At 68.4% G+C, this 56198-nt stretch carries 56 protein-coding genes, 1 tRNA gene and 1 riboswitch (1 of these 58 running past the window's edge); of the genes, 32 read left to right on the top strand and 25 right to left on the bottom strand.

Annotated features, from left to right (window positions below; translation table 11 throughout):
- The 5 genes from AC069I_RS13135 to AC069I_RS13115 form a co-directional block, all read right to left on the bottom strand.
- Positions 1–264: the 5' end (the start) of an aminodeoxychorismate synthase component I gene (locus AC069I_RS13135; protein WP_478225499.1), read on the bottom strand. 1014 nt of this gene lie to the left of the window's left edge; the window shows 264 of its 1278 coding nt (coding positions 1–264); its start codon is at positions 262–264; its stop codon lies off the left edge, out of view.
- Positions 265–373: 109 nt separating this feature from the next.
- Positions 374–994, bottom strand: coding sequence for a glycoside hydrolase family 25 protein (locus AC069I_RS13130; RefSeq protein ID WP_478225500.1), 621 nt, complete (start codon positions 992–994; stop codon positions 374–376).
- Between the two features lie 86 nt (positions 995–1080).
- The gene (locus tag AC069I_RS13125; RefSeq protein ID WP_478225501.1) at positions 1081–1845 is read right to left on the bottom strand and encodes an ABC transporter permease; all 765 of its coding nucleotides are present in this window, start codon (positions 1843–1845) and stop codon (positions 1081–1083) included.
- Positions 1835–2845 carry an ATP-binding cassette domain-containing protein gene (locus AC069I_RS13120; RefSeq protein ID WP_478265500.1) on the bottom strand — a complete coding sequence of 337 codons (1011 nt, stop codon included), beginning with the start codon at positions 2843–2845 and terminating at the stop codon, positions 1835–1837. Before AC069I_RS13120 ends, AC069I_RS13125 begins: the two co-directional genes overlap by 11 nt.
- Positions 2846–2933: 88 nt before the next feature.
- Complete coding sequence (locus tag AC069I_RS13115) at positions 2934–3527, bottom strand: PadR family transcriptional regulator (protein ID WP_478265499.1); 594 nt, start codon at positions 3525–3527, stop codon at positions 2934–2936.
- A gap of 62 nt (positions 3528–3589) precedes the next feature.
- Here AC069I_RS13115 and metG point away from each other — a divergent pair, with 62 nt between their 5' ends.
- The 3 genes from metG to AC069I_RS13100 all read left to right on the top strand — a co-directional run bounded on the left by metG (position 3590) and on the right by AC069I_RS13100 (position 8020).
- Positions 3590–5383 (top strand): methionine--tRNA ligase, encoded by a 1794-nt coding sequence (gene metG / locus AC069I_RS13110; protein WP_457959804.1) that lies wholly within the window; start codon positions 3590–3592, stop codon positions 5381–5383.
- A 7-nt stretch (positions 5384–5390) separates the two neighbouring features.
- Positions 5391–6227: a TatD family hydrolase gene (locus tag AC069I_RS13105; RefSeq protein WP_478225504.1), complete on the top strand. Its 837-nt coding sequence runs from the start codon at positions 5391–5393 to the stop codon at positions 6225–6227.
- Positions 6228–6640: 413 nt separating this feature from the next.
- Complete coding sequence (locus AC069I_RS13100; protein WP_478225551.1) at positions 6641–8020, top strand: transglycosylase family protein; 1380 nt, start codon at positions 6641–6643, stop codon at positions 8018–8020.
- Between the two features lie 58 nt (positions 8021–8078).
- Here AC069I_RS13100 and AC069I_RS13095 read toward each other — a convergent pair whose 3' ends face one another.
- Together AC069I_RS13095 and AC069I_RS13090 are read right to left on the bottom strand one after the other, a co-directional pair.
- On the bottom strand, positions 8079–9086 hold the full coding sequence (locus AC069I_RS13095) for a DUF222 domain-containing protein (protein WP_478225505.1): 1008 nt from the start codon (positions 9084–9086) through the stop codon (positions 8079–8081).
- 88 nt (positions 9087–9174) lie between these two features.
- Positions 9175–9816, bottom strand: a complete 642-nt coding sequence (locus tag AC069I_RS13090; protein WP_478225506.1) for a GNAT family N-acetyltransferase — start codon at positions 9814–9816, stop codon at positions 9175–9177.
- 40 nt (positions 9817–9856) lie between these two features.
- Between AC069I_RS13090 and rsmA the strand changes: the two genes are divergently transcribed.
- The 5 genes from rsmA (at position 9857) to AC069I_RS13065 (ending at position 16922) form a co-directional block, all read left to right on the top strand.
- Positions 9857–10693 (top strand): 16S rRNA (adenine(1518)-N(6)/adenine(1519)-N(6))-dimethyltransferase RsmA, encoded by an 837-nt coding sequence (gene rsmA / locus AC069I_RS13085; RefSeq protein ID WP_478225507.1) that lies wholly within the window; start codon positions 9857–9859, stop codon positions 10691–10693.
- Between the two features lie 247 nt (positions 10694–10940).
- Positions 10941–11031, top strand: a riboswitch (SAM riboswitch).
- Positions 11032–11243: 212 nt separating this feature from the next.
- A complete protein-coding gene (locus tag AC069I_RS13080) occupies positions 11244–12254 on the top strand; it encodes a methionine ABC transporter ATP-binding protein (RefSeq protein ID WP_478225508.1) in 1011 nt (336 codons plus the stop codon).
- A gap of 119 nt (positions 12255–12373) precedes the next feature.
- Positions 12374–13339 carry a 4-(cytidine 5'-diphospho)-2-C-methyl-D-erythritol kinase gene (locus AC069I_RS13075; RefSeq protein ID WP_007028772.1) on the top strand — a complete coding sequence of 322 codons (966 nt, stop codon included), beginning with the start codon at positions 12374–12376 and terminating at the stop codon, positions 13337–13339.
- Between the two features lie 67 nt (positions 13340–13406).
- A complete protein-coding gene (locus AC069I_RS13070; protein WP_478225509.1) occupies positions 13407–15179 on the top strand; it encodes an ABC-F family ATP-binding cassette domain-containing protein in 1773 nt (590 codons plus the stop codon).
- Positions 15180–15230: 51 nt separating this feature from the next.
- Positions 15231–16922, top strand: coding sequence for a fatty acyl-AMP ligase (locus tag AC069I_RS13065; RefSeq protein WP_478225510.1), 1692 nt, complete (start codon positions 15231–15233; stop codon positions 16920–16922).
- Between the two features lie 61 nt (positions 16923–16983).
- Here AC069I_RS13065 and AC069I_RS13060 read toward each other — a convergent pair whose 3' ends face one another.
- The 4 genes from AC069I_RS13060 to AC069I_RS13045 form a co-directional block, all read right to left on the bottom strand.
- The gene (locus tag AC069I_RS13060) at positions 16984–17313 is read right to left on the bottom strand and encodes a DivIVA domain-containing protein (protein WP_478265498.1); all 330 of its coding nucleotides are present in this window, start codon (positions 17311–17313) and stop codon (positions 16984–16986) included.
- Positions 17313–17672 carry a DivIVA domain-containing protein gene (locus AC069I_RS13055; protein ID WP_478225511.1) on the bottom strand — a complete coding sequence of 120 codons (360 nt, stop codon included), beginning with the start codon at positions 17670–17672 and terminating at the stop codon, positions 17313–17315. Before AC069I_RS13055 ends, AC069I_RS13060 begins: the two co-directional genes overlap by 1 nt.
- 158 nt (positions 17673–17830) lie before the next feature.
- Positions 17831–18427, bottom strand: coding sequence for an aminoacyl-tRNA hydrolase (gene pth / locus AC069I_RS13050; protein ID WP_340687009.1), 597 nt, complete (start codon positions 18425–18427; stop codon positions 17831–17833).
- 10 nt (positions 18428–18437) lie between these two features.
- A complete protein-coding gene (locus tag AC069I_RS13045) occupies positions 18438–19043 on the bottom strand; it encodes a 50S ribosomal protein L25/general stress protein Ctc (protein WP_340687010.1) in 606 nt (201 codons plus the stop codon).
- A 340-nt stretch (positions 19044–19383) separates the two neighbouring features.
- Between AC069I_RS13045 and AC069I_RS13040 the strand changes: the two genes are divergently transcribed.
- Both AC069I_RS13040 and AC069I_RS13035 read left to right on the top strand, forming a co-directional pair.
- The gene (locus AC069I_RS13040) at positions 19384–20505 is read left to right on the top strand and encodes a hypothetical protein (protein ID WP_478265497.1); all 1122 of its coding nucleotides are present in this window, start codon (positions 19384–19386) and stop codon (positions 20503–20505) included.
- A 96-nt stretch (positions 20506–20601) separates the two neighbouring features.
- Complete coding sequence (locus tag AC069I_RS13035; protein ID WP_478265496.1) at positions 20602–21219, top strand: NAD(P)-dependent oxidoreductase; 618 nt, start codon at positions 20602–20604, stop codon at positions 21217–21219.
- Here AC069I_RS13035 and AC069I_RS13030 read toward each other — a convergent pair.
- From AC069I_RS13030 to AC069I_RS13010, 5 genes are all read right to left on the bottom strand, one after another.
- Positions 21213–22088: a TIGR03621 family F420-dependent LLM class oxidoreductase gene (locus AC069I_RS13030; protein WP_478225514.1), complete on the bottom strand. Its 876-nt coding sequence runs from the start codon at positions 22086–22088 to the stop codon at positions 21213–21215. The genes AC069I_RS13035 and AC069I_RS13030 overlap by 7 nt on opposite strands.
- A 127-nt stretch (positions 22089–22215) precedes the next feature.
- On the bottom strand, positions 22216–23196 hold the full coding sequence (locus AC069I_RS13025) for a ribose-phosphate diphosphokinase (RefSeq protein WP_478225515.1): 981 nt from the start codon (positions 23194–23196) through the stop codon (positions 22216–22218).
- The gene (gene glmU, locus AC069I_RS13020) at positions 23193–24680 is read right to left on the bottom strand and encodes a bifunctional UDP-N-acetylglucosamine diphosphorylase/glucosamine-1-phosphate N-acetyltransferase GlmU (RefSeq protein ID WP_478265495.1); all 1488 of its coding nucleotides are present in this window, start codon (positions 24678–24680) and stop codon (positions 23193–23195) included. Before glmU ends, AC069I_RS13025 begins: the two co-directional genes overlap by 4 nt.
- 44 nt (positions 24681–24724) lie before the next feature.
- Entirely contained in the window at positions 24725–26473 is a 1749-nt protein-coding gene (locus tag AC069I_RS13015) for a GGDEF domain-containing protein (protein WP_478225517.1), read from the bottom strand.
- Positions 26474–26516: 43 nt separating this feature from the next.
- Positions 26517–26588 (bottom strand) — tRNA-Gln (locus tag AC069I_RS13010).
- Positions 26589–26761: 173 nt separating this feature from the next.
- On the opposite strand from AC069I_RS13010, the gene AC069I_RS13005 reads away from it, so the two are divergent.
- Together AC069I_RS13005 and AC069I_RS13000 are read left to right on the top strand one after the other, a co-directional pair.
- Positions 26762–27712 (top strand): acyl-CoA desaturase, encoded by a 951-nt coding sequence (locus tag AC069I_RS13005; protein WP_125674120.1) that lies wholly within the window; start codon positions 26762–26764, stop codon positions 27710–27712.
- A 98-nt stretch (positions 27713–27810) separates the two neighbouring features.
- Positions 27811–28404, top strand: coding sequence for a TetR/AcrR family transcriptional regulator (locus AC069I_RS13000; protein ID WP_037318732.1), 594 nt, complete (start codon positions 27811–27813; stop codon positions 28402–28404).
- Here the strand turns inward: AC069I_RS13000 and AC069I_RS12995 are convergent, their stop codons facing one another.
- The gene (locus AC069I_RS12995; RefSeq protein WP_478225518.1) at positions 28405–28797 is read right to left on the bottom strand and encodes an NUDIX hydrolase; all 393 of its coding nucleotides are present in this window, start codon (positions 28795–28797) and stop codon (positions 28405–28407) included.
- A gap of 3 nt (positions 28798–28800) precedes the next feature.
- Positions 28801–29322 (bottom strand): isochorismatase family protein, encoded by a 522-nt coding sequence (locus AC069I_RS12990; protein ID WP_478225519.1) that lies wholly within the window; start codon positions 29320–29322, stop codon positions 28801–28803.
- A gap of 54 nt (positions 29323–29376) precedes the next feature.
- Between AC069I_RS12990 and AC069I_RS12985 the strand changes: the two genes are divergently transcribed.
- Positions 29377–30066, top strand: a complete 690-nt coding sequence (locus tag AC069I_RS12985) for an SDR family NAD(P)-dependent oxidoreductase (RefSeq protein ID WP_478225552.1) — start codon at positions 29377–29379, stop codon at positions 30064–30066.
- Here AC069I_RS12985 and AC069I_RS12980 read toward each other — a convergent pair.
- Genes AC069I_RS12980 through AC069I_RS12970 form a run of 3 tightly spaced genes read right to left on the bottom strand, consistent with a single transcriptional unit; the run spans position 30063 to position 33094 of the window.
- On the bottom strand, positions 30063–31247 hold the full coding sequence (locus AC069I_RS12980) for a PQQ-dependent sugar dehydrogenase (RefSeq protein ID WP_478225520.1): 1185 nt from the start codon (positions 31245–31247) through the stop codon (positions 30063–30065). The genes AC069I_RS12985 and AC069I_RS12980 overlap by 4 nt on opposite strands.
- A gap of 21 nt (positions 31248–31268) precedes the next feature.
- Positions 31269–31931 carry a response regulator gene (locus tag AC069I_RS12975; protein WP_478225521.1) on the bottom strand — a complete coding sequence of 221 codons (663 nt, stop codon included), beginning with the start codon at positions 31929–31931 and terminating at the stop codon, positions 31269–31271.
- Positions 31928–33094 (bottom strand): sensor histidine kinase, encoded by a 1167-nt coding sequence (locus tag AC069I_RS12970; protein ID WP_478225522.1) that lies wholly within the window; start codon positions 33092–33094, stop codon positions 31928–31930. Before AC069I_RS12970 ends, AC069I_RS12975 begins: the two co-directional genes overlap by 4 nt.
- 131 nt (positions 33095–33225) lie before the next feature.
- On the opposite strand from AC069I_RS12970, the gene AC069I_RS12965 reads away from it, so the two are divergent.
- Positions 33226–33855, top strand: coding sequence for a class I SAM-dependent methyltransferase (locus tag AC069I_RS12965; protein WP_478265494.1), 630 nt, complete (start codon positions 33226–33228; stop codon positions 33853–33855).
- Here AC069I_RS12965 and AC069I_RS12960 read toward each other — a convergent pair.
- Complete coding sequence (locus AC069I_RS12960; RefSeq protein WP_478265493.1) at positions 33782–34546, bottom strand: MmyB family transcriptional regulator; 765 nt, start codon at positions 34544–34546, stop codon at positions 33782–33784. The genes AC069I_RS12965 and AC069I_RS12960 overlap by 74 nt on opposite strands.
- Positions 34547–34632: 86 nt before the next feature.
- On the opposite strand from AC069I_RS12960, the gene AC069I_RS12955 reads away from it, so the two are divergent.
- The 9 genes from AC069I_RS12955 to AC069I_RS12915 all read left to right on the top strand — a co-directional run bounded on the left by AC069I_RS12955 (position 34633) and on the right by AC069I_RS12915 (position 45433).
- Positions 34633–35547, top strand: coding sequence for an LLM class flavin-dependent oxidoreductase (locus AC069I_RS12955; RefSeq protein ID WP_478265492.1), 915 nt, complete (start codon positions 34633–34635; stop codon positions 35545–35547).
- Positions 35548–35603: 56 nt separating this feature from the next.
- On the top strand, positions 35604–39158 hold the full coding sequence (gene mfd, locus AC069I_RS12950) for a transcription-repair coupling factor (RefSeq protein ID WP_478265661.1): 3555 nt from the start codon (positions 35604–35606) through the stop codon (positions 39156–39158).
- A 155-nt stretch (positions 39159–39313) separates the two neighbouring features.
- A complete protein-coding gene (locus AC069I_RS12945) occupies positions 39314–40318 on the top strand; it encodes a hypothetical protein (RefSeq protein ID WP_478225526.1) in 1005 nt (334 codons plus the stop codon).
- Positions 40315–41238: a nucleoside triphosphate pyrophosphohydrolase gene (locus AC069I_RS12940; protein WP_478265491.1), complete on the top strand. Its 924-nt coding sequence runs from the start codon at positions 40315–40317 to the stop codon at positions 41236–41238. The genes AC069I_RS12945 and AC069I_RS12940 overlap by 4 nt, the downstream gene beginning before the upstream one ends.
- Before the next feature lie 80 nt (positions 41239–41318).
- Positions 41319–41861, top strand: a complete 543-nt coding sequence (locus AC069I_RS12935; RefSeq protein WP_478225528.1) for an RNA polymerase sigma factor — start codon at positions 41319–41321, stop codon at positions 41859–41861.
- A complete protein-coding gene (locus AC069I_RS12930) occupies positions 41858–42673 on the top strand; it encodes a zf-HC2 domain-containing protein (protein ID WP_478265490.1) in 816 nt (271 codons plus the stop codon). Before AC069I_RS12935 ends, AC069I_RS12930 begins: the two co-directional genes overlap by 4 nt.
- A gap of 17 nt (positions 42674–42690) precedes the next feature.
- Positions 42691–43494 (top strand): ABC transporter ATP-binding protein, encoded by an 804-nt coding sequence (locus AC069I_RS12925; protein ID WP_478265660.1) that lies wholly within the window; start codon positions 42691–42693, stop codon positions 43492–43494.
- A complete protein-coding gene (locus AC069I_RS12920) occupies positions 43491–44864 on the top strand; it encodes a hypothetical protein (protein ID WP_478265489.1) in 1374 nt (457 codons plus the stop codon). Before AC069I_RS12925 ends, AC069I_RS12920 begins: the two co-directional genes overlap by 4 nt.
- A gap of 8 nt (positions 44865–44872) precedes the next feature.
- Positions 44873–45433 (top strand): hypothetical protein, encoded by a 561-nt coding sequence (locus AC069I_RS12915; RefSeq protein WP_478265488.1) that lies wholly within the window; start codon positions 44873–44875, stop codon positions 45431–45433.
- 63 nt (positions 45434–45496) lie between these two features.
- On the opposite strand, the gene AC069I_RS12910 is transcribed toward AC069I_RS12915, so the two are convergent.
- The gene (locus tag AC069I_RS12910) at positions 45497–45907 is read right to left on the bottom strand and encodes a PPOX class F420-dependent oxidoreductase (RefSeq protein WP_125674107.1); all 411 of its coding nucleotides are present in this window, start codon (positions 45905–45907) and stop codon (positions 45497–45499) included.
- Positions 45908–46052: 145 nt separating this feature from the next.
- On the opposite strand from AC069I_RS12910, the gene AC069I_RS12905 reads away from it, so the two are divergent.
- Positions 46053–46757 (top strand): lysozyme family protein, encoded by a 705-nt coding sequence (locus AC069I_RS12905; protein WP_125674106.1) that lies wholly within the window; start codon positions 46053–46055, stop codon positions 46755–46757.
- On the opposite strand, the gene AC069I_RS12900 is transcribed toward AC069I_RS12905, so the two are convergent.
- The gene (locus tag AC069I_RS12900; RefSeq protein ID WP_478265487.1) at positions 46730–47650 is read right to left on the bottom strand and encodes an NAD(P)/FAD-dependent oxidoreductase; all 921 of its coding nucleotides are present in this window, start codon (positions 47648–47650) and stop codon (positions 46730–46732) included. The two genes, AC069I_RS12905 and AC069I_RS12900, sit on opposite strands and share 28 nt — an antisense overlap.
- Positions 47651–47704: 54 nt before the next feature.
- On the opposite strand from AC069I_RS12900, the gene AC069I_RS12895 reads away from it, so the two are divergent.
- Positions 47705–48274, top strand: a complete 570-nt coding sequence (locus AC069I_RS12895; protein ID WP_219148332.1) for a helix-turn-helix domain-containing protein — start codon at positions 47705–47707, stop codon at positions 48272–48274.
- 30 nt (positions 48275–48304) lie between these two features.
- On the opposite strand, the gene AC069I_RS12890 is transcribed toward AC069I_RS12895, so the two are convergent.
- Positions 48305–48718: a tetratricopeptide repeat protein gene (locus AC069I_RS12890; protein ID WP_125674103.1), complete on the bottom strand. Its 414-nt coding sequence runs from the start codon at positions 48716–48718 to the stop codon at positions 48305–48307.
- Positions 48719–48790: 72 nt separating this feature from the next.
- Between AC069I_RS12890 and AC069I_RS12885 the strand changes: the two genes are divergently transcribed.
- The 7 genes from AC069I_RS12885 (at position 48791) to AC069I_RS12855 (ending at position 56065) form a co-directional block, all read left to right on the top strand.
- A complete protein-coding gene (locus AC069I_RS12885; protein WP_340687035.1) occupies positions 48791–49279 on the top strand; it encodes a VOC family protein in 489 nt (162 codons plus the stop codon).
- 161 nt (positions 49280–49440) lie between these two features.
- Positions 49441–50727, top strand: coding sequence for a phosphopyruvate hydratase (gene eno / locus AC069I_RS12880; protein WP_038508280.1), 1287 nt, complete (start codon positions 49441–49443; stop codon positions 50725–50727).
- Positions 50728–50913: 186 nt separating this feature from the next.
- The gene (locus AC069I_RS12875) at positions 50914–51276 is read left to right on the top strand and encodes an FtsB family cell division protein (RefSeq protein WP_091598626.1); all 363 of its coding nucleotides are present in this window, start codon (positions 50914–50916) and stop codon (positions 51274–51276) included.
- Between the two features lie 18 nt (positions 51277–51294).
- The gene (locus tag AC069I_RS12870; RefSeq protein ID WP_478225533.1) at positions 51295–51810 is read left to right on the top strand and encodes a DUF501 domain-containing protein; all 516 of its coding nucleotides are present in this window, start codon (positions 51295–51297) and stop codon (positions 51808–51810) included.
- 183 nt (positions 51811–51993) lie between these two features.
- The gene (locus tag AC069I_RS12865; RefSeq protein WP_478225534.1) at positions 51994–53160 is read left to right on the top strand and encodes a lytic transglycosylase domain-containing protein; all 1167 of its coding nucleotides are present in this window, start codon (positions 51994–51996) and stop codon (positions 53158–53160) included.
- A 76-nt stretch (positions 53161–53236) separates the two neighbouring features.
- Complete coding sequence (locus AC069I_RS12860) at positions 53237–54190, top strand: Ppx/GppA phosphatase family protein (protein WP_340687039.1); 954 nt, start codon at positions 53237–53239, stop codon at positions 54188–54190.
- Between the two features lie 258 nt (positions 54191–54448).
- Complete coding sequence (locus AC069I_RS12855) at positions 54449–56065, top strand: peptide ABC transporter substrate-binding protein (protein WP_478225536.1); 1617 nt, start codon at positions 54449–54451, stop codon at positions 56063–56065.
- Positions 56066–56198: the final 133 nt, after the last annotated feature.

Raw genomic sequence — 56198 nt, 5'->3', positions numbered from 1 at the left:
CAGGTAACCGAACCAGCCGCCCCCGACCGCGCCGGGTATCGCGTCGCGAATGTCAGGCAGCCGGGTGGGGATCGCGAATGCTTCCGCCACGTCCCGGACAGGAGCCAGGGAAGCGTTGAGCGCGATGACCGCGCGCGATGAGAACCACTCTCCGCACAGCGCGGCGGGCGGTGCGAGTCCGAGCTTCCCGGCGCGTACCCCGAGGACCGCCAGTGCCCGTTCGGGCCCGACGTCCGTCCGCAGCCTCCCGCACATCAACCGCACGCGACATTGTCACCGTCCGGATAGCCGGAAAGGCAACCCGTGTCGGCCGGAAAGTGAGATCCGCGACCGCGCGGTGACATCGTGCACACCCGTCGTCACGCAGTGGGTACTACAAGAGCACATCCGTGAGCTTGAAGGGGTAGACCACGGTGTCCTGCGCGATCGGTCCGTCCACACCGGGCAGACCGGTACCGAAACCGTGCTGATGCAGGCCCAATCGCGAGTGGAACCATCCCGGCCTTCCCGGGATTTCGTTGTGCCTGACCAGCCACAACACCACTTCGCTGTCCGCCCACTTGTCCGGGTGCAAGCGGTTCGTCCAGCAGTCGAGCCCCGCGTACACCAGCACGCGTTCGACGCGCGCCGCATGCCTGACGTGCTTGATCCACGCCTTGATGAACCGGTCGTCGACGCTGGGCGCCTCCACCTCGAGCGCGGGCGCGAGCGAACCGGGCGCGAAGGCGCCGAGCGCGCTCGCCGTCCGCACGAAATGATCGGCCTGGTCGTGGACGGCGCCGGGACGGGCGTAGTGCCGTGCACCGGTGTGGATACCCGCGTGCTGCGCGCCGGTCAGATTGCGTTCCGCCGCGACGTCCCGCCAGTTGGTGTTTTCGGTGACGGCGACCGAAGCGAACCGGGTGTCGGCGCCACGCACCGCCGCCCAGTCCGTCACCGTCTCGCGGTGGGACAGGGTGACGCCGTGCTCACCTTCCGGATCGATCGAACTCACCTGCCTCGAATTTCGCCCCAGTGCGACCGAAAGGTCACCCTACGTCCGAGGAGCGGCCGCAAGGTGACCTTTCGGTTCAGCGTGTCTCAGGCGTTTTCGCGTTGGAACGTCCGTGAGCCCCACCAGATGGCCAGAACGGCCATGACCAGCACCACGACGCTCCCGGTGAACAGCGCGTCCATCGAGAAGTCACCGCGGAAACTGCTCCGCTCGACATCCACCACGTGCCGGAACGGATTGATGCGGGAAATCGTGTACAGCCACTCCGGCGCCGAGCGCGCGGTGATCGGGATCAGGATTCCGGAAAGCAGCAGCAGGGGCAGGAGAACCGCGTTGAGCAAAGCCGGGAAGGTGTCTTCGCTCTTGAGCGTCAACGCCAGTGCGTACGAGCACGATGCCAAGGTGATCGACATCAGGAAGACGATCACCAGGCTGAGTACGACGCCGCCGAACGGCGCGTTCAGGTCGAAGACCAGATACGCCAGCGCGATGATGAGCAAGGCCTGGACGACGGTCTGCAGCGCGTTGGCGAGCACCTTGCCCAGCAACAACGCCACCCGGCTCACCGGTGTGACCCGCATCCGCTCGACCACGCCCGAGCGGTACTCCGCGAGGAGCCCGAACCCGACGAATGAGCTACCGAACAGCGCGAGCTGCGCGATGATCGCCGGCGTGAAGATCATCCAGCCGTCCACATCGGACAGGCCTTGCGCGTTGAGGGCCTTCACCAGAAGCGGTCCGAAGAAGAACAAGTAGAGCAGCGGCTGCATGATGCCGATCGCCAGCCATGTCGGGTTGCGCAACGCCGCGAGCATGTCGCGGCGGAAGATCAACCAGGTGTCATGCAACATGCGTGGCCTCCTTCTCCGCGGCGGCGTCGACCGGCGCGCCTTCTTCGGCGTCGCGCAGGCTCCTGCCCGTCAGGGTCAGGAAGACGTCGTCGAGCGTCGGCCGGTGCACCTGCATGGACGCCATCGCGATGCCACGCGCGTCCAGCGCCCGAAGCAGTTCGGGCATCGCGGTGTCGCCGCGAGGAACCCGGAATCGCACGGTGCCGTCGGTGACGGTCAGTTCGTGTGCCCCTTCGAGGCGGCCCGCGACCTCCGCGGTCTCGGCCGCCGATTCCGGTGAGACCCCGATGGCGACGCTGTCACCGGAAACCCGCGCCTTCAACGAGTCCGGTGTGCCTTCGGCGACGATCTTCCCGTCGTCGATGACGATCAGCCGGTCCGAGAGCGCGTCGGCCTCGTCGAGGTAGTGCGTGGTCAGGAAGACCGTGACACCTTGCTCGTCGCGCAACCTCCGGATGTGGTCCCAGAGGTTCGCCCGGCTCTGCGGGTCGAGACCTGTCGACGGTTCGTCGAGGAAGACGAGACCGGGCGAGTGGATCAGCCCGAGCGCGATGTCGAGACGGCGGCGCTGACCACCCGACAGGGTCGCGGTCGTGCGCTGGTCGAGCCCGGCCAGGTCCAGCTGTTCGGCGAGGACGGCTCCGCGCGCGAACGCCTCCGTCTTGCTCATCCAGTACAGCCGGCCTTGGAATTCGATCTCTTCGATGACCTTGCTCGCCGGCGCGGTGCCGCCGCCCTGGGCGACATAGCCGATTCGCCGACGCACCCCCAGCGGGTCGGCGAGCAGGTCGCAGCCGCCGACCGTCGCCTCACCGGCGGTGGGCTTGAGCAGCGTCGTCAGCATGCGCAGGGTCGTGGTCTTCCCCGCGCCGTTCGGTCCCAGGAAACCGACCAGTTCCCCGGCCGACACGTCGAGATCGACGCCTTTGACGGCGTGGACCTCGCCCCCATTGCGGCCCTTGCGGCGGAACCGCCGCTCAAGGCCGCGTGCCTTGATCATGTCTACTCCTTTCGGGCGCCCAGCTAGTCAAGTTTGACTAGTGGCAGGACGCACTGTGCCTTAGGAGTCGTTCCGTAGTCAAATTTGATTACTTGGGCGGCGCGCCGAACACGGCTTCGTCGTCGCCTTCGCCCGCCATGGCGTACTCGCCGGCTTCGAGACGGCCGATCAAATCCCGCATCCAGCTCACGTTCGCTTCCGCGTGCGCGCTCCACAGCCGGTACAGCTCGCTCACGTGGGGCGGTTTCCCCAGGTCGACCGCGTGCTCGCGGGCGTAATGAGTCGATTGTGCGTGCGCTTCCATGTTCGCCAGCTGCTGCTTCAGCAGGGCAAGTACCTGAGCGCGGGGAAGGGCCGGCATGAACGTGACCGCCGCAGACAGCGAGTACCCGGTGGCGTCGTCGCTCGACAACGCCCTGCCGAGTTGCACGAGGAACTCGGTCTCGCCGTCTTCGGTCAGCCTGTAGGCGACGCGATCGGGGCCGCCACCCGTCTCGACGTCCTCGACCTGTTCCAGCAGGCCTTCGGTGGTCATCTTCTTCAGCGCGTGATAGATCGAACCCGGCTGGACATTGCCCCACTTGTCGGCCGCCCACGAGAGAAGCTCGCGCCGGACCTGGTAGCCGTGTGCCTTCCCGTACATGCGCACGACACCCAGCACCAGCAGACGCGTGGCGGACACGGAGGCCTCCGATCCTCTCCCGGACAACAATGCCTTAGACGACGTCCGTAGGCTAAACAAGCATGAGCACCCCAGTGTTGACCGCGGTGGCCTGGCCCTACGCCAACGGCCCCCGCCACATCGGCCACGTGTCCGGATTCGGCGTCCCGTCCGACGTCTTCTCCCGCTACCAGCGAATGGCCGGCAACCGGGTGCTCATGGTGTCCGGTACCGACGAACACGGCACCCCGATCACCGTCCAGGCCGACAAAGAAGGCATGACCTCCCAGCAGACGGCCGACAAGTACACCCGCCAGATCGGTCAGGACCTGCAGGGGCTCGGCCTCACCTACGACCTGTTCACCCGCACCACCACGGGCAACCACGCCGAGGTCACGCAGCAGATCTTCCTCGCGCTGCACCGCAACGGCTATGTCGTCCCCAAGACGACCCGGGGCGCGATCAGCCCCTCCACAGGTCGCACCCTGCCCGACCGGTACATCGAAGGCACGTGCCCGATCTGCGGCTACGACGGCGCCCGCGGCGACCAGTGCGACAACTGCGGCAACCAGCTCGACGCCGCCGAACTGATCAACCCGAAGTCCCGGATCAACGGTGAAACGCCGAAGTTCGTCGAGACCGAGCACTACTTCCTCGACCTGACGGCCTTCGTCGACACGCTGGGCAAGTGGCTGTCCAGTAAGACCGACTGGCGTCCGAACGTCCTCAACTTCACGAAGAACCTGATCGACGACATGCGGCCGCGGCCGATCACCCGCGATCTCGACTGGGGCGTGAAGATCCCGCTGGACGGCTGGCGCGACCAGCCGCTCAAGCGCTTCTACGTCTGGTTCGACGCGGTCATCGGCTATTTCTCGGCGAGTGTCGAGTGGGCGCGGCGCACCGGTAACCCGGACGCCTGGCAGGAGTGGTGGAACAACCCGGACGCCCGCTCCTATTACTTCATGGGCAAGGACAACATCACCTTCCACGCCCAGATCTGGCCCGCGCTGCTCTTCGGCCACAACGGCGAAGGCGATCGAGGCGGCGTGGCGGGCAAGTACGGCAAGCTGCACCTGCCCGACGAGATCGTTTCCAGCGAGTTTCTCACCATGAGCGGCTCGAAGTTCTCGACCTCGCGCGGCACTGTCATCTACGTCCACGACTTCCTTCGCGACTTCGGCCCGGACACACTGCGGTACTTCATCTCGGTCGCGGGACCCGAGACCCAGGACACCGACTTCACCTGGGACGAATTCGTCCGCCGGACCAACTTCGAACTGGCCAACGAGTGGGGCAACCTCGTCAACCGCTCCATCTCGATGGCCCACAAGAACGTCGGTGCCATTCCTCGCCCCGACGCCCCCACGGCCGCAGACGAGGAGCTCAAGGAGCTCTCCCGCAAGGCGTTCGACACCGCCGGCGCCCACTTGCAGCGGTCACGGTTCAAAGCCGCGGCGAGCGAGGCCATGCGTGTCGTCACCGCCGCGAACCGGTACCTGTCGGACCAGGAGCCTTGGAAGCTCAAGGACGACCCCGCCCGGCGCGACAGCGTTCTGCACACCGCGCTGCAGGTCGTCTCGGACGCCAACACGCTGCTGACTCCCTTCCTGCCCCACTCGGCGCAGAAGGTGCACGAGGCACTCGGTGGCACGGGCGTCTGGGCGGCCCAGCCCGAGCTTCAGGAAGTCGAGGACCTCGACATCCCCGGCCGGATCAACCCCATCATCACCGGCGACTACAAGGCCGAGCAGGCACGCTGGAAGTCCGTGCCGATCGAGGTCGGCAAACCGCTGGAGAAGCCGACCCCGCTGTTCGCCAAACTGGACCCGGAACTCGGCGAGACCGGTCCCGAATGGGCCCCGATCTCGAAGTGATCAGCTGATGGGTGCGGAGAAGAAGGAACTGCCGCCGATCCCGGACAGATTGCCGGTATCGGTGGTGGACGCGCATACCCACCTCGACGCGTGCGGCGCGGTCACCGCGGCTGATGTGACAGCCATGGTCGACCGCGCCGAACGCGCCGGTGTTTCGCGGGTGATCACCGTCGCGGACGACCTCGCGGCCGCTCGCTGGGCCGCGCAAGCGTCCACTTGGGACCCGCGGGTCTGGGCCGCCGTCGCGATCCATCCCACGCGTACCAAGGATTTCGGCGAGCCCGAGAAATCTGAAGTGGAGAGTCTCGCCAAAGAGTCCAGAGTGGTCGCGGTCGGCGAGACCGGCCTCGACTACTACTGGGACTACTCGCCCCACGACGCCCAGCAGGACGCCTTCCGGTGGCATATCGATCTCGCCAAGCGGATCGGCAAACCGCTGATGATCCACGATCGGGACGCCCACGAGGACGTCCTCCGGATCCTCGAGGAAGAGGGAGCGCCCGAGGAGGTCGTCTTCCACTGTTTCTCCGGGGACGAACACATCGCGCGCCGGTGCGTCGACGCGGGATACGTGCTTTCGTTCGCCGGCACGGTCAGCTTCCGTAACGCCCGCGGCCTCCACGAGGCGGCACGGATCGTTCCGGCGGACCAGTACCTCGTCGAAACGGACGCTCCGTTCCTGACCCCGCATCCGTTCCGTGGGCGGCCGAACGAGCCCTACTGCGCCGCCTACACGGTCCGGCACCTCGCCTCGCTCAGGGGCGAGGCGGTACACGAGGTGGCCGAATCGGTGCGAACGACCGCTGAGCGGGTCTTCGGATTGCCGACAGTCACCACCGGTTGAACGGATTGCGACATTAGTGATCAGCAATGGTCCACTCTGATGAGTGACCAACGTCACGACACTCCAGGCGGTGTTTGCGCAACCCGGCGAGGTTCGTTACTGTCCCGTGATCGTGCCGGTCGGGACCCGCTCAAGCGGTTTCCGGCTGTTACGCCCACAGTCACGTCAGTGCACGTCGGGGAAGCGGAACCAGGAGCGGTACGGCCTGGAACCGTGACGATGGCGCTGGCTGGGGGTGTCGGACTTCTAGAGGTGTGCCGAAGCGCGCATCGAGACGAAGGACGTAGTGGAGTGGTTGTCGAGCTCCTCGACGTCTTGGGAAAGGGAACGACCCAGTGACTGGTAGCAGTAGGCAGGATGGCTCGCGCCTCGGCGCAGAGACGAACACCTTCGCTTCCTCCGGTTCGGTTGCCGTGCTCGACCGCGACACTCAGTACGGCGAGCTGGACTACTCCGACGATCCGCGCATCACGCACCAGGACGTCCTGGCCGCGCTCGGCCCCGACGCCGACACCCTGATGGCCGAGATCGACGTCGACGTCGACGAGCTGATCCGCCTCATCAGCGCCGAGACCACCATGCTCCCGCCGATCGTCATCCCGGACGAGCTGGCCGAAGACCGCACCGCGGGCGCGCCGATGAAGGCCGCGACCAAGGACGAGGTCATCTCGAGCGCGACCCGCGTCTGGAAGAAGCGTTTCCTCAAGGGAACCGTCATGGCGGTGCTGCTCACCCTCGGCGGTGGCGGCGCGGCCGCGATGGCGATGAACAAGAGCGTCACGGTCGACGTCGACGGCAAGCAGCAGACCGTCCACAGCTTCGGCGACACCGTCGGTGAGGTCCTCGAAGACGCCGGCCTCTCGGTCGGCGCGCACGACTCGCTCTCTCCCTCGCCTCAGGCCGAGGTGGGCGACGGCGGCGTCATCAAGCTGGAGCGTGGCCGCAAGCTGAACCTGATCGTCGACGGCGCACCGCAGCAGGAGTCCTGGGTCCGCGCGACCAACCTCGGCGACGCGCTGAACCAGCTCGGTCGTGCCGACCTCGCCAAGGCCGGCACTTGGACCTCGCTCCCGCAGAACGGCGAGCTGCCGCTCGAAGGTGCCACCGTCGAGGTCAAGACCCTCAAGAACGTCACCGTCTACGACGGCGCGAACGAACCGCGCAAGGTTCAGACCAACTCGGTCACCACCAAGGAATTCCTCGGTGAGCTCCGGATGACCCTCGGCCCGGACGACGAGGCCGTGGGCGGTCTCGACGTCAAGCTGGTCGACGGCGCCGAGGTCCACATCAGCCGGACCGGCGTCACCATGGTCAAGCAGGACGAGGAGATCGCGCCGCCGGAGCAGAAGGTCGACGACCCGAACCTCGAAAAGGGCAAGACCAAGGTCGAGGACCCGGGCACTCCCGGCCAGAAGACCGTGACCTACAAGGTCACCAAGCGCAACGGCAAAGAGGTCGGCCGCGAGAAGGTCTCGGAAGAGGTCCTCACCGAGGCCAAGCCCAAGATCGTCAAGGTCGGTACCAAGAAGCCCGCCGATCCGGTCATCGGAGACGCCGGCGCCTGGGACCGCATCGCGCAGTGCGAGTCGACCGGTAACTGGTCCGCCAACACCGGCAACGGCTACTACGGTGGCCTGCAGTTCAACAAGAGCACCTGGGACGCCTATGGCGGCGACCAGTACGCCGCGTACCCGCACCAGGCCAGCAAGGCCCAGCAGATCGCTGTCGCCGAGAAGGTCCGCGAGGACCGTGGCGGTTACGGCGCTTGGCCGCACTGTGGCAAGAAGGCCTGACGCCAGATCATCCTCCTTTCCTGAAGGTCACCGTGTGGGTTCGCCCGCAAGGTGGCCTTCAGGCCGTTAGGGGCTTCGGAGGATGAGCCGGGTTCCCGGCTCGCGGTCTCGAGAGTCTCGCCCACCAGCGCGCGGGCCGTATATGTGCCACGTTCCTGGACGGTTCTCGAACACCTCCACCGCCGTGAGGCGGGCTTTGGCGGCCCTGAGGCGGCGCCTGGGCGGGCTTAGGACGGTTTGCCGACTCCTCGGCGGGCTCGGCAGCCGAGGACTGCTCGGCGACCTGCTCCGAGCTCTTCCGGGGCAAAGGGATGTCCGGGCCGGTTTCCGCGAGCTCGACGATCTCTGAGAACGCGTCGCCGCGTCTTTCAGCCGGCGAACGGTCGTCGGCTTCTCCATCGGGGACCGGATAGGCCCGTGGTACCAGGAGCGCGTTCAGGCGGGCGCCTGTCTCGGCATCGAGGTCGCCGCGCATGTCCCAGCGGCCGGTTCGTTTCTGGCGCAACCAGAAGTCGCTCCGCCGCCTTTGCGGAGCGGGGTCGTCTTTGGGTCCTCCATCCGGGTCCAGTTGTGCGAGCAGCTCTGTGCCCGCCACCGTGACGTCGCGCGGTCTCGCGACGCGGGCGAGCTCGACCAAGCCCTCCTCGGCCTCGAGGCGTGCGCTCGCGGTGACGTGCTCGGGCAGCCTCTTCATGACCGTGACGATCCGGTCGATGCTGGCCTCGGCCAGCGCGCCGGTGGTGGCCGCAGTACCGGTCAGGGGCGCGACGGGGTCGATCGACGTGCCGTCGCGCGCCCGTCTCGAATTGAGCGCCAGCGCTCTGCCGGTCACTCTCTGAGCCTCTGCTCGAGGTACCCGGGCCACATGCTCGTAGAAGACGGCGATCGAGTTGTGTCCGTAGAGCTCACGGACCCCACGTGACTCGATCTCGGCCAGGATCTGGCCGACTTCGGCGACAAGACGTCGCCCTTCGCGTAGCCGCGTCTGCAACTCGTCGAGAAGCAGGTCGGCGTCACCTTCCGGCAGGTTGAGCGGGAAGGTCTTGGGAATGTTTGTACTGGTCATCCCTCGATTGTCGAGGCAGATTCGAACGAATGCACGGTATCGATCGGGTGGATGATCATCACGCTCCGGCGGTGCGAACCTGCGCCGATCACCCTTGAGTGGGATGCGTGTCGCTTCGGAAAGCCATACGGATGGTGGGGTCGGATCCGGCCGGGCCCTTGCCCTGGCGATGCATCCGGGCCCACTCCTCGCGGAGCACCCCGTAGACGACGGAATCGTGGACGCCGCCGGACCAGCGCCGTGCGCGCCGGAACCGGCCTTCTTCGACGAACCCGAGCCGTCGCCCGACGGCGATCATTCCCGGGTTACCCGAGAACGTGGCGAAGTCCAGGCGGAGCGCGTCGGTGCGGGAGAACAAGTAGGTCGTCCACATGCGCAAGGCCTCGGTGCCGAACCCGCCGCCCCAATACCGCTCGTCGTAGATGACCAGCCCCATCCGCCGCCAGTCGGTCTGCCTGCTTTCCCAGTACCAGCTGACCCGGCCGATCAGCCTTCCGTCGCTCAGATCGCACACGGCGAGGCTGGTGCGGGGATCGGGCGGATCGGACTTGATCGTGGTGAGTTCGCGCGCCGTGGATTCGGCGGCGGCTGTGGTCGGGGTGCCGAAGTAGGGCCCGTTCGTTTCGTGCCAAGGCCGCGCGGGATCGAGTAAGTCGAGGAGCGGCCCGAGGTCGGACGGGCGCCATTCGCGCAGCCGGACTTTTTCCCCATCGAGTGCGACGTCGTCCACCGGCCAATCGTGGCTTACCGGACCTGGTTACGATCGTCGGGTGACTGAACTGCTCGGTCCTGCGGAAATCAGGGCGCTGGCGGCCGAGCTGGACGTACGTCCGACCAAGAAGCTCGGTCAGAACTTCGTGCACGATCCCAACACGGTGCGCCGCATCGTCGACCTTTCGGGGATCGGCGAAGGGGACGTCGTCCTGGAGGTCGGGCCGGGCCTCGGCTCGCTGACACTCGGGCTGCTCGCGACCGGCGCCGAGGTCGTCGCGGTTGAAATCGACCCTGTCCTGGCGGGGCGGCTGCCGAGCACCGTGGCAGAACGAGGCGGGGGCGAAAGGCTGACGGTCGTCGGCGCGGACGCGTTGCGGATCACCGCGGACGATCTGCCCGCGCGGCCGACGGCGCTCGTCGCGAACCTGCCGTACAACGTCGCCGTTCCCGTCGTGCTCCACCTGCTCGCCGAACTGCCGTCGCTGACCAGCGGTCTCGTAATGGTCCAGACCGAGGTCGCGGACAGGATGGCGGCGGGTCCGGGAAGCCGGACTTACGGCGTTCCCAGCGTCAAGCTCGCCTGGTACGGGAAGACGCGCAAGGTCGCCGCGGTGCCCCGGGCGGTGTTCTGGCCCGTTCCGAACGTCGACTCCGCCTTGGTCGCGTTCGAACGGGGCGACGTGGTGTCGTCCGTGGATCGGGAACGGCTGTTCGCGGTCGTCGACGCCGCCTTCTCGCAACGGCGGAAGACCTTGCGTGCCGCGTTGGCGTCGTGGGCCGGTTCCGCCGAACGCGCGGGGGAACTGCTCGAAAAGGCGGGTATCGACCCCAAGACTCGCGGGGAGCAGCTGGACGTTCATCAGTTCGCCCGGATCGCCGCGGCCGCCGGCTGACCACGTGTCGCAGGTGTGACCGGAGCCGCGCGAACGGCGGCAGGCCAAGGCCGCGCACCTGCGTGATTCCTCCTCTCGATTCGGCGTGGGCGGACCTCGTCTTAGCAGGCAGCGCGCCTGTCGTGACGTAGATACGCCTACTGGCGTCTCATAATATGGACTTCCCATCCTGTATGATGGACGCGACCAGACGTGTGATCTGCGCCTACGCGCTTGCTTTCATCCAGTGGGATCGGTTTTACTCAATAAGCCATCCCGAGCGACTGAGAGACCTGGCTCGCCGAAGTCGCAGCAACCACCCTCCACAGGGCAGGTGCTACCGCCAGGACCGATGGAGGCTGTGCCTAATGAACAGGGTCACCCACCCGCTCCTGCTGACCAGGCGACGTGTCGTCGATGAAGGTCGCCGCACGGTAAGTGCGTGTCGACGCTCCACCGTTACTGCCTGAGTCCTTTCCCTTATCTCTGAATCCGTTCGTTTCCCGGACGGTTACTCGGTGACGGTTGGCGCGCTCGAAAGAAGCAGCGCCCCATGTGCATGGAGCCCTTCGTGATCACTGTCGAAAACCTGTCCAAGTCCTTTCCCCTCAACGGAAATCCCGTCGTCGCACTGCGCGATGTGAGCGTGGACATCCAAGCAGGCTCGCTGTTCGGGGTCGTCGGTCCGGCGGGCTCCGGCAAATCGACCCTCGCCCGGTGCATCGGTCTTCAGGAGCGTCCCGACCGCGGCGTCGTCCGTCTCGACGGCCTCAACACCGGGACACTCGACGGACGCCGGCTCCGCGAAATCCGGCGCCAGGTCGGAGTCGTGAGCACCAAGCCGGAATTGCTCGCCGAGCGCACCATCGCCGGCAACATCGCTTCGCCGCTCGAGCAGCTCGGCCTCGACGGGCCGCAGCGCCGCAACCGGGTCGGCAACCTGCTCGACCTGGTCGGGCTCACCCCCCGTGCGGGGCAGCGACCGGGCGACTTGTCCGCGGGGCAGCTGCGCCGCGTGGCCATCGCCAAGGCGCTGGCCGCCGGGCCGTCCGTGCTCCTGGCCGACGACCCGACCGCGGGCGTGCAGCCCGAGGAGTCCGGCGCGGTCCTGACCGTGCTCGACCGCGCGCGCGCCGAGCTCGGCGTCACCGTGCTGCTCACCACTCCCGACGCCGGCGTGGTCCGCCGTGTCTGCGACGACGTCGCGGTTCTGGAGGCCGGCGCGATCATCGAACGCGGAACCGTGCTCGACCTGGTCTCCGACCCGAACAGCCGGACCGCGCAGGCGCTGCTTCCCGCCATCGAAACCGGGCGGGCACAGGCCTCGAAGTACGACCGCGCGGTGGACGTCGTGCTCGTCGGCTTCGCCTCGGTCGGTGCGCTGCTGCCGGAGGCCGCCGGTCGCTTCGACGTCGAACTCGCCACCATCGGGGGCGGCCTGACCCGGATCGGCGACACGCCGGTCGGCCGGTTCCGCCTCGGGGTGCGTGGTGAGCGCGCGGACGCCGCGCTCGCCTGGATCGCCGAACGTGGCGGCCACGTGACCCACCCGGTCCGCGGGCCGCAGGGTGTCGCCGCCTGATTTCTCCGCGAACGGGCCGCTCAGGACGAATTTCGTCCGGGCGGCCCGTTCGCGTCCGACCCGTCCGTTCTCTTTCTCCTGGTGACAGCGCAAGTGGAGCGGCCACGTAGGCTTGACGCGTGCTCGCCGTCGTACCGCCCCCAGTGACCGTCAGGGTTCCCGCCAAGGTCAACCTGCACCTGTCGGTCGGTGACGTACGCCCGGACGGTTACCACGAGCTGGTGACCGTGTTCCAGGCGCTTTCCCTGACCGACGAGGTGACCGTCGCGGTCACCGAGGACCCCGGTGTCGAGGTCTACGGCGAAGGTGAAGGTTCCGTACCGACAGGAGCCAACAACCTCGCCTGGAAGGCGGCGCAGGCGTTGGCGGCCCACGTCGGCAAGGCGGACGGCGAGTCCAAGGTCAGAGTCGTGTTGCGCAAAGGCATCCCGGTCGCGGGCGGGATGGCCGGTGGCAGTGCCGACGCGGCCGCGACGCTGGTGGGGCTCGCGTCGCTTTGGAAGCTCGACATCTCCCGGGACGAACTGGCGGGTATCGCCGCGAAGCTCGGTAGCGATGTACCTTTCGCGCTCTACGGCGGGACAGCGCTGGGCACCGGCCGAGGCGAGCAGCTGGTGCCTGTCTTGTCGAGGCACACCTTCCACTGGGTCCTGGCCTTCGACCAGCGTGGGCTTTCGACTCCACGGGTGTTCGGCGAGCTGGACAAGTTGCGTGAAGAGGGCAGCCCGCCGCGAATCGGCTCGCACACTCCGGTGGTGGAGGCGCTGGCATCCGGCGACCCGCGGCAGCTGGCGCTGCTTCTTGGCAATGACCTGCAGGCGGCCGCTGTCTCGTTGCGTCCGGGGCTGCGTCGCACATTGAGGGCGGGAGTCAACGCGGGGGCGCTCGCCGGCACCGTGTCCGGATCCGGGCCGACCTGCGCGTTCCTGTGCGCGGACGCCCAGTCGGCCGTCGAGGTGGCCGCGGAGCTGTCCGGCGCGGGTGTCTGTCGCACGGTGCGCGTCGCGCACGGGCCGGTCCCCGGAGCCCGGCTGGTCGGCGGAGACGACGCGCCGCGGCCGTCGCCGCCTCGGGTGCACGCATGAGGGTGTCCGAAATGGACACCGACTAATTCGTTGTGGTGCGAGCTTTTTGGAAAGGATCGGCTGAGGCATGGCCAACTTGGTCAACCTGGAGTCGGTGAGCAAGTCCTTCGGGGTGCGCCCGCTGCTCGACGGTGTTTCGCTCGGTGTGGCGGAGGGGCAGCGTATCGGTGTCGTCGGTCTCAACGGGGGCGGGAAGACGACGCTGCTGGAGGTCCTCGCGGGGATCAGCGAGCCGGACGCGGGACGTGTCAGTCAAGTCCGGGGCCTGCGGATGGCGGTGGTCACCCAGCGGACCGAACTTCCCGACGGCAGCACGGTCGGAGACGTCGTGCTGGAGCGCTACGGCGCGGAGCACGAGTGGGCCGCTGACGCGCGTGTCCGGTCCATTATGGATGGTTTGGGCATCACCGCTCTCGGTATCGAGAAGGCGACGGCGAACCTGTCAGGTGGCGAACGGCGCCGTGTCGCGTTGGCGGCCGCCCTCACCGGTGAACTGGACCTCGTCGTCCTCGACGAGCCCACCAACCACCTCGACGTGGAAGGTGTGCGCTGGCTCGCGGATCACCTGCTCAACCGCAAGATCGCGGTCGTGGTCGTCACCCACGACCGGTGGTTCCTCGACACGGTCGCGAGTGTGACCTGGGAGGTCGCCAACGGTCGCGTCGAGCAGTACGAAGGCGGATACGCGGACTGGATCTTCGCGCGGGCCGAGCGGGCGAGGCTTGCGGCGACGGCCGAGGAAAAGCGGCAGAACCTGGCACGTAAAGAGCTCGCATGGCTGCGTCGCGGTCCGCAGGCCAGGACGTCGAAGCCGCGATACCGCGTCGAGGCGGCGGAGGCGTTGATCTCCGACGTGCCGGAGCCGCGTGATTCGGTCGAGCTGCAGGCGTTCGCCCGCCGTCGGCTGGGGAAGACCGTGCTGGAGATCGAGGACGCCACGTTGACCGTCGGCGACCGCACTCTGCTCGATCACGTCACCTGGCGGATCGGGCCCGGCGATCGGATCGGCCTGGTCGGCGTCAACGGGTCCGGCAAGACGACGCTCCTCAAGCTGCTCGGCGGCGACAGGGAACCCGAGACGGGACGACGGATCCAGGGCAAGACGGTCAGCCTCGCGCATCTGCGCCAGGAGCTCGATGACCTGCCGGGCGATCTGCGCGTGCTGCAGGCGATCGAAGAGGTCTCCGGCCGGGTCGTGTTCGGCAAGCAGGAGCTGACCGCTTCCCAGCTGGCCGAAAAGCTGGGTTTCCCCGCCGCGAGGCAGTGGACGCCGGTCGAGGACCTTTCCGGTGGTGAACGGCGCCGTCTGCAGCTGTGCCGGCTCCTGATGGCCGAGCCCAACGTGCTGCTGCTCGACGAACCGACGAACGATCTCGACATCGACACCTTGCAGCAGCTCGAAGATCTGCTGGATTCCTGGCCGGGCAGCCTCGTCGTCGTTTCGCACGACCGATACCTGGTGGAACGCGTCTGCGACACGATCGTGGCCTTGTTCGGGGACGGGCAAGTGACCCACCTGCCGGGCGGGATCGAGGAGTACCTCGACCGGCGCGCCAAGAAACTCGAGAAGGCCGGCGGAGACCGAAAGAGCGGCAACGCGCAGGCCTCCGCGCCCAGGAAGAACGCCGCGGAACAGCGGGCGGCCCAGAAGGAGCTGTCCCGCCTCGAGCGCAAGCTCGACCAGCTGCACGCGAAGGAAGAGAAGCTGCATGCGGCGCTGCTCGCCGCGGCGACCGATCCGACGAAACTCATCGAGCTGAACACCGAATTGAAAGCCGTCGAAACGGAGAAGGAGGAGGTCGAGGCCCAGTGGCTCGAGACCTCCGAAGCGATCGAATGAGTTCGCTCGACGGCGAGCGGGCCGTTCAGCGCGGACAGTAGTGTGACGCGCATGAGTCGGTTCGTGGACACGCTCGTCGCCACCGCGGCGGGGCGAGGTCAGCAGCGGGGAATGGTCACCGGGGAGCCCAAGGAGCCGGTTCGGCGTACGTGGGCCGAGATTCACGAGCAGGCCAAGCGGGTCGCCGGGGGTCTGGTGGCGGCTGGGCTGGAACCCGGCAAAGCGGTCGCGGTACTGGCGGCGGCGCCGTCGCTGATCGCGCCGACGGTTCAGGCGGTCTGGCTCGCCGGCGGCAGCGTGACGATGCTGCACCAGCCGACGCAGCGCACAGACCTCGCCGAATGGGCCGAGGACACCGTTCGCGTGCTGCGGATGATCGGGTCCGGCCTGGTTTTGCTCGGTGAGCCGTTCGATCAGCTGGCGCCGGTGCTCACGGAGCACGGCATCGCCTTCCAGGTCATCGCCGAGCTGCTCGAGGCCGAACCGCTGCCGGAGCCCGTGCCGACAGCCGAATCGGACACGGCGCTCCTGCAGCTGACCAGCGGGTCGACGGCCGACCCGAAGGCCGTTCAGATCACCTACGGGAACCTGTATTCGAACGTCAAGGCGATGGTCGACCGGGCAGAGTTCGATTTCGACGTCGACGTGATGGTCTCGTGGCTGCCCACCTTCCACGACATGGGGATGGTCGGGTTCCTGACGGTGCCGATGACGTTCGGCGTCGAGCTCGTCAAGATCACGCCGCTGGAGTTCCTGTCGGGACCGTTGATCTGGCCGCAGCTGATCAGCAAGTACAACGGCACGACCACGGCCGCGCCGAACTTCGCGTACGCGATCGTGGGCAGGCGGATGGCCCGTGTCGAGGACGACGACGCGTACGACCTCTCGAAGCTCCGGATCGCGCTGAACGGCGCCGAGCCGATCGACGAAACAGCCGTGAAGACGTTCGTCGAGGCTGGGGCACGCTTCAAGATGCCCGCCGAATGCGTGTTCCCCGCGTACGGCATGGCGGAGGCGACTCTCGCGGTTTCGTTCGCGCCGTTGTTCACCGGCTTGACGCTGGACGTGGTCGAGGCCGACGCGCTCGAGGCGGACAACCGCGCGGTGCCGGTCCCCGAGGGTGACCCGCGCCGGGGGACCGACGAAGTCCGGTCGTTCGCGGTGCTCGGGCCGCCGCTCGACGGGCTCGAGGCCGAGATCGTCGACGACAAGGGAACGGTGCTCGGAGAACGCGAGGTCGGGGAGATCCGCCTGCGCGGCGAGGCCGTGACACCGGGGTACCTGACCATGGAAGGGCCGCTCGCGACGCAGGACGAGGACGGCTGGCTGCTCACCGGTGACCTCGGCTACCTGGTCGATGGCATGATCGTCATCTGCGGCCGTCGCAAGGACGTCATCATCATGGGCGGCCGGAACCTGTACCCGACCGATATCGAACGCGCGGCGACCTCGGTCGAGGGGGTCCGAGCGGGGAACGCCGTGGCCGTGCGGCTCGACGCCGGCAGCCGCCGTGAACGGTTCGCCGTCGTGGTCGAATCGAAACTCGCCGGGGATCCGGAAGCGGAGAAGGCGCTGGCGAAGGAGGTCGCGGCCAAGGTGCGCGGCGCCGTCGACATGCGGCCCTTCGCGGTCGTGGTGCTCCCGGCGGGAAGCCTGCCCAAGACGCCCTCGGGCAAGGTGAAGCGGGCCGCGACCGCCGTCCAGTTCGCGGACAAGATCGCCAAGAACGCGGCGACCAGCTGACACGAATGGGCCGGGTCCGCGAAGATCGCGGACCCGGCCCCTTCGCTGCACCTCCCGGTGGTCAGCGGCGTCGCCAAGGTGGCTTGCGGGTATGGGTGTGCTCCAAGGCAGGCGCTATGTAGTAGCCGGCGGAATGGAACAGCCCGGCCAGTGTTCCCTCGACGTCTCGCAGGAACGCGTCGACGGCTGCCGGGTCGTAGCCTCGTTTCGACAGCGGGGCTTTGGCGAAAGCCACGTTGTGGACGTCTGAAACCGACAGGTCGTCATCGCCGTCGAGGGTCGCCGCGACCCGTTCGAGGAAGGCGTCGACCGCGGGTTCGTGATAGCCGCGGGCGCCGATCGGCGCCCGGTCGAACTGCCGGGTTCTGGCCTCGAAGGCGGTGACGGGCACTAGCGCTCCCGCAGGAACTCGACGGGGCCGCGGTCCGGGACGGCGCGTTCGGCGGTCGCTTCGTCCTCTTCGCGGGCGCCGGGCACACCGAGCGCGTGCTGGCCGGTCCGGTGGGCGAGCTGTGCTTCGACCTTGTCGAGGAAATCGTCGACTTCGCGTTCGTCGTAGCCGCGCTTACCGATCAACGGACGCGAGAACATGACGTGGTGGACCTCGGCGGCCGTCAGGTCGTCCCGGTCCGAGATCGTGTCGGCGATCCGTTCCAGGAACGCGTCGACCTCGTGTTTGGCATATCCGCGTCGCCCGATCGGGGCGTTCGGGAAAGTGGCGCCGGTGATGTCTTCGGCCGTAAACGACATGAAACTCTCTCCGGTTTCGGTGGGGAATGCGATCTCCGCATTCCGTCCTAACGGGTTTGAGAGTTCCCCGGAAGAGCTCGCGCTACTCCACGACTCGATCAGGGCGTGGTGAAACGCCTTCGAGTGACGAGCTGTAACGCACTGCCATGTGAGCGGGTTCACCCAGCGTGGAAGGTATTCTGGGCCGCGGCGAGACCGGTGCTGATGAGCGCTTCAACGGCGTCGGCGCAACGATCGATCTCGAAAGCGAGTTCTTTGCGTTCGACCGTCGAGAAGTCTTTCAGCACGAAATCCGCCGGATCCTGCCGCCCCGGAGGGCGGCCGACACCGAACCGGACCCGGTAGTAGTCCTTCGTGCCCAGCGATTTGGTGATCGAGCGGAGACCGTTGTGGCCGTTGTCGCCGCCGCCCAGTTTCATCTTGAGCGCGCCGAAGTCGACGTCCAGCTCGTCGTGGACGACCACGACACCGGCCGGGGGGATCTTGTAGAACCGGGCCGCGCCCACGACGGGGCCGCCCGAGAGATTCATGTACGAGCGCGGCTTCGCCAGGACCACTCGCTGCCCGGCGAGCCTGCCTTCAAGGACCTCGGCACCGCTCTTGTGGGTCTTGAACTTGCCGCCGACGCGGCCGGCGAGTTCGTCGAGCACCATGAAGCCGACATTGTGCCTGTTGCCCGCGTATTGGGGGCCGGGATTGCCGAGGCCGACGAGCAGGATCTGCTCGCCGGCCCCGGGAAGTACTGCTTCGGTCACATCGGTGACTTTATTCGGCGTCCTCGGCGGTGGTCTCCGCAGCCTCGGCCTCGTCGCCCTCGAGCGAGGACTCGGACGGCGCCTCGTTGACGGCGACGACCAGCGCCTCGGGGTCGGTGACCAGGGTGGCGCCCTGCGGCAGGGTGACCTGCGAGGCGAGGATCTGGGTGCCGGCTTCGACGCCCTCGACCGAGAGCTCGACCTGCTCGGGGATGTGCAGCGCCTCGACCTCGATCTGGATGGTGTCGAGGTCGGTGGTGACCAGGGTGCCCGGGCCCGGGGTGCCGGTGACGACGACGGGGACGTCGACGGTGACCTTCTCGCCGCGGATGACGACCAGCAGGTCGACGTGCTCGATGTAGTTCTTCAGCGGGTGGACGACGATGGTCTTCGTCAGCGCCAGCTCGCTCTTGCCCTCGAGGTCGAGGGTGATGACGGCGTTGCTGCCGTTCTCACGCACGACGCGGGCGAACTCGATGGCGGGCAGGGCGTAGTGGCGCGGTTCCGAGCCGTGCCCGTACAGCACCGCGGGGATCTTGCCGGCGCGACGCGTGCGGCGCGCGGCACCCTTGCCGAATTCGGTGCGGGGCTCGACGGACAGGCGTACCTCGGACACGGTGTAGCACTCCTTCAATTCACCAACATGTTCAGCGAAAGCATGCTGAGGTGGGGATGGTTCGGGGCGGTTCTGGTGTTCGGCGGCGAATTCCACAGGCGTGCTCGACCGCGTGTGGCCACTCAAGCCGCCGCGTCGATCACGTCGGGCACCAGGTGCTCACGGAACCCGCCTCGCCGAGACCGGGAAAGTGTAGACCAACCGGTCGTGCGGGGGTCTCGGCGGGTGGCTCGTACAGGTGACAAGTCGGTGACAGCTGCTTCGCGAACCCGCGGATGCGGTGGTGCGCGACCCCTTTTCTAAGGTGTGATCTGCTCGCACGCGAGACTAAGGGGACGGGATGCCGGCACGACGGTCGAAGATCGGCGCGATCGCCGCCCTGTGCTGCCTCGTGGCCGGTTGCGACGTCGCGATCGACGGAGCGGCCGGGATCCCGTCCGCCGAGCAGCAGCGGGTGGATCGGCGCGCGGAGCAACGCGGCGCTGTCGAGAGCGCGCTGAAGGCGCTGGAGCAGGCTCCGGCCGTCGTGTACAAATCGACGATCAAGGACGCGTCGGGTCAGCCCGCGGAATTACAGTTCCGGATCACCCGGAACGGGAGCGCGCACGGCGCGCTGCCGGTCGACGGCCAGACCATCCAGGTCATCTCCGCCGACAAGCAGCTGTACATCTCGGCGACGCCGGAGTACTGGAAGGCGCACGGGCTCGGCGACAGCGACCAGTACGGCACCAACTGGGTCCGTACGGACAGCTCGGATCTGCCGGTGAACGCCGTCGAGGTGCTCAGCCCGCGCAAGGCCGCGTCGACGCTCAGGACCGCGGTGTCCGGGATGAACCCGTTGACCGATCCGGTCCGTTCGAAGTTGCCCGACGGGACCGGGGTCTACGACGTCGGGAGCGGGCTCGGAGCACTGCGGGTGACCACCTCGGCGCCGCACCGTGTCGTCAGTTTCGCGCCTTCCCTCGTCGCCGCGGCGGGCGGCAAGACGCTCGGCGCCGAGATGCGGGTCGAGCCGCTCGCCGGGGATGCGCTCAAGAAACTCCAGACCGATCTGGACGGCGCGATCGGCGGGATCGGGCAGCCGTTCGACGCGCTCACCCAGGTCAGGGTCAGCGTCGTCAACGACAAGCTGGACTGCACGGACTTCGTCGGGACCTGCCGGGCGACCATCGACGTCGCCAACTCCGTCATCGGCGGCGTGAGCGGGACGCCTGTGCACCTGAAGCTGACCGTCGACTTCACCGCGCAGTCCCTCGGCGCGCAGAGCTGCACGGCGGACGCCGACGCGGCGCCGGACACCACGACGAGCATGAGCTGCGAGGTCAAGTTCAAACTGCCGAATCGGAACGCCAGCTATCAGGTGCAGGCGAAGCCGTCGGCCAAAGGTGAGGTCCGGGCTCCGGTCGACGTCAACGGTGTTCGCGAAAAGCTCAAGTCCGAGTTCGCCACGCTGGGCGGCTGACCTGCACGCTCACCTCGGGGTGCGTTGCATACGTTGAAGTAGCCGAACTCGCGTTCTTAGCATCGGCGTGGTCGCCGATGAAAAGGGAGAAACGCGATGGCGAAGTTGGTTGTGTTCGGAGGAACCGGGTACGCGGGCGGGAAGATCGCCGCGGAGGCCCGCGGCCGCGGTCACGACGTCTTGGTGGTGTCCAGGAACGCCGAAGGCGAGGGGACCAGGGCGGGCTCGCTCTACGACGAGGCCTTCTTGGCCGATGTCGCCAAGGGCGCCGATGTCCTGGTCATCGCGGTTCACGGGCAGAGTGGTCTGCTCGACGCGGTGCCTTCGATCGCTCAGGTCGCGAAGGACAACGGCGCGCGGATCGGCGTGGTCGGCGGGGCGGGCAGCCTGCACGTGGCCGAGGGCGGGCCGCGACTGATCGACACCCCCGAGTTCCCGGACGAGTACAAGGGTGAAGCGGGTGCGCACGCCGAGGTTCTCGAAGCGTTCCGGAAGCTTCCTGAGGATGTCGACTGGTTCTACGTCAGCCCGGCCGCGGAGTTCGGCGCGTGGGCCGAGGGCGAGCGGACCGGCGAGTTCCGGCTCGGCGGCGACGTGCTCCTGACCGACGAGAACGGCGGTTCGAAGATCGGCGGCGCCGACTACGCGATCGCGTTCGTCGATGAGATCGACAAGCCGGAACACCGCCGTCAGCGTTTCTGCGTCGCTTACTGACCGGACAGTTCCCGCACGACCGGCGCGAACGTTTCCAGCATCGGTTCGAACACCGTGATGTAGGAGAAGCCGTACCGTTCGCGACGCTCCTGGAGCTGCCGGACCATCTCGTCGGTGGTCCCGAACAGCAATTGGGGCGTTTCGAGCAGGGCGTCGACGTCGAGGCCGTCCTGGTCCTTGACTTCTTCACGCCAGGCCTCGGCGGCCGCGCGCCGGTCGTCCGCGACGACGACCCGCTGGACGAGTATGTTCAGTTCGGGATCGCGGCCGTTCGCGTGTGAACGGAAGAAGGCGACGCGTTCGTCCATGCGCTCGGCGTCGTCGAGCCGGAACGTGCCCGGCGGTTTCCCTGGTGCTTGACGAAGGCCCGCGAAGCCGGCGATGTCGGCTTCGCGGGCGGCGAGGGAGAGCACGCCGTCGCTGTTGCCCGCGATGAGCAGCGGGGGAGGCGTGATTCCTTCGGCGGCGAAGTGTTCACGCAGGTGGTCAAGGCTCTTGGCGAGGTACTCGATACGTTCCTTGGCCGGGGTCCACGGCAGGCCTGCTTCGTCGAATTCCGATTTCATGTGGCCGGAGCCGAGCCCGAGGTCCAGCCGGTCGCCCGTCATCTTCACCGTGGTGACGACTTCGCGTGCGAAGAGCGCGGCGTTGTAGAAGGCCATATTGGAAACAAGAGTGCCGACGCGGGGCCGCTGGGTCACCGCGGCGGCCATGGTCAGCGCCGGGAAAGGCGCGTTCCGTCCTGGGCCGAGATGATCGGGCACGGAGATGACGTCGTATCCGAGGGCCTCGACGCGGCGGCACTTCGCGACCCAGTCTTCATGATTCTCGGCGCCCCAAAGGTTCACGCCGAACTTGAATTTCCCCATGTACGGAACCTAGCCACGCAGGGCGGCCGGGTGCGCGTCGTTTCGCGAGGAGCCGAAAACGAGCAAGGGACCTTTGCTGTCACTCTCCGAAAGAGAGCGATAGCAAAGGTCCCTTGCTTCGCCTGGATCAGGCGTTGCCGTCGAAGAGGGACGTGACCGACCCGTCCTCGAAGACCTGCTGGATCGCCTGCGCCAGCAGCGGCGCGATGGACAGCACGGTCAGCCCGGGGAACCGCTTCTCCTCCGGGATCGGCAGCGTGTTGGTGATGATGACCTCGCGCGCCTTGCAGTTCGACAGCCGCTCGGTGGCGGGGTCGGACAGGATGCCGTGGGTCGAGGCGATGACGACGTCGGACGCGCCTTCGTCGAGCAGGGCCTCGGTGGCCTTCACGATCGTGCCGCCGGTGTCGATCATGTCGTCGATCAGCACGCACAGCTGACCGCGGACCTTGCCGACGACGCGGTTGGCGACGGCCTGGTTCGGCTTGTCGGGGTCGCGGGTCTTGTGGATGAAGGCGATCGGCCGGTCACCCAGCTGCGCCGCCCACTTCTCGGCGAGCCGCACGCGGCCGGAGTCCGGCGAGACGACGGTGATGTTCTCGCCGTGGTAGGTCTTGTTGATGTGCGCGGCCAGCACGTTCTGCGCGAGCAGGTGGTCGACGGGGCCGTCGAAGAAGCCCTGGATCTGCGCGGTGTGCAGGTCGACCGTCATGATCCGGTCGGCGCCCGCGGTCTTGAACAGGTCCGCGATCAGGCGCGCGGAGATCGGTTCGCGGCCCTTGTGCTTCTTGTCCTGCCGCGCGTACGGGTAGAACGGCATGATCACGGTGATCCGCTTGGCGCTCGCGCGCTTGAGGGCGTCCACCATGATCAGCTGCTCCATCACCCATTCGTTGATGGGAGCGGGGTGGCTCTGGATCACGAAAGCGTCGGTCCCGCGCACCGATTCGTTGAACCGGACGAAGATCTCCCCGTTGGCGAAGTTGTGCGCGGTCTGTGGAACGACCGACACGTTGAGGTGCTTGGCGACCTCTTCCGCGAGTTCCGGGTGGGCGCGCCCGGAGAAGAGCATCAGGTTCTTCTTCGGTGTTCCGGACTTCGAGCTCATGCTGGCGACTCCCCGTCGTTTCCCTTGTTTGAATCGGACACGGCGGTGGTGTCCTGCTTCGCGGCGGAAGCTGCTCCCGCCGCGGGTGTGCCCGGCCTGCGCCGGGACACCCAGTCTTCGATGTTGCGCTGCGGCCCGGTGGACACGGCGAGCGCGCCCGGGGGCACGTCTTGCCTGATCACGGTGCCTGCCCCACTGTAGGCGCCATCGCCGATGGTCACCGGGGCGACGAACGTGTTGTCCGCGCCGAGCCGCACATGGGAGCCGATCGTGGTGTGGTGCTTGTTCACGCCGTCGTAGTTGACGAAGACGCTGGAGCACCCGATGTTGCTGTTCTCGCCGATGGTCGCGTCGCCGACGTAGGTCAGGTGCGGGACCTTCGTGCCGGCGCCGATGTCGGCGTTCTTCGTCTCGACGAAAGCGCCGAGTTTGCCCTTGGTCCCCAGCTTGGAGCCGGGACGCAGGTAGGTGAACGGGCCGACCTTCACGCCGTCGCCCAGTTCCGAATCGGAACCGTGCGTCCGCACCACCGACGCGCCCGCGCCGACGGAGACGTTCTCCAGGGTGCTGTCCGGGCCGATCTGCGCGCCCTCGCCGACCGACGTCGAACCCTTCAGCTGCACGCCGGGCTCGATGACGACGTCGCGCGACAGGGTCACGCCCGCGTCGATCCAGGTGCTCGCGGGGTCGACGACGGTGACGCCCGCCCGCTGCCAGCCACGGACGATCCGGCGGTTCAGTTCGGCGCCGAGGACGGAGAGCTGAACGCGGTCGTTGACGCCTTCGGTCACCCACGGGTCGTCGATGACCAGCGCGCCGACGCCCTTGCCGTCGCCGCGGGCGATGCCGAGGACGTCGGTGAGGTAGAGCTCGCCCTGCGCGTTGTCCGTCGAAAGCCGCGAGAGCCCGTCGACGAGGACCGAAGCGTCGAAGGCGTAGACGCCGGAGTTGATTTCGGCGATTTCGTGCTGTTCGGGGGTGGCGTCCTTCTGCTCGACGATCGAGGTGACGACGTTGTTTTCGTCGCGGATGATCCGGCCGTAACCGGTCGGGTTCTCGACGACCGCGGTCAGCACGGTGACCGCGTTACCGGTGGAGGTGTGCTCGGCGACCAGGGAAGCGAGCGTTTCGGTGTCGAGCAGCGGGACGTCGCCGTAGCTGACGACGACGGTGCCGGTCAGCCCGGCGGGCAGCGCGGAGAGCGCGCACGAGACGGCGTGCCCGGTGCCCTTCTGCTCTTCCTGGACGGCCGTGACGACCTGGCGGCCGAGTGCCTCGCCGACCTTTTCCAGCCGGGCGCCGACCGAGTCGCGACCGTGGCCGACGACCACGACCAGGTGCTCCGGGTTCAGTCCCGCGGCGGCCCGCACCGCGTGCTCGACCAACGGACGGCCGGCGATCGGGTGCAGCACCTTCGGGGTGGACGAACGCATGCGGGTGCCCTCACCCGCGGCGAGGATCAACGTGCTCAGCGGGCCGGTCACGGCTCTCCCAACATTTCACCAACGGTGGTTGTCGGGCATTGATCCTACGTGGGCTGCTCGGAGTCCCACGCGGGGTCGGTCGGAGCATCCTCACCGGGCCATCCGGTCGCCGGGTCGATGGCCATCGAGTTCACCGACGAAACCTGGTTCCCGCCGCCGCGTTTCGCCTGGTACATGGCCGCGTCGGCGCGGGCGAGGACCTGCTCGGCCCGTTCCTGCGGGCGAAGCGAGACGAGGCCGACGGAGAGGGTGACGCCGTGCGAAAGATGGTGCGGCAGAGATGCGACGGCATTCACAGAACGCCCCAGCGCCTGCTTCGCCGCGGAGGCCGGAGCCCCAGGTAGAAGCACGATGAACTCGTCTCCGCCGTAGCGGGCGACCACGTCGTCTCCGCGCAGGGCGTCGCGCAGCGTGCTCGCGATGACACGGAGCACGTTGTCGCCCTCGGCGTGCGACTGCTTGTCGTTGACGTCCTTGAAACCGTCGAGGTCGACCAGCGCGACCGCGAGCGGCTGGGCGTCGGCGGACGACGCCAGCGAACGCAGCTTTTCGTCGAGCGCGCGCCGGTTCGGCAACCCGGTGAGCGGGTCCTGGAGGGCCTGCTGGGTGATCGCGCCGTGCTCGGCGGACAGGCGTTCGTGCTCCCGGCGCGCGTTGAGCGTGGCGATCTGCGATTCCCGCAGCGACCACATCTCCGTTTCCAGGATGGTCGCGTAGTCGATCAGCGACTGGCTCGCCCCCGACGCGTAGTCCGGGGTGGTGTCGAGCCTGGCGAGCTCGCGGGCGAGGTTCAACCGCATCGACGGCAGCGAGCCGTCCTCGTTGTCCTCGCGGACCTCTTTGAGCACCTGCAGGGCGTCCTCGCGTCGGCCGTCGTTGTCCAGGCAGCGGGCCAGCGCGATGGCGATGATCTCGCGTTCGTGCGGGAACACCAGTTCCGGATGCAGCAGCGAGTTCAGGCGTTCGATATGCGACGAATCGGGCGACGCCAGTGCGGCGGCCGCGGCGAGCACGCCGACCTGGTCGATCGCGGGCACCCCGGCCTTGCGCGGGAAGAGCGACTCGGTGAACGGGCCTTCGGCGGCCTGGGCCATCGACGCCGCGGTGCGGAACTTGTCCGCGCCCTCGTCGTAGCGCTCGATGCGTTCGAGCCGCAGACCCCAGCCCAGCAGCATCTTGACCCGGTTGATCAGCTGGAGCGCGATCTCATGCGGGCTCGCGCTGTCGCGGATCGCCTGCGCGGCGCGGGCGATGGCCTCCTCGGCCGCCTCGTAGACGCCCAGCTGGTTCAGCACCAGCCAGCAGTCGACCAGGGTCGTGGACAGCATCCGGTCCCAGTTGCGCCTGCCGACCTGGCGGTCCGGGACCGCGGAGTCGTCGAGGATGGCCAGCGCCCTGGCGATCTCGGTGAGGGCGGCGTCCTCCTGTTTGGCGATCACAAGACGGCGGCCGCGCATGGCGTGCGCGTCGGCCCGCATCAGCGCGAGCCCGTGCCGTCTGGTGTGCGCGAGCATCTCGTCGAGCCGGGGCTCGGCTTCGGCGGCGAGACCGCGAGTGACGAGCCTGGCCATCGCCGAGTAGCGCAGCAGCTGGGCGACCAGCAACGGTTCGCCGCGGCGCTGCGTCTCGTCGAGGAGTTCGTCGAGGCTGGTGACGATGTCCAGCTGTTCGGCGTAGCTGACCCGCTGGATGGCCGCTCCGAGTTCGCGCGCGCGACCGTAGAGCCAGGCATCGGACATCTCCGCAAGCGCCGGCCGCCTGCCACTGGTCGTCGCGTCCTCGGTCAGCCGCACACACCCCCACCGTTGAAAACGCCGCTGGTCATCTGTTCGTCTGCTCCGCCGCCAGGATTCGAACCTGAACTGTCAGAACCAAAATCTGAAGTGCTGCCGATTACACTACGGCGGATCGATCCTGGTCAGGATAGCCATGCCGGGGACCTCCGCGTGCGCCCGGGGGTTGTCTCACTGTCGCGGGCACTCCACAGGGGCCGAAACCTCCTGTACCGTAACTTACGGCATCGTAGGTAAGGTCACCCTTAGGGAAACCCTCGGGGTTGCGCATAGAAAAGAAGTGACTGCATGACGGCTACCCTGGACCGTTCCCAGAAGCCCGCGAAGGGCCCCAAGCCGGTAATCGAAGGACATCGATCGAGCGGCGTGCAGCTCTCGGTCTACCTCGGGGTCATCTTCCCGCTCGCCGCGTTGCTCGCGGCCGTCCCGTTCGCCTGGGGCTGGGGACTGACCTGGGTCGACGTCGGCTTGTTCGTGGTCTTCTACGCGATCAGCGGGCTCGGTATCACCGTTTCGTACCACCGCTACTTCACGCACGGCTCGTTCAAGGCCAAGCCGTGGCTGCGCGTCGCGATGGCGATCGCCGGCAGCATGGCCGTCCAGGGCCCCGTGATCACCTGGGTCGCCGACCACCGGCGCCACCACGCCTTCTCCGACCGCGACGGCGACCCGCATTCGCCGTGGCTGTTCGGGACGACACCCGTCGCCATCGCCAAGGGGTTCTGGCACGCGCACATGGGCTGGCTGTTCGACCGCGACCAGACCAACGCGGAGCGGTTCGCACCCGACCTGGTGAAGGATCCGGCCATCAAGAAGGTCGACGACCTGTTCTGGCTGTGGAGCCTGCTCACCCTGGTGCTGCCCGCGATCCTCGGTGGACTGATCACCTGGTCGTTCTGGGGCGCGGTGACCGCGTTCTTCTGGGCCGGGCTGGTGCGCGTCTGCGTGCTGCACCACGTGACCTGGTCGGTCAACTCGGTCTGCCACATGATCGGCGAGCGCCCGTTCGCGGCCCGCGACAAATCGGCCAACTTCTGGCCGCTGGCGATCTTCTCCTTCGGCGAGTCGTGGCACAACCTGCACCACGCCGACCCGACTTCGGCGCGGCACGGTGTGCAGCGCGGTCAGATCGACATTTCCGCGCGGCTCATCTGGATCTTCGAGAAGTTCGGCTGGGCCTACGACGTGCGCTGGCCGACCCCGCAGCGCCTCGCGCGCATCGCCACTGAAAGCAAATAGCGAGGTCGCGTTAGTCTTCTGCGATGGCGGGGAGAAGGCGGACCAAACGTGAAGCGGTCACCGGGGCGCGTCCTGTCGCTCCGGTGGCCCGGGTGCGGATGACGGGGACCGAGCGCAGGCAGCAGCTGCTCAACGTCGCCAGGGCCCTGTTCGCGGAGAAGGGTTTCGAAGGCACGTCCATCGAGGAGATCGCGCATCGCGCGAACGTCTCCAAACCGGTGGTGTACGAGCATTTCGGCGGCAAGGAAGGCATCTACGCCGTCGTCGTCGACCGCGAGACGCAGCTGCTGCTCGACCGGATGGTGTCCACCCTCCACGGTGGACACCCGCGGGTGATGCTGGAGCAGGCGGCGATCGCGTTGCTCTCCTACGTCGAGGACTCCCACGACGGCTTCCGCATCCTGGTGCGGGATTCACCGGTCGCGAGTTCGACGGGCACGTTCTCGACGGTGCTGAACGACATCGCCAGCCAGGTCGAGCACATCCTCGCGCAGCAGTTCGCCGCGCGGGGCTACGACGAGAAGCTGGCCGCGCTGTACGCGCAGGCGCTCGTCGGGATGGTCGCGCTCACCGGGCAGTGGTGGCTCGACGCCAGGAAGCCGAAGCGCGACGAGGTCGCCGCGCATCTGGTCAACCTGGCCTGGAACGGTCTGTCCAATTTGGAGCACAAACCCAAGCTGCGGCTGTACTAGTCAGCGCAGGAGGCCGGTCTCCCGCAGGTGATCGAAGATGATCTTGTCCACCGCGGAGACCCGGTCCCTGTCCTCGTAGCCGAGCCACGCGACCTCGTCGATCTCGCTGCTGGCCGTGAGTGTCCCGCCGAATTCGGCCGTGTAGCAGGTCATCCGGACCAGTAGCCCCGTCGCGTGGCCATCGGCCTGCGCTTCGAAGACGCCGGCGGGCTCGATGCTCGCCGGAACGATCTCGACGGTCAGTTCCTCGCGGACTTCGCGGATCAGTGTCTCCGTGTCGGTTTCGCCGGGATCGCGTTTGCCGCCGGGCAGGTAGAACACGGATTTGCCGCGCGAGCGGGTGCTCAGGATCCGGCCGTCGAGCAGGTGCAGCCAAGCGATCTTGTCGATCATGGTTCAGCCCAGCGCCGCGGCGGTCTCGGCGGTCGTGAGCACTTCGCCCAGCCGCGGGAACACCTTCGTGACCGCCGACTCATGGGAGATCGCGGCGATACCCGCCATCGCGTCCGAAACGGCGATGGTCTCGTAGGCGTGGTCGATCGCGGCCCTCAGTGTCGATTCGACGCCGTATTCCGTGGCGATCCCGGCGAGCACCAGTGTCTTCACACCGAGTCCGCGCAGGAGTTCGTCGAGTCCGGTGCGGTAGAACGCGCCGATCGTGTGCTTGGTGATCAGGTGCTCGCCTTCACGAGGCGTCAGCTCGGCGACCAGTTCGCTGCCGGGCGGTTGCTCGTCGACACCCGGCCGGTGCGCGCGCACGTGGACGATCGGTGAGCCGGCCGCGCTGAAGGCCTCTCGCAACAGGACGGCGTTCGACACGACCTCGGTGCCTTCGATCGGGACGGTCTCCAGCGCGACGATCCGCGTCTGGAGGTCGATCAGGACGAGCGCCGTCGTCGCCGGGTCGATCTTCGTCATGGGGGAAGCCTAGTGTCCCTATGCCGGAGGTCATGGGGCAGAACGGGGGAAGTGGTGGTCACCGGCGGCGGCACCGGGATCGGTCACGCGGTCGCGGCGGCGTTCGCCGCGCGAGGTGATCGGGTGACGATCACCGGCCACCGCGAACAGGTCCTCACCGAGGCCGCCACGCTGCTCGGCGCGAACCCAGTCCTGTTCGACGCGGTGGACCGGGCGCCGGCCGAACCGCCGGAGCGCGTCGACGTCCTGGGCAACAACGCGGGCGGGAACACCGATTTCCGGAACGAGCCCGCCGAAGACCTGAATGCCTTCGCGGCGAACTGGCAGGCCAACATCGACGCGAACGTGTTCAGCGCCGTGCTGGTCACCCGTGCCTTGCGGGAAAGGTTCGCCGACGGCGCGCGGATCGTCACCATCGGCTCCATCGCCGCGCGGACGGGAGCGGGTTCCTCCAGTGCGGCCAAGGCCGCGCTGGAGGCGTGGAACGTCGATGTGGCAAGGGAATTCGGGCCGCGCGGGATCACCGCGAACATCGTCGCGCCCGGACTGGTCGGGGATACCGAATTCTTCCAGGGCAAGCTGTCCGACGAACGCCGGGCGTGGCTGATCTGCAACACGCTGACCAAACGCGCCGGCGAGCCCGCGGACGTCGCCGAAGTGGTGGCCTTCCTGGCGAGCCCGGAGGCGCGGCACGTCACCGGCCAGATCGTCCACGTCAACGGCGGCGCGCACCTCGGTCGTTAGGCACCAGGGGTGACCTTCAGCAGTTTGTCGTCCTCGCCTTCCGAAGTCGTGATGTAGAGCGAGCCGTCGGGCGCGCTTCGGACGGCGCGAAGCCTGCCGAACTTGTCGTCGAACTCGGGCGGCAGCGTCACTTCGGTGACCTTGCCCGCGTCGTCGAGGCGGAACAGCAGGAGCTTCTGGCCTTTCAGCGCGGTCACGGCCAGCGAGCCTTCGAGCGCTCCCCACTGCGATCCGGTGAGGAACTCCGCGCCGCAGATCGCCTCGGTGATCTCGCCGGTCGTCCACAAAGGACTGACGGCGTCCGGGAAGCGCTGCTTGTCGGTCATCGGGACGCTTTCGTCGTAGCTGGTCTCGGTGCCGCCCTTGGAGGGGTCCCAGCCGTAGTTCGCGCCCGCGGTCTCCAGGTTGACCTCGTCGTCGATGGTCGGCCCGTGCTCGGCGGTGAACACCTGCCCGGTGCCGGGACGGACCGTGACGCCCTGGACGTTGCGGTGCCCGTAGGTGAACACGCGCTGTTCGTTCGGGTTCGCGGACTTGATGAACGGGTTGTCCGGCAACGCGTTCCCGGTCTTCGCGTCGACGCGGAGCACCTTGCCGCCGAGACTCGTCCGGTCCTGCGGATGCTGCGGGCGGGCGGTGTCGCCGGTGCCGATGAGCAGCGCGCCGTCCGCGCCGAACGCGGGACGGCAGCCGGAGTGCCTGCCGCTGGGGTTCACCGGCAACCCGGTCAGGAGGTCCTTGACCTTCGTGGCGCTCGCGCCGTCGTCCGACAGCCGCCAGGTGACCAGCCGGATGTCGACGGCGGTGTCGCCCTCCTTGTGGGTCTGGCAGGTGATGAACTCGCGTGACGTCGCGAAGTCCTTGCTGATCACCATCCCCATCAGGCCGCCTTCGCCGCGGACGTGGACGTCGGAGAAGTCCGCGGCGACGTCGCGTTTCGTGCCGCCTTCGACCAGGGCCAGCTTCCCGGGGCGCTGGGTGACGAGGATCTTCCCGTCCGGCAGGAAACCGACGTCCCAGCCGTGTTCGAGCCCGGCCGTCACCTGCTCGATCTTCAGCGCCGACGCGGCGGGCTTCGAAGTGACCGGTGGTGCGCTCTGGACCGTCTCGCTCGAAGCCCCGGAACAGGCCGTGACCAGCAAGGACAGCGAAGCGAACACGACGACGGCGGAAGTGCGCATGTCTTCAGCATGCCACCGTGCTCAACCACCCGCGCGAACCAAACCGCTTTCGTAGGCGAACACGACCGCGTGCACCCGGTCGCGCAGTGAGAGTTTCGCGAGAATGCGGCCGACGTGGGTTTTCACCGTCGTCTCGCCGATGTAGAGCTTCGAGGCGATTTCGCTGTTCGCCAGGCCGCGCGCGATGAGCGCGAGGACGTCCTTCTCGCGTTCGGTCAGCTTCTCCAGCCGCTTGCTTTCACCGCCGTCGCGGGCGTCGTCCAGATAGCGGTCCAGCAGGCGTTTCGTGACCGAAGGGGAGACCATCGAATCCCCGCGAAGCACACCTCGGATCGCGACGAGGATTTCTTCGGCCGGAGCGTCCTTGACCAGGAAACCGCTGGCACCGGCGCGCAACGCCGCGTACGCGTACTCGTCGAGGTCGAAGGTGGTGATCATCAGGACCCGCGTCCCTGGCAGCGCCGCGCAGATCCGCTCCGTCGCCGCGACGCCGTCGAGCACCGGCATCCGGACGTCCATCAGGACCAGATCCGGCCGCAGTCTCAATGCGGTCTCCACCGCTTCGGCCCCGTTGGCGGCTTCGCCCGCGACGGTCAGGTCCTCCTGGCTCGTGACGATCATGCCCATCCCGACGCGGACCAGTTCCTGGTCGTCGCAGATCAGCACCTTCACCGGGGATGTCATCCCGCCTCCACCACCAGGCTCGCGGCCACCCGGTAACCGCCGTCCCGGGTCGGCCCGGTGTCGAGTGTCCCGTGGAACATCTCGACCCGCTGCGCCATCCCCGCCAGGCCCCGCCCCGAAGACGGCAGCCTCGGCGCGGGCGGCCCGGAACCGCCGGTGTTCGTCACCTCGATCCGGACGTCCCGGCGCGGGCCCTCCTCGCTGAAATCGATTTCGACGGTTCCGCTCGCGTCGCCGGGCGCGTGCTTGATCATGTTCGTCAGTGCTTCCTGGACGATCCGGTACGCCTGGAGCGCGGCGCTGGGCGGCAGCCCGTCGGCGTCACCGGTGACCCGGAGACCGACTTCGCGGCCCGTCGCGCTCACTTGCTCGACCAAATCGCGAAGTTCCGCGACGGCGGGCTGAGGACTTCGAACGGTTTCGCCCGCATGGAGGACCTCCAGGAGACGGCGCAACTCGGCCAGCGCGTCGCGACCCGCTTTGCCGATCGTGTCGAGCGTGCGGTCGACCGCTTCGGGATCCTTGTGACGCATGAGTTTCGCGCCCTCGGCGTTGATCACGATGACACTCACGCTGTGCGCGAGGACGTCGTGCAGTTCCCGCGCGATGCGGGTGCGTTCTTCGGCGACCGCCGCTCGCGCGCGGGCGTCCTGTTCGGACGCGGCCAACTCGGCCTTCGCCGCCTCCTCGTCCGAAAGACGTTGGCGCGCGCGGAAGAATTCGCCGAGCGCCCAGGCCGCGACGTGCAGCGGGATCGTCGCGAAGATCGCGACCTCCGGTCCCTGTTCGGTGGTGGCTCCCCAGGTGAGGCCCCAGGTGACGTCGAGGGAGACGATGACGACGGCGATGACCGCGGCGAACCGGCGGTTCCCCGCGCGGACCATGGTGTAGAGCGCGACGGCCATCGCCAGTTCGCAGCGGCCGCGGTCGTACGCCCAGACCTCCACGAGGCTCTGCGCGGCCACACCCGTGACGATCAGCACCGCGACGATCTCGGGATGACGTCGCCGCCAGAGCAGCGGGAGGAGGAAGAGGTACGGCACGAGCAGGATCGCCTTGGGGACCGGCGACGACCCTGTCGGCGCGAGGAAGATGAAGCACGCGAAGAGCGGCAGGTCGGTCACCCACGGGTGGGCGCGGATCCGCTCGGACAGCCTGAGCACGTCCCGAACGTAACCGCGGTGGGCGGCCGAGCGCGTCGTCCTGGGGTACCCCCGTCGTCCTCCCGCGGGAGGACGGGGACGGCCGTCGCGGCCGACGCGGGGCCACGGAACCCGTTCCTAGCGTCGGGATCATGTCGATCACCAGGGAATTCCTCCGCCATCCGATGCTCACCGGGGCCGTCGCGGCCAGCTCCCCGAAACTGGCCGAAGCCATGACGACGGGCCTCGGGCTGGAAAACGCCAGGTTCGTCGTCGAGCTGGGGCCCGGTACGGGCGTGTTCACCGGTGCGATCCTCCGGCGGCTGCCGCCGGGCGCCCGGCTGGTCGCCGTCGAGATCAATCCCAGGCTCGCCGGGAACCTGCGGGAGCGGTATCCGGAGATCGAGATCGTCCAGGGATCCGCCGAGAGCCTGGACGAGTACGTGCGTGAGGCCGCCGACGTCGTGGTTTCCGGTCTGCCGTGGACGGTCATGACAGCGGAACGCCAGGAACGGATCCTCGACCGGGTGACCGAAGTCCTGGTCCCGAACGGGCGGTTCACGACCTTCGCCTACGCCCACGCCGCCTGGGCACCGCCGGGCAGGCGGTTCGCCGCCGCGCTGCGTGACCGGTTCGCGGTGACCGGGCGCTCGCCGGTCGTCTGGCCGAACCTGCCGCCCGCGTTCGTGCACCGCGCGGCCCTGCCGGTCAGCGCGTCAGGATCGCGGCCGTCTCGGCGTCGGCGGGGAGGAAGGTCTCCAGTTTCAATTCCGACACCGTGACGTCGGCCGCGGTGGCGAACGTCGTGATGGCCGTGATCAGCCGCAGCTCGCCCGCCGAAGTGGACAGGCGCATCGGCACGGCGAACCCGAGATGGTCCGGGCCGGGCGGTCCCGGCTCCGGAACGTAACTTTCGAGTTCGGCCAGCAGTGCGGCGAGCCGCTCGTCGGGCGCGTGCGCGATCTCCTGCGTCAGCCGTTCCAGGATGTGCCGCGCCCAGTCCGCGAGGTTCAGCACCCGCGGCGCCATCCCCTTCGGATGCAGCGCGAGCCGCAGGGTGTTGACCGGTTCCTCCAGCAGTTCGGGCGCCACGTCCTCGAAGAGCAGGTCGAGCGCGTCGTTGCGGGCGACGAGCACGCCGTAGCGGTCGACGACGATGGCCGGGTACGGCCGGTGCCCGTCGAGCAGCCGACGCATGCCGTCGAGGACCGGCTTCACCGCGGGATCGTCCAGATCCGTTTCGGGGAAACCGGGGGCGAACCCGGCCGCGAGCAGCAGGCCGTTGCGTTCCCGGAGCGGGAGTTCGAGCGATTCGGCGACGCGCAGCACCAGGCCGCGGCCGGGGATCGACCGGCCGCCTTCCAGGAAACTCACATGCCGTTGGGTGGTCCCGGCCCGGAGCGCCAGTTCCAGCTGGGAAAGCCGCCGCCGCTCACGCCAGCCCCGCAGCGCGGGGCCGAATCCGGAAACCATGGCCGTCATCTTGGCCGAGCCGCCGTCGGCGCCGCCATTCCCTCGAAGGAATTGAGACGATTCCCCGCCGCGGCGATGCTCCCGGCATGAAATTCGGTCTGGTCGTCCCTACTTATCGGTCCATCCTCGACGCCGGGCGCACCGCGCCGGAAATGGTCGCCATCGCCGTCGAAGCCGAGCGCCTCGGCCTCGATTCGGTCTGGGTCGGCGACACCCTCGCGCGGGCGCCCATCGATCCGTTGACGTTGCTCGCCGCGTTCGCCGCCAGAACCGAGCGGGTCACCCTCGGCACCGCCGCGCTGCTTCCGGCGTTGCGGGATCCGCTGCTTTCCGCGAACGCGATCCTCTCGCTCGACCTGCTCAGCCAGGGCCGGGTCACACTCGGCGTCGGCGCGGGGTTCGCCGGCCGCAGCGAACCCGAGTTCGCCTTCACGCGCGTGCCGTGGGAACGCCGCCGCGCCCGGCTCGACGACATCGTCGCGCTGTGGCGGCACGTCTGGAGCGGGAACAGCGGTCCGTTCCACGGCGACGTGCTGCACTACGACACACTTCCGGAGTATCCGGAACCGCACCGTCCGGGTGGTCCGCCGGTGTGGCTGGCCGCGTTCACCCCGGGCGCGCTCCAGCGGGCGGGACGGCTTTACGACGGCTGGCTGCCGTATCCGCCCGACGTCGCGGACTACGCCGACGGGCTCGCGAAGATCCGCGAAGCAGCTGTACGTCCCGTGACGCCCGCGTTGTTCGCGACAGTGCTCATCGAGGAGGACTCGATCCGTGCCCGCGAGCGGCTGGAGGACTACGCGCAGCGGAATTACGGCGTTCCGCTGGACTTCGTCGAGAAGATCCAAGTGCAGATCGCGGGCAGCCCGGCGCAGGTCGCCGACAGGTTGCGCGAATACCAGGACGCGGGCGCCGAACACGTGCTGATCCGGATCGCGACGCAGGAACCGGCCGAGTTCGACGAACAGCTTCCGAAGGTCGCCGACGCCTTGCCCCGGTAATCGCGCGGCGGACTGTCGGTGCCCCCACGTAGGCTGGGACGGTGACAAACGCTCCATTGTCCGGACTCCTTCATTCCATCCTTCCCGATCCGGCCCTTCGCGGGGTCGTGGAGCGGGCCGGTGCACCGGTGCTCGAACTCCAGGGCGCGATCGCCACCCGCCAGCTGGTCGTGGGCGCCCTCGCCGCGGACGAGGGCGCCGGCCGCCCCGTGCTCGCGGTGACCGCGACCGGCCGCGAGGCCGACGAATTGACCGCTTCGCTGAAGTCCTTCCTCGGCGAAGGCGCCGTCGCCGACTTCCCGTCCTGGGAGACGCTGCCGCACGAGCGGCTGTCGCCCCGGGCGGACACCGTCGGGCGGCGGCTGGAGGTGCTCCACCGGCTCGAAGCGGGCGCCGACGACCTGCGTGTCGTCGTCGCGACCGTTCGCAGCCTCATCCAGCCGATGGCGCCCGGGCTCGGTTCGCTCGCGCCCATCGACCTGGTGGTCGGCGAGGAGCAGAGTTTCGAAGGGCTGCTCGAGCGGCTGGTCGAGCTCGCCTACACGCGGGTGGACATGGTCGAGAAGCGCGGCGAGTTCGCCGTGCGCGGCGGCATCCTCGACCTGTTCGGGCCGACGGCGCAGCATCCGGTGCGGGTCGAGTTCTGGGGCGACGAGGTCAGCGAGATCCGCGCGTTCGCGGTATCGGATCAGCGGTCGCTGCCGGGGGAGATCCGGCACGTCAGCGCGCCGCCGTGCCGTGAGCTGCTGCTCACCGAGCCGGTGCGCGCGAAGGCCGCCGAGCTGGCGACGACGTACGAAGCGGACGCCCAGCTCACCGAGATGCTCACCAAGCTCTCCGGCGGGGTCCCCGTCGAGGGCATGGAGGCGCTCATCCCGGTCCTGTGCGAGGGCGAGCTGGAGCTGCTGACCGACGCGATGCCCCAGGGCACGCACGTGCTGCTGGCCGATCCGGAGAAGATCCGCGCCCGTGCGGCAGACCTGGTCCGCACCGGGCAGGAGTTCCTCGAAGCGTCCTGGACGACGGCCGCCGCGGGCGGTCAGGCGCCGATCGACCTCGGCGCTTCCGCGTACCGGGACCTCGCGGGGATCGCGAAGCACGCTCAGGAGACGAAGCGCCCTTGGTGGACGCTGACTCAGCTGGCCAGTGACGATCCCGACGTCTACCGCGTCTCGATCGAGGCCGCGCCGAACTACCGCGGCGAGGTCGAGCGCGCGACGACGGACCTGCGCGCGCACACGGCCGCGGGAGGGACGGCGGTGCTCGTCGTCGCCGGGCACGGCACGGCGGCTCGCGCCGTCGAGCAGCTGTCGGCGGGGGACGTGCCCGCGTCGCTCGCCGAAGGCGTCACCGGTCCGCTGACACCCGGCGTCGTGACGGTGACGTGCGGCGGCCTTTCGGACGGTTTCGTCTCGCCGGAGCGAGCCCTCGTGGTGCTGTCCGAATCGGACCTCACCGGTCGCGGTTCCGGCGCCGGAACGTCCACAAAGGACTTCAGCACCAAGATGCCTTCGCGGCGCCGCAACGCCGTCGATCCGCTCGCCCTCAAGGCCGGCGACTACGTGGTGCACGACCAGCACGGCATCGGCCGGTTCGTCGAGATGGTGCAGCGCACCGTCGCCGGCGCGACGCGCGAGTACCTGCTGCTGGAGTACGCCTCCTCCAAACGCGGGCACCCGGGGGACCGGCTGTTCGTCCCGACCGACCAGCTCGACGAGGTCTCCCGTTACGTCGGCGGCGAACTGCCGACGCTGAACAAACTCGGCGGGTCGGACTGGAAGAACACCAAGGCCAAGGCGAAGAAGGCGGTCAAGGAGATCGCCGCCGAGCTCGTGCAGCTCTACGCGGCGCGGCAGGCCGCTCCGGGGCACGCGTTCGGCCAGGACACCCCGTGGCAGGGCGAACTCGAGGACGCCTTCCCGTTCACCGAGACCAACGACCAGCTCGCCGCGATCGACGAGGTCAAGGCGGATATGGAACGCGGCGTCCCGATGGACCGCGTCATCTGCGGCGACGTCGGCTACGGCAAGACCGAGATCGCGGTGCGCGCGGCGTTCAAGGCGGTGCAGGACGGCAAGCAGGTCGCGGTGCTGGTGCCCACGACGCTGCTCGCGCAGCAGCACCTCAACACCTTCACCGAACGGATGAGTTCGTTCCCGGTGAAGATCAGGGGCCTTTCGCGGTTCACCTCGAAGCCCGAGTCGGACGCGATCCTCGAACAGCTCGCTTCGGGCGACGTCGACATCGTGATCGGCACGCATCGCCTGCTGCAGACCGGGATCCGGTACAAGGACCTCGGCCTGGTGATCGTCGACGAGGAGCAGCGGTTCGGCGTCGAGCACAAGGAGCACATCAAGGCGCTGCGGACGCACGTCGACGTGCTGACCATGTCGGCGACGCCGATCCCGCGGACGCTGGAGATGTCGCTCGCCGGGATCCGTGAGATGTCCACGATCCTGACCCCGCCCGAGGACAGGCACCCGATCCTGACCTACGTCGGCGCGTACGACGACAAACAGGTCGGCGCCGCGATCCGGCGCGAACTGCTGCGCGACGGCCAGGTCTTCTACGTGCACAACAGGGTTTCGTCGATCGAGAAGGCCGCGAAGCGCATTCGCGAGCTGGTGCCCGAGGCGCGTGTCGTCACCGCGCACGGGCAGATGAACGAGGACAAACTCGAGAAGATCATCCAGGGTTTCTGGGAGAACGAGTACGACGTGCTCGTCTGCACCACGATCGTCGAGACCGGGCTGGACATCTCGAACGCCAACACGCTGCTGGTGGAACGCGGTGACCTGCTGGGTCTCGCACAGCTGCACCAGTTGCGCGGCCGGGTCGGGCGAGGGCGTGAGCGCGGGTACGCGTACTTCCTGTACCCGCCGGAGGCCCCGCTCACCGAGACGGCGCACGACCGGCTGGCGACCATCGCGCAGAACACCGAACTGGGCGCGGGCATGGCCGTCGCGATGAAGGACCTGGAGATCCGCGGCGCGGGCAACATCCTCGGCGCTGAGCAGTCCGGGCACATCGCGGGCGTCGGGTTCGATCTGTACGTGCGGCTCGTCGGCGAAGCGGTCGACGCGTTCCGCCGTCACGCGGGCGCGGAGACCGCCGAAGAGGAGGAACTCGCCGAGGTCCGCGTGGATCTCCCGGTGGACGCGCACATCCCGCACGACTACGTGCCGGGCGAGCGGCTGCGGCTGGAGGCGTACCGCAAGATCGCGGCCGCGCCCGACCAGGCCGGGCTCGACGCCGTCCGCGAGGAACTGGTCGACCGCTACGGCCAGCCGCCCGCACCGGTGCGGAGGCTGCTCGCGGTCGCCGCGTTCCGGCACACCTGCCGCGCGGCCGGGGTCACCGAGGTCTCCGCCCAGGGCACGTCGATCCGGTTCGCGCCGCTGCCGCTGGCGGATTCGCAGATGGTGCGGCTGAAGCGCTTGTACCCCAAGGCTCTCTACAAGGCGGTGACGAACACGGTCTCCGTGCCGAAGCCGACGGAAGGTCCGGCGGGCGGGCGGATGGGCGCCCCGGCGCTGCGAGACGAGGAGCTGCTGGACTGGTGCGCGAAGCTGCTGACGAATCTGATGAAGTCGCCGGCGCCCGTCGCGTGAGGAACTCCGAACACGCGTGATCGGAGACGTAACTCGCGTGATGGGAAGCGGAACTCGCGTGCTTGGAGGCGTAACTCGCGTGATGGGCCGAGCCCGAATCGCGACTCACGACCTGGTTCTCTCGCCGGGGCCGGTATGAGAGGGTAGGCCCTGTGATGCGGATCATGGGGCGCCGTCGCGCGCTGGTCGGGGTTCTTGCCGGTTCTCTCCTTCTCGCCGGATGCAACGCCGGACCCGGGCAGGTCGGTGCGGCGGTGATCGTCGACGGCAGGACCGTTTCGGTGGATCGCGTGCAGCAGCTGATCGACAAGGCCGTTCGTGAGCACCCGTACGGTCAGCAGCTCGCCAAGGAGCACAAGCTCGACCTCGTCGGCCGCGAAATCGTCCGGCAGGAGATCCTGCACGACCTCACCAAGCGCGCCGCTCAGCGGGAAGGCATCGGGGTCGACGAATCCCTCGTGGTGAACGCGTTGCAGAACGATCCGCTGGCGAAGCCGATGGAGGCCAACCCGCAGGACGACCCCGAGCTCAGCGTCGAGCAGCTCGTGGCGCGGGTGAGGGACCACCGCGAGGCACTGGTCGACGCGGCGCTGCAGACCCAGCTCGCGATGAAGTACGTGGACAAGCTCACCGTCACGTTCGATTTCAGCTCGGTCTCCTCGACCGACGCCACCGGTGGCGACTCGGACAAGCTGCGCGAGCAGGCGATCGAGAAGGCCCGCCGCTTCGCCGCCTCGCCGAACGCGGCCGCCGAGCTGATCGCGCAGGACCAGCAGACCTCCGACACGCAGGCGGGCACCGGCCAGAAGCTGCCCGCCATGCAGTCGCCCGCGACCGCGGCCACCGTCTTGTTCGGTCTCGAACCCAACACCGTCGCCGCCTTCAAGCCGACACCGCAGCAGCCTCTGTGGGTCGTCGTCGTGGTGCGTGAGCGGACCGCGGACAAGCCCGTCGCGTCGGACCAGGCCGCGCAGCCCACTGCCCAGCAGCTGGCCAAGATCGGTGTCCGGCTCCTCCAGCCGGACCTCGACCAGGTCGACCTCAAGGTGAACCCGCGCTACGGCGTGTGGGATGTTGTCGACATGGACCTCGCGCCCAACGAAGCTTCGAAGAAGGGCATCGTGCTGCCTGTGCACGGTGCCGCCCCGCAGAACCCGTGACCGCTGCCGTCGTCGTGATCGCCCGCGGGGCGACACTGCCCGCCGTGGCACTCCCGATCCTGCGGAACGGCGCGGCCGTGTACGCGGCGTCCGATGTGGATCCAGGCGTTTTCGGGGTACCCGCGCTCGGTGACACGCAGGTGCGCGACCTCGTGCTCATCGCCGGTTCGCGAAGGGAACCGAAAGCCGCGGCGCTGATCAGGTCGGGCGCGCGCGTGATCGAAGCGCCCGTTCCGCCGCTGGTCGAGGCCGCCGAGGTGATGGACCGGCTCCGCTCGCCGGGCGGATGCCCGTGGGACGCCGTCCAGACACACGAGTCGCTGCGTCAATACCTGGTCGAGGAGACCTACGAGCTGCTCGACGCGATCGAGGAGGGCGACCGCGTCGCCTTGCGCGAGGAACTCGGCGACGTCCTGCTCCAGGTGCTGTTCCACGCGCGCGTCGCGGTCGAGGACGCGGACGATCCGTTCGGGATCGACGAGGTCGCTTCCGAACTGGTCGCGAAACTCGTCGGACGTCATCCGCATGTCTTCGCCGACGCTCCCCGGGTCGAGACCGTCAGCGACCAGAACCTCAAATGGGAAGAACTGAAGCAGGCCGAGAAGAGCCGCCAGTCCATTGTGGATGGTGTCGCGCTCGGCCAGCCCGCCGTGGCGCTCGCCGGGAAGCTCGGCCAGCGCAGTGGGCGGGCCGGGATCCCGCTCGACCTCTTCCCCGACGGTTCCGAAGCGGCCGCCCAGCTGTTCCGGGTGGCCGCGACCGCGCGCCGCGCGGGCGTCGATCCCGAAGGCGAGCTCCGCGCCGTCGCGAAGCAGTTCGCCCGCGATATCCGGGCCGCCGAGCAGGCCGCACGCGACGCCGGTCTGGAGCCGACGACGCTCGAAGCCGACGGCTGGCGCAAGTTCTGGCCGGATTCCTGAGCGAAGCCTCCACGGAGGTCTTGTGACACAGGACACAATCGAGTGAGAACCGTTTCGGCGATCTCGGCGTCTTGCCGGATGTGAAAGGAACGGAACCGGACGAAGAGCAGCTCGTCCGCCGCACGGCCCAAGGTGACCGCGCGGCGTTCGAGGAGCTCTACCGCCGCACGTCGCCGTGGCTGGCCGTGCGCCTGCGCCGTCGCTGCGCCGACGATCAGATCGTCGCCGAGGTGATGCAGGAGACCTACCTCGCGGTCTGGCGCGCGGCGGGCGCGTTCGCCGGTTCCGCCGTCGGCGGGAGCGCCGTGGGCTGGCTGTGGACGATCGCCGCGCGCCGGCTGGTCGACGCCTTCCGCCGCCGGGCGCGGCACGCGCAGCCGCTGCCGGTCGCGGAAAGCACCGTCGCGCCCGCCGCCGAGGACGAGGCGCTGGCCGGCGCGGTCGGCGACCACGTCGGCGACGCGCTGCGACGCCTCGCGCCCGAACTCCGGCAGGTCCTGCAGGCCATGGTGCTCGACGGGCTGACCGTCCGTGAGACCGCGGTCCTGCTCGGCCTGCCGGAAGGAACCGTCAAAACCCGTGCCAGGCGGGCTCGGATCGCGATGCGGGAGGCGCTGTCGTGAACAAGGAACACGTGTCCGAACAGCTCCTCGCCGGTTACGTCCGCGGGGACGACGGCTTGGCCGGTGACGAGGTCTGGGCGGTCGAAGCCCATCTCGAATCGTGCGCGGAATGCCGGGGGAGACTGTCCGCGCTCAGCCTTCCGGCGGTGTCGGCGCTGGTGGACGACGTCTGGGCCGGACTGGGGCCGAAGCTCGCCGAAGCGGGCCCGAGCCCGCTGCGGTTCCGGTGGGCCGGACGGCTGCACACCTGGGTGACGCCGGTGATGCTGCCGTGGCTGGTGATGATCGTCCTGATCCCGGCACTGGGCTTCCTGCTGGACTCGCTCGGGTTCACCGGGTCCAAGGGCTACTCGTTCGTCCAGCTCTTCTCACCGGTGCTGCCGGTGCTCGGGGTCGCGGTGTCGTGGGCCAAGGGGCTCGATCCCGCGTACGAACTCGTCACTTCCACGCAGAGGGCCGGGCTCTACCTGTTGCTGCGCCGGACGACGGCGGTCCTCGCCGTCGTGTTGCCGATACAGGCCCTCGCGGGCTGGCTCGGCGGTGGCGGATTCGGGCTCGGCCTCCTGCCGAGCCTGGCCTTCACCACCGGGACGCTCGCGCTCGGCGGTGTGATCGGGGTGGTGCGGGCGGCCTACGTCCTCACCGGGGTCTGGATGGCGGTGATCTTGGCGCCCGCGGTGGCTTCGCAAGGGCGCGCCACCGCGCTCGAACCCCGGCTGCTCCCGGTATGGGGCGCGATCTTCGCGCTGACCGCGGTCGTGGTGGTGCTCCGGCGGAGCGTCTTCGGCCTGCTCACCGGATCCGAACGATGAACGAAGGGGAGAACATGATGCGTGCTGTCGGGGCCGCGGAGGTCGCACCGACGACCTACGCGTGGCAGATCAAGGCGGAGGGACTGAAGGTCCGGGTCGGCAAACGCAAGTTCGCCGTGAACGGGCTCGATCTGGAACTCGGCACGGGGGTGCACGGTCTGCTCGGCCCGAACGGGGCCGGGAAGACCACGCTGATCCGGGCACTGGCGACGGTGCTCCGGCCGGCGGAGGGAGGGCTGGCGCTGCTCGGTGAATCCGTCGGGGAGTTCACCGATCAACGCCGCCTGCGCCGCCGTATCGGCTATCTGCCGCAGAATTTCGGTTTCTACAAGCGGTTCACCGTCCGCGAATTCGTCGAATACATCGCCTGGCTGAAGGAGATGTCCAAACAGGACATCCCGGCCGCGGTGCAGCGGTCGATCGAGCGGGTCGGCCTCGCCGATCGGGCCGACGACCGGATGAAGACGCTGTCCGGCGGCATGGTGCGGCGGGTCGGGATCGCGCAGGCGATCGTGAACGATCCGGACATCCTCCTGCTGGACGAGCCGACCGCCGGGCTCGACCCGGCACAGCGTGTGCGGTTCCGCGATCTCCTTCAGGAAATCGGCCGCGACGCCTGCGTCGTCGTCTCGACGCATCTCGTCGAGGACGTCGCGACGGCCTGCACCGACGTCGTCCTGTTCGAAAACGGGAAACTCGTCTTCCAGGGATCGCCGGACGAGCTGGCCGCGGCCGGGAGCGAGGAGTACGTCGGCGACAGCCCGATCGAGCGCGGTTACTCGGCGCTGCTGGGGCACGAGCCGGGGAGGGGGAACTGGTGAACACGCGTGTCCTGCGGACCGAACTCCGCCGTTCCATCGCCCCTTGGGCCACCCTCGCGATCCTCGTGGTCGCCTTCGGGTTCCTGTATTCGTTCAGTGGGCCGTGGTCGAAGGCGCCGATCGCCTGGGACGAAAACTGGGTGCCCGCCGCGGCGTGGAGCCGGTTTCTCCTGGTGTTCCTGTGGCCGATCGCGATCGGCGCCGGGGCCATCCAAGGCATGCGGGACAGCCGCTCGGGGATGGCCGAACTGCTCACTACGATGCCACGGCCCCCTTGGCACCGGGCGGCGAAACTCGCCGGTGCGCTGGGTGGCCTGCTGGTGCTGGGCTACCTGCTGATCTTCGCCGTCGGTGCCGTACAGGTGATCTTCAGCGGCGCGTTCTTCACCTTCGGCTGGCTGCCGATCGTCGTGGTCGGCGCGCTCGCGATGCTCGCCGGCGCCTGGATCGGACTGGGGATCGGCCGGTTGCTGCCGCATCCGCTGACCGCGCCCGCGGTGGCCGTCGCCGCTCTCGCGACCGTGCTCGTGCTCCAGATCGCCGGGTCGAAGGGCAGCGTGCTCGTGGGCGCTGTTCCGGCCTGGGTCTCTTCGCTCTCTCCCGCGATGGACGTCACCAACGATCCGTTCATCACCACCGCGAGCCGGGTGGATCTCGGGCAGGGGGTCTGGCTCGCCGGACTCGCCGTGACCGGATTCCTTCTGCTGGCGGCCCGCTCCAAGCGGGCGAAGGCACTCGCCGTCGTCCCCGCGCTGGTGGCGGTCGTGATCGCGATACCCGTCCTGCCCGCGACCTACGCCGAGGCCACGACCGTCGATCCGCGTGCGACGGCGCTGGTCTGTGACGGCCCGGTCTGCGTTCCCCGCCTGCTCGAGCCCGAACTCGCCCGTCTCGCCGGGCCCGGAAAGGAAGCTTTGCGGCTCTTGGGAACCTTGCCGGACGCGCCGGTCAAGGTCACGGTGATGGACCGTCGGCTGGACTTCGACGAGGAACCGCCGCGCGCCGCGGACACCGTCTTCGTCGACCTGCTGGATTGGTCCGTCCGTTCGGCCCTGGATTCGGACGACATGACGCGGACACTGGTCGCCGGCGCCGGGACGCCGACCTGCTACACCGTCCACGGTGTCGACAGGTCCTTCATGGACGAAGTCACCGCGCGGTCGATCACTTCGAGCTGGCTCCTCGGTGAGTGGGAGATGCTCAACGGGTCGTGGCTGAGCGACGACAAGAAGAACGAGGTCCTCCGGAACTGGGAGACCTTCCGGGCCCTTCCGCCCGATGTGCAGCGAGAGCGGATCATCGCGCAGCGGCAGGCGGGCCTGACCTGCCAGGGCAACCAGCTCGACATCCTCCTCGGCGGCGCCCGATGAGGTGGGCGGTGCTGTACGCGCGCTCGCGCGCCATGCCCGCGTCGTTCGCGGCGCTGGCCGTGAGCATGGCGGTGATGTGGTTCCTGGCGTGGGACCGCTGGTCAGAGCTCTCGGTTTCCCTGGCGCTGCTGGTGGCGATCGCGGTGACCGCCATCGGCCTCGGCGGGCAGGACATCGATCTCGACCGGACCGCCGCGATCCGCTGGGCGCCTCGCCGCGTCGTGCATCTCCTGCTGATCGGCGGCCTCGGCATCGGTGCCGTGCTGCTGCCGAGGCTGTGGGTGGCGGAGCGGGTTCCGGTGGAGATCATCGTGCGGAACGCGAGTGGACTGCTCGGTCTCGCCGGAATCGCCGCGGTGCTGTTCGGCGGCGCCTTCGGGTGGACGTTGCCGCTGGCCGGGTTCGCGGTCGCGTTCGTGGCCTGGGCCACCATATCGGGCACGGAGAGTGTGCACCTGGTGATCACTTGGCCCTTCCAGCCCGCCGGCGTCGCCGAAGCCACGTGGACCGCCGTGGTGCTCGCGGTGGCCGGTTTGGGGACCTACGCGGTCTACGGTGCCCGGCGCTGACTCCGCCGAAGAAAGGGGCGTTCCCGGCGAAATTCGCCAGGAACGCCCCTTTCCCTTCCCCGGTCAGACGTTTCGGTTGTGCGGAACGAGGTCGAGCGGGTCGTGGTCCGGGTCGTCGACACCGAGGCTGATGATCCGCGACGGGTGGATCCGGATCACCGCGCCGTCGAGATGGCCGTCGGGGGTGCGGGCGCCGGTCAGCGCCTCGGCCCGGCCGCGGATTTCGAGGCAGCGGATCCTCGGCGGGTCCTGCGAGGGCATGTCGTCCACCACGAACGCGGCCTGCCCGTTCGCGGCCACGTTCCGGAACTTCTTGCTCTTCGCCAGTTCGTAGCCGGTGATGTCGATCGTCCGGGTCTCGGTGTTGTAGGCGTAACCGACGGGGCTGACCTGCAGCGTGCCGTCCGGCTGCGCCGTCGCGAGCCGCCCGAGACCTTGGGTGGCGAGGTAGTCGAGTTCCGCTTCACTGAACATGGGAATCAGTGTGTGATCTCCACTTAGCTGGAGGTCAAGAGGTAATCCCGCTTCGAGCTGCCGGTCGCCGATCGGTTCTACCGTCAGTCGGGTTCGTAAGCCGATTGGGGCATCGCCCGGAAGCGTGGCGAAGTAACCTGACCGGGTGGCCGAAACCGCCCAGAGCACCGAAGCCCCGGAGCATGCTGCCCGCCCTCTGCCGCCGTACGTGCCCAGGCTCGCTTTCGCGGGCGGGCTCGTGCTCACGGGAGTGGTGCTGATCATGACCGTCGGGGTGAACCGGCCGGGAGGCGAGGAGCCCCCTCCGCCGGCTCAGCCCCAGCCCGCGCTCGCGGTTCCCGACCAGAAGCCCCAGCCTGGCGTGGCGACGCCGCGTGCGGGGCTCGCCGCGCCGCCCGACCGGCCCACCGTTTCCGACGCGGCCGAACTCGAAACCTGGGCGAAACGGGTGGCGGCGAAGACGCGGCTCTCCTTCGCCGACCTGTCCGCCTACGGCCGCGCCGAGATGTGGCTCCGGCGGCAGAAACCGGGTTGCCACCTCTCGTGGGCGACCCTCGCCGGGATCTCCCACGTCGAAACGGCGCAGGGCAGGCCCGGCCCGATCACGCTCCCGGCCGACGTCTGGGCCAAACACTCCGCCCGGGCCAGGAGCGACGGGAAGCAGCCGGATCCGAAGGACCTAGACGACGCCGCCTTCGCCACCGCCCGCTACCTGTGCGCAGCCGGCGACGACGTCGCCACCCCGGATGGCTGGTGGAAGTCGATGCGGGTGTTCAACCCGTCGGTGCCCTACGTCCAGGAGGTCTTCAGCGCGGCCGACACCTACGCGGACGCCAGCGTCGCGCCCTGATCCTCGAGCACCAGATCGAAGTTGAGTGCCGACGCCATCCGGTAGGCGTCGCCCGCGGCGACGACCAACTGCGCCATCGGATCGACGACGTTCCCCGCCGCCCAGACGCCGTCCACGTTCGTGCGGCCCTGGGCGTCCACCGCGATCGAGCCGCTTTCGGTGCGCGCGCAGCCGATCTGGGCGAGAAGCCGGTCGTGCGGGACGAACTTCGGGCCGACGAACACGACATCGCGTTCGATGAATTCCCCGTCGACGAGCCGGACGCCGGTCAGCCGGTCGTCTTCGACGGCGAGTTCGGACACCTTCCCGTCGACGATCCGGATGCCCAGCCCGGTCAGCTTCGCCCGGTCTTCGGCCGAGAGCTGCTGCGTATGCGTGAAGAAGGTCAGGTCCTTGCTCCACTGCCAGACGATCAGCGCCTGGTGGACCGACTTCTCGGAGGTGGCGAGCACGCCGAAACGCTGATCGCGCACCTCCCAGCCGTGGCAGTACGGGCAGTGCAGGACATCGGCGCCGAAGCGCTCCGCGACGCCGGGGACGTCCGGCAGTTCGTCGGCCAGCCCGGTGGTCACCACGATCCGGCGACCGCGGATGACCCGGCCGCTCGCCAGTTCCACCGCCTTGTCGTGCCGCAGCCGGTGGACGACGTCTTCGACGATCTCGACGCCGTAGCCGCGGACCTCGTCGCGGCCTATTTCCAGCAGTTCCTTGGGTGGGATGCCGTCCCTGGTCAGGAAACCGTGGGCGTGCGCGGCGGGCGCGTTGCGCGGGGTGCCGCCGTCGATCACGACGACCCGGCGCCGCGCCCTGCCCAGTACCAAGGCCGCGCTGAGACCCGCGACGCCACCACCGATGATCACCACGTCGAATTCGTTGTTCATGGTGCCGAGCATCCGGATTTCTGCGCGGATTGGCAAAGTTCATTGCCGATTTGGCAAACTGGAGGCATGGAGGACATCGAACGGCGGCTAGCCGAGGTCGGCCCGAAGCTCAAGCAGCTCCGCAAGGAGCGCGGCACCACCCTCTCCGCGCTTTCGGAGGCGACGGGGATCTCCGCCAGTACGCTCTCGCGGCTCGAATCGGGCTCCCGGAAGGCCACGCTGGAGCTGTTGCTCACGTTGTCGGCGGCGCATCAGGTGCCGCTCGACGAACTGGTCGGCGAACCCGAACCCGCCGACCCGCGGGTCCGGATGAAACCGCAGAAATTCGGCAGGTTCACCGCGTGGGCGCTGACCGCGCAGCCCGGCCAGCCGCAGGCGTTCAAACTGTTGATCCCGGTCGAGGACATCGAGCCCGTGCAACGCACGCACGAGGGCTACGAGTGGATGTACGTCCTCAGTGGACGGCTGCGGGCGCTGCTCGGCGACCGCGACTTCACGATGGGGCCCGGCGAGGCCGCGGAGTTCGACACGCGGGTTCCGCACTGGTTCGGCAGCGCGGGGCCGGGGCCGGTGGAGCTGCTGGTGCTGTTCGGCAAGCAGGGCGAGCGGGCCCACCTGCGGGCCAGGTCGAAGTGAGAGCAAAGGTCCCTTGCTCTCGCCGCCGGGTCAGTCGCGCAACGCGATCCGCGCGCTGACCTCGCTGATCGCTTCCAGATACTCCGGGATCGGGTGCATCGCCGACGCTATCCGCATCTGCGCGAGCGCCTCGGTCAGCCTGCCGAGGCGCTGGAGGGTCCGCCCGAGCACGAACCGCGCGTAATGATCGGTGGGGTCCAGTTCCAGCACCCGGGTGAAGGCGCGTTCGGCCCGCCGCAACTGTGCGGAGTGGAAGTACGCGCGGCCTGCCAGCAACTGAACACTCGGTTTGTCGGTTTCGTCCTCCAGCAACGGCTCGAGGGCCTTGAGGGCATCGAGCGGCCTGCGGCTTTCGACCAGCGCCTCCGCCTGTCGGAAGGCGCGGAACCGAGACTCACCGGACGAGTCCTCACCGGGTTCTGGGGCGGGTTCGGCATCCATCATGGTCCGCTCCACGATACGCCTGGGCAGGGCCGTTCACGAGGAGCTGAAACGGTCATGGTGGACTGTCCTGCCATGAGCAGTGCCGAAGCGGATAGGCCCGAAAACGAGCCCGGCTACCTCGGGCTCGCGCCGTACCTCTACTACGCCGACGCCACCGAGGCGGTCGCGTGGCTGGTCAGAGTGTTCGGGTTCACCGAGGAAGTGCGCTTCGCCGACGCGTCCGGAGAGGTGTTCCAGGCCACTCTGTGCGCCGGTCCGGCCAAGATCCAGCTGGCCGGCGTCGGCCCCGAGTACTGGCAGGCGAAAGGCGTCGACGGCCCGGTCGGGCAGCTGAACATCGTGTACGTCCCCGACGCCGACGCGCAGTACGAGCGCGTCCGCGCCGCGCTCGGCGACGACGCCGACATCGACGCGCCCCAGGATCAGCCCTACGGCGCCCGGGTGTTCACCGTCTCCGACATCGGCGGCAACAGCTGGACCTTCTGGCAGCAGTTCTCCGACACCGTCGAGCTTCCGTCAGGCTGGAAGGAAGTCCGGGCGGACGAACCAGCCACGGAGTAGGTACCGCGGAGCGAAGCTCCTCCGTTGAGGGCGGTGGCGGGGAGGAAGGTCGGAAAGGTCCGGTCGACGGCTGATGTGGCGCGTGCCTCCAACGGGTGAACTGCGGTGACGGCTAGGCTGGGCCCGGTCACCGCAGGCACAACCCACATGAGGAGCATGGCGTGGCGCTCATCGAGCAGGTAGGCGCTCGCGAGATTCTGGACTCGCGAGGCAACCCGACGGTCGAAGTGGAGGTGGCTCTCGACGACGGCACGCTGGCGCGGGCCGCGGTCCCCTCGGGTGCGTCCACCGGCGAACACGAAGCCGTCGAGCTGCGTGACGGCGACACCGGCCGGTACAACGGCAAGGGTGTCGAGCGCGCGGTCGCGGCCGTCCTGGACGAGATCGGCCCGGACCTGGTCGGCACCGACGCCGTCGACCAGCGCATCGTCGACCAGAAGCTGGTCGACCTCGACGGCACGCCGGCGAAGTCCCGCCTCGGCGCGAACGCCATCCTCGGTGTTTCGCTCGCCGTCGCGAAGGCCGCCGCGGAGTCGGCCGAGCTGGAGCTGTTCCGCTACCTCGGCGGGCCGAACGCGCACGTGCTGCCGGTGCCGATGCTGAACATCCTCAACGGTGGCGCGCACGCCGACACCGATGTCGACATCCAGGAATTCATGATCGCGCCGATCGGCGCCGAGTCGTTCCGCGAGGCCCTGCGCTGGGGCACCGAGGTCTACCACTCGCTGAAGTCGGTCCTGAAGGGCCGCGGCCTGGCCACCGGCCTCGGTGACGAAGGCGGCTTCGCGCCCAGCCTGAAGAACAACCGCGAGGCGCTCGACCTGATCCTTCAGGCGATCGAGAAGGCCGGGTACGCCCCGGGCCGCGACGTCGCGCTCGCGCTCGACGTCGCCGCGACGGAGTTCTTCTCCGACGGCGCGTACACCTTCGAAGGCGCGAAGAAGAGCGCCGAGCAGATGTCGGCCTACTACGGCGAGCTCGTCCGCGACTACCCGCTCGTGTCCATCGAGGACCCGCTGAGCGAGGACGACTGGGACGGCTGGGTCCAGCTGACCACCGAGATCGGCGAGAAGGTCCAGCTGGTCGGCGACGACCTGTTCGTCACCAACCCGGACCGCCTCGAAGAGGGCATCACCCGCCGCGCCGCCAACGCGCTGCTGGTGAAGGTCAACCAGATCGGCACCCTGTCGGAGACCCTCGACGCGATCTCGCTGGCCACCTCGTACGGCTACAAGTCGATGATGAGCCACCGGTCCGGCGAGACCGAGGACACCTTCATCGCCGACCTCGCCGTCGCGACCGGTGTCGGCCAGATCAAGACCGGCGCCCCGGCGCGCGGCGAGCGGATCGCCAAGTACAACCAGCTGCTCCGCATCGAGGAGACCCTCGCCGACGCGGCGCGCTACGCCGGCGACCTCGCGTTCCCGCGGTTCAGCGCCGAGGGATGACGAACGATGGCGGACCGGGGGAGGGCGCGGACCCGTCGTAGCGGGCGCGCGGACGGCGGCGGCTCCAGCAGGGGCCGCCGACCGGAGCGCGCCCGTCGCACGACGACGACGGAGGTCCGCGCCCGAACCCGGCTGCGCCGCAGCCTGGCGGCGAAGCGGGCATCGGGTGCCGCGAAGGTGCTCGGCATGTCCACCACCCGCCGGGCCGCGGTGGTGGCGATCGTGGTGTGCGCGCTCGCGTTCACCATCGCCGTCCCGCTGCGCACGTACCTCAGCCAGAAGTCCGAGGTGACCGAGCAGCAGCAGTTGCAGTCCGAACTGCAGCGGAGCGTCACCCAGCTGGAAGGCCGCAAGGCCGAGCTGAGCGACCCGGCGCAGATCGAGGCGGAGGCGCGTAAACGGTTCGGTTTCGTGAAGCCCGGCGAGACGCCGTACATCGTGCAGCTCCCCGAAGACAAGGCGCCCGAGCAGGGGCAGCCGCAAGGTCAGCAGCCGGTGCCCGCGGGCTCCTGGTACGAGAAGCTGTGGGATCAGGTCGCGGGCGGCTGAAGTGCGCCCTTTAGCCTTATGGGTGTGAACAGCACGGAAAAGTCCTCCTACGAGCCTGTGACCGACGCCGACCGCGAGATCATCGCGGAACAGCTCGGCCGGGCCCCCCGTGCGCTGCGCGCCGTCGCCGCGCGCTGCCCGAGCGGCCACCCGTCGGTCGTGCAGACCAGCCCCCGCCTCGACGACGGCACGCCGTTCCCCACGCTCTACTACTTGACCTGCCCGAAGCTGACGTCGATGGTCGGCACGCTCGAGGCGTCCGGGCTGATGAAGGAGATGACCGACCGGCTCGCGGAGGACCCCGAGCTGGCGGCCGCCTACCGGCGGACCCACGAGAGCTATCTCGCCGAACGCGACGCCATCGATTCGCTCGGCCACGAGGTCAGCGCGGGTGGGATGCCCGGCCGCGTCAAATGCCTGCACGTCCACCTGGCGCACACGCTGGCCGTCGGCCCCGGGGTGAACCCGTTCGGGGACGAGACGCTCGAGCTGCTCAAGGCGAACGGCTGGCCGTCCGGCGACTGCCAGGGGTAACACCCGCCCGCGATGTACAGATAGTTCCTCCAGGTGGGTTAATTCACCCGATGTCGGCCAACTGGTCCTTCTCAATGGGGTGAAACCGGTCACCGTATGCGGCAGGCTGGGCACAGCCGAGGGTTGACGGGGTGGCCAAGTACCGGATCGCCGAGTCGTGATCCGCCGGGAGGGTTCTGAGGTATGCGCGTGAGGCACGTGCCAGGCGCGGTGACCGGCCATGTGCGGAGACTCTGTCTCCGGCACCGCACGATAGCCGCGGTGACCGGAGGGGTCCTCGCCATCGTCCCGGCCGGTGCCGCGGTCGTCGGTGCCGGCAGCTGGGCCGCGACGGCGAGCACGGTCCATTCCGACAACGTCGCCCTCGTCGACGGCTACGACCCGAAGAACCCGCTCGTCCAGCAGATCGGTGTCGACGGCAGCCTGCCGAACGCCCCGACCCCGCTCCCGCTCCCCGCGGACGAACTCCCCGAAGGACCGCTCGGCATCCCGGTCACCGCGCTCGCCGCGTACCGCAACGCCGCCGACATTCTCATCGCCGAACAGCCCGGTTGCCACATCGACTGGGCTTTGATCGCGAGTATCGGCCGGATCGAGTCCAATCACGCGCGCGGCGGCTACGTCGACGCTAAGGGCAACACCCTCGAGCCGATCCTCGGCCCGCAGCTCAACGGCGCCGGGCCGTTCGCGGCCATCCCGGACACCGACGGCGGCAAATTCGACGGCGACACGGTGTGGGACCGCGCGGTCGGCCCGACGCAGTTCATCCCGTCGACGTGGAAGGGCTACGCCTCGGACGGGAACGGCGACGGCGAGTCCAATCCGAACAACATCTTCGATGCGGCGCTGGGCACGGGCCGGTACCTGTGCTCCGGCGGGCTCGATCTGTCCAAACCGGACCAGTTGCGCGCGGCCGTGTTCCGCTACAACAACTCGGACACCTATGTGAACACCGTGCTGATCTGGGCCGAGGCGTACCGCACCGGTGTGCTGCCGACGCCGGACAGCAAGGTGCCGATCGGCGCCCCGAACGCCGGTGCCGCTCCGCCGCCCGTGTCGGTGCCGCCGCCTCCGGTGCCGCCGACGCCGCCCGGTTCGGTGACGCCCCCGCCGTCGAGTTCGCTGCCGCCGACCAATTCGGGGTCTTCGTCTTCTTCGAAATCGTCGTCGAGCTCGAAGCCAATGCCGCAGTGCCCGACGGTCACCGTGACGGAGACACAACCGACGACGAGCACGAGCCCGACGACCACGACTTCGACTCCGCCGCCGACGACCTGTACCTCTCCGACGACGACCACAACCACGACGACGGTGACGCAGTCGGGGAGCGCCAGCACCAAACCCACCTGATCGGCGTTGACTGTCCATCCATGCCCCCGCCACCACCCTCGACGGAGAAGCTCCGCTCCGCTGTAATCTCCGGGGCATGCCTCGTGTTGCCGCGATCGACTGTGGGACCAACTCCATCCGCCTGCTCGTCGCCGAGCTGACCCCCCGTCACGACGGGACGGTCGACCTGCGCGACCTGCACCGCGAGATGCGGATCGTCCGTCTCGGCCAGGGGGTGGACGCCACCGGCAGGCTGGCCCCCGAGGCGCTCGAGCGCACCCGTAAGGCGCTGGCCGACTACACGATCGCCGCGCGCCGCAAGGGTGTGGAGAAGGTCCGCATGGTCGCGACGTCCGCGACCCGCGACGCGAGCAACCGCGACGAGTTCTTCGCGATGACGCGTGAGGTGCTCGGCACCGAGGCCGAAGTCATCAGCGGGGACGAAGAGGCGCGCCTGTCCTTCACCGGTGCCGTCGGCGAGCAGGATCCCGACGACGGCCCCTTCGTGGTGGTCGACGTCGGCGGCGGCTCGACCGAGCTCGTGGTCGGCACCTGGGACGGCCGCCAGGCCGAGGTCATCGCGGCCAAGTCGGTCGACATCGGCTGTGTGCGCATCACCGAACGCGCGCTGAAGTCCGACCCGCCGACCGCGGCCGAGATCGCCGAAGCCCGTGAGCTGGCCGCCAAGGTCCTCACCGAAGCCTTCGACGTCGTGGACGTGTCCACCGCCAAGACGTGGATCGGTGTCGCCGGGACGGTCACGACCCTGACCGCCGTGGCGCAGGGCCTGCCGGAGTACGACTCCGAGCGCACCCACCTCTCGAAGCTCTCCCACGCCGACATCGACCGTGTCGCGCAGTCGCTCCTCACGGCCGATCACGCGACGCGCGCCGCGAACCCCGTGATCCACCCCGGCCGGGTCGACGTGATCGGCGGCGGCTCGGTGATCGTGCAGGTGCTGGCCGAGCAGTTCGCCACACGCGGTGGCCCCGACGAACTGGTGATCTCCGAGCACGACATCCTCGACGGGATCGCGCTGTCGTTGGCTTGACAGTCGAAGTTTTCTCTTACAGGAAGCCATTTCTTTAGGTGATCAAGCGGTGACCTCCAGTCCGGATTGGGCCGTTCGGCGCAGCGTCGTTCCTACCAACGTTGTGCTCTAACCGGGTGGTCCGGGAGACCGTCACCCATTTGCAACACCAACGCACTGTGATCGGCTTCACCAGTCCCATAGCGTCGTCTCACCTTCTGGGCGGTAGGGCGCGACCAGCGCTCGCCGCGCTATCCGACGACGAGAGTTGGAGTGGACATGCGGGCTGCACGCGGGTTCTGGGGAGCGACGGCGGTGGTGGCCACGGCGGCCCTGCTGCTGACGGCCTGTGGAGGTGGTGGATCCAGTGAGAACAAGGGATCCGGCGCCGTCGACGCCAACGCGTCGGTTTCGGTCTACGGCACCGAGCCGGAGAACTCGCTGATTCCCGCCAACACCAACGAGCTCGGTGGGTCCAAGGCCCTCAAGCCGGTCTTCTCGGCGCTGGTCGGCTACAAATCCGACACCGCCGAGCCGTACAACCTGATGGCCGAATCGATCACCACGACCGATTCGAAGGTCTTCGACATCAAGATCAAAAAGGGCTGGAAGTTCCACGACGGGACCGAGGTCAAGGCCAAGAACTTCGTCGACGCCTGGAACTACAGCGCGAACGGCAAGAACGGCATGCAGAACGCGTCGTTCTTCGAGCAGATCCAGGGCTACGACGAGATCAGCGCCAAGGAGCCCGCCGTCAAGGAGATGTCCGGGCTCAAGGTCGTGAACGACTACGAGTTCCAGGCCACCCTCAAGGGACCGTTCTCCGTGTTCGCCACCAAGATCGGCTACCTCGCCTTCGCGCCGCTGCCGGACAAGTTCTTCGCCGACCCGGAGGCGTTCGCCAAGGCCCCGATCGGAAACGGACCGCTGAAGTTCGTTTCGCGTACGCCGAACCAGAACATGAAGCTCACGCGGTTCGACGAATACCAGGGCGAGGACAAGGTCAAGTTCAAGGATCTGGAAGTCCGCATCTACACCAGCCAGGAGACCGCGTACCAGGATCTGCTGAGCAACCGCCTCGACTTCATGGAGGCCCTCCCGCCGGCGGCGAAGGCCGGCGGCAAGTACAAGACCGACCTCGGTGAGCGTCTGGTCGAAGGGAAGCTGCTCGGCATCAGCGCGCTCGCCCTCCCGTACTACGTCCCGGGTTACAACAACCTCGACCTGCGTAAGGCGATCTCGCTGGCCATCGACCGCGAGCAGATCGTCAAGACCGTCATGAACGACACCTACGCGCCCGCCGACGGCTATGTGTCGCGCGGTATCGAGGGTTACCGGCCCGGCGTCTGCGAGTTCTGCAAGTTCGATCCGGTGAAGGCCAAGGAGTTCTTCGCGAAGTCCGGCTACACCGGCAAGCTGACCATCGCGTCGAACGCCGACGGCGGCCGCAAGGAGCCGCTGGTCGCGGCGTGCAACAGCATCAAGAACGCGCTCGGCGTCGAATGCGACTTCGTGCCGGCGACCGACTTCGGGCAGTGGCGCAGCATCGTCAACAACCGCCAGCTGACCGGCATGGGCCGCTCCGACTGGTCCGCCGACTACCCGTCGATCGAGAACTACCTGAACCCGCGCTACAAGAGCACCGGTTCGTCGAACGACTCCACGTACAACAACCCGGCCGTCGACGCGCTGCTGACCCAGGCGGACCAGACCGCCGACAAGGCGGCCGCGATCAAGCTGTACCAGCAGGCCGAGGATCTGATCGCGAAGGATCTGCCCCAGATCCCCGTGTGGGAAGAGAAGGGCGTCGGCGGCAAGTCGAACCGCCTCAAGACCGTGAAGCTTGACTTCGGTCGGCTCGCGGACTACTCGTCCATCGAGGTCGCGGCGAAGTAACGCACTTCGCAGGCTCCGTGCGGTCGTGGGGGGGGGTTTTGGTGGGGAACCCAAAAACCCCCCCCCCACCCCCCGAACAAAAAGCGCCACTCGTTTCTCCCCTGCACAAGCTCCTAAGACACCCCCGCGCCAC

The sequence above is a fragment of the Amycolatopsis sp. NPDC043885 genome (genome assembly GCF_056435685.1).
This window is presented reverse-complemented; position numbering and strand designations above follow the sequence as displayed.

Excerpts from the sequence above, each read along its gene's own strand:
- AC069I_RS13125 (WP_478225501.1), bottom strand. The coding sequence starts at position 1,845 with ATGTTGCATGACACCTGGTTGATCTTCCGCCGCGACATGCTCGCGGCG.
- AC069I_RS13120 (WP_478265500.1), bottom strand. The coding sequence starts at position 2,845 with ATGATCAAGGCACGCGGCCTTGAGCGGCGGTTCCGCCGCAAGGGCCGC.
- metG (WP_457959804.1), top strand. The coding sequence starts at position 3,590 with ATGAGCACCCCAGTGTTGACCGCGGTGGCCTGGCCCTACGCCAACGGC.
- AC069I_RS13105 (WP_478225504.1), top strand. The coding sequence starts at position 5,391 with ATGGGTGCGGAGAAGAAGGAACTGCCGCCGATCCCGGACAGATTGCCG.
- AC069I_RS13095 (WP_478225505.1), bottom strand. The coding sequence starts at position 9,086 with ATGACCAGTACAAACATTCCCAAGACCTTCCCGCTCAACCTGCCGGAA.
- AC069I_RS13070 (WP_478225509.1), top strand. The coding sequence starts at position 13,407 with ATGGCCAACTTGGTCAACCTGGAGTCGGTGAGCAAGTCCTTCGGGGTG.
- AC069I_RS13065 (WP_478225510.1), top strand. The coding sequence starts at position 15,231 with ATGAGTCGGTTCGTGGACACGCTCGTCGCCACCGCGGCGGGGCGAGGT.
- AC069I_RS13055 (WP_478225511.1), bottom strand. The coding sequence starts at position 17,672 with ATGTCGTTTACGGCCGAAGACATCACCGGCGCCACTTTCCCGAACGCC.
- AC069I_RS13040 (WP_478265497.1), top strand. The coding sequence starts at position 19,384 with ATGCCGGCACGACGGTCGAAGATCGGCGCGATCGCCGCCCTGTGCTGC.
- AC069I_RS13035 (WP_478265496.1), top strand. The coding sequence starts at position 20,602 with ATGGCGAAGTTGGTTGTGTTCGGAGGAACCGGGTACGCGGGCGGGAAG.
- AC069I_RS13030 (WP_478225514.1), bottom strand. The coding sequence starts at position 22,088 with ATGGGGAAATTCAAGTTCGGCGTGAACCTTTGGGGCGCCGAGAATCAT.
- AC069I_RS13025 (WP_478225515.1), bottom strand. The coding sequence starts at position 23,196 with ATGAGCTCGAAGTCCGGAACACCGAAGAAGAACCTGATGCTCTTCTCC.
- AC069I_RS13005 (WP_125674120.1), top strand. The coding sequence starts at position 26,762 with ATGACGGCTACCCTGGACCGTTCCCAGAAGCCCGCGAAGGGCCCCAAG.
- AC069I_RS13000 (WP_037318732.1), top strand. The coding sequence starts at position 27,811 with ATGACGGGGACCGAGCGCAGGCAGCAGCTGCTCAACGTCGCCAGGGCC.
- AC069I_RS12995 (WP_478225518.1), bottom strand. The coding sequence starts at position 28,797 with ATGATCGACAAGATCGCTTGGCTGCACCTGCTCGACGGCCGGATCCTG.
- AC069I_RS12990 (WP_478225519.1), bottom strand. The coding sequence starts at position 29,322 with ATGACGAAGATCGACCCGGCGACGACGGCGCTCGTCCTGATCGACCTC.
- AC069I_RS12980 (WP_478225520.1), bottom strand. The coding sequence starts at position 31,247 with ATGCGCACTTCCGCCGTCGTCGTGTTCGCTTCGCTGTCCTTGCTGGTC.
- AC069I_RS12975 (WP_478225521.1), bottom strand. The coding sequence starts at position 31,931 with ATGACATCCCCGGTGAAGGTGCTGATCTGCGACGACCAGGAACTGGTC.
- AC069I_RS12965 (WP_478265494.1), top strand. The coding sequence starts at position 33,226 with ATGTCGATCACCAGGGAATTCCTCCGCCATCCGATGCTCACCGGGGCC.
- AC069I_RS12960 (WP_478265493.1), bottom strand. The coding sequence starts at position 34,546 with ATGGTTTCCGGATTCGGCCCCGCGCTGCGGGGCTGGCGTGAGCGGCGG.
- AC069I_RS12955 (WP_478265492.1), top strand. The coding sequence starts at position 34,633 with ATGAAATTCGGTCTGGTCGTCCCTACTTATCGGTCCATCCTCGACGCC.
- AC069I_RS12945 (WP_478225526.1), top strand. The coding sequence starts at position 39,314 with ATGCGGATCATGGGGCGCCGTCGCGCGCTGGTCGGGGTTCTTGCCGGT.
- AC069I_RS12925 (WP_478265660.1), top strand. The coding sequence starts at position 42,691 with ATGCGTGCTGTCGGGGCCGCGGAGGTCGCACCGACGACCTACGCGTGG.
- AC069I_RS12910 (WP_125674107.1), bottom strand. The coding sequence starts at position 45,907 with ATGTTCAGTGAAGCGGAACTCGACTACCTCGCCACCCAAGGTCTCGGG.
- AC069I_RS12900 (WP_478265487.1), bottom strand. The coding sequence starts at position 47,650 with ATGCTCGGCACCATGAACAACGAATTCGACGTGGTGATCATCGGTGGT.
- AC069I_RS12895 (WP_219148332.1), top strand. The coding sequence starts at position 47,705 with ATGGAGGACATCGAACGGCGGCTAGCCGAGGTCGGCCCGAAGCTCAAG.
- AC069I_RS12890 (WP_125674103.1), bottom strand. The coding sequence starts at position 48,718 with ATGATGGATGCCGAACCCGCCCCAGAACCCGGTGAGGACTCGTCCGGT.
- AC069I_RS12885 (WP_340687035.1), top strand. The coding sequence starts at position 48,791 with ATGAGCAGTGCCGAAGCGGATAGGCCCGAAAACGAGCCCGGCTACCTC.
- AC069I_RS12875 (WP_091598626.1), top strand. The coding sequence starts at position 50,914 with ATGTCCACCACCCGCCGGGCCGCGGTGGTGGCGATCGTGGTGTGCGCG.
- AC069I_RS12870 (WP_478225533.1), top strand. The coding sequence starts at position 51,295 with ATGGGTGTGAACAGCACGGAAAAGTCCTCCTACGAGCCTGTGACCGAC.
- AC069I_RS12865 (WP_478225534.1), top strand. The coding sequence starts at position 51,994 with ATGCGCGTGAGGCACGTGCCAGGCGCGGTGACCGGCCATGTGCGGAGA.
- AC069I_RS12860 (WP_340687039.1), top strand. The coding sequence starts at position 53,237 with ATGCCTCGTGTTGCCGCGATCGACTGTGGGACCAACTCCATCCGCCTG.
- AC069I_RS12855 (WP_478225536.1), top strand. The coding sequence starts at position 54,449 with ATGCGGGCTGCACGCGGGTTCTGGGGAGCGACGGCGGTGGTGGCCACG.